This window comes from Cupriavidus sp. GW822-FHT02D05 (genome assembly GCF_058802485.1).
Genome location: NZ_JBXAOE010000051.1, coordinates 1 through 43,501 on the forward strand (window position 1 = coordinate 1; position 43,501 = coordinate 43,501).

At 64.2% G+C, this 43,501-nt stretch carries 40 protein-coding genes and 2 tRNA genes; 21 read left to right on the forward strand and 21 right to left on the reverse strand.

All coding sequences use genetic code 11. The features are described from left to right. Window positions 1-127 precede the first annotated feature (127 nt). The 17 genes from AC1RQK_RS38360 to AC1RQK_RS38440 all read right to left on the reverse strand — a co-directional run bounded on the left by AC1RQK_RS38360 (window position 128) and on the right by AC1RQK_RS38440 (window position 17,340). Window positions 128-775 (reverse strand): LbetaH domain-containing protein, encoded by a 648-nt coding sequence (locus AC1RQK_RS38360; RefSeq protein WP_492814690.1) that lies wholly within the window; start codon window positions 773-775, stop codon window positions 128-130. Beyond that, window positions 772-1,419, reverse strand: a complete 648-nt coding sequence (locus AC1RQK_RS38365; RefSeq protein WP_006156068.1) for a GNAT family N-acetyltransferase — start codon at window positions 1,417-1,419, stop codon at window positions 772-774. The genes AC1RQK_RS38360 and AC1RQK_RS38365 overlap by 4 nt, the downstream gene beginning before the upstream one ends. 1 nt (window position 1,420) lies before the next feature. Next, window positions 1,421-2,551, reverse strand: coding sequence for a DegT/DnrJ/EryC1/StrS family aminotransferase (locus AC1RQK_RS38370; RefSeq protein WP_183033372.1), 1,131 nt, complete (start codon window positions 2,549-2,551; stop codon window positions 1,421-1,423). Then, on the reverse strand, window positions 2,548-3,102 hold the full coding sequence (gene rfbC / locus AC1RQK_RS38375) for a dTDP-4-dehydrorhamnose 3,5-epimerase (RefSeq protein ID WP_492814692.1): 555 nt from the start codon (window positions 3,100-3,102) through the stop codon (window positions 2,548-2,550). Before rfbC ends, AC1RQK_RS38370 begins: the two co-directional genes overlap by 4 nt. Next, window positions 3,099-4,346, reverse strand: a complete 1,248-nt coding sequence (locus tag AC1RQK_RS38380; protein WP_492814694.1) for a methyltransferase domain-containing protein — start codon at window positions 4,344-4,346, stop codon at window positions 3,099-3,101. The genes rfbC and AC1RQK_RS38380 overlap by 4 nt, the downstream gene beginning before the upstream one ends. Continuing rightward, window positions 4,343-5,407: a CDP-glucose 4,6-dehydratase gene (gene rfbG / locus AC1RQK_RS38385; RefSeq protein WP_492814696.1), complete on the reverse strand. Its 1,065-nt coding sequence runs from the start codon at window positions 5,405-5,407 to the stop codon at window positions 4,343-4,345. Before rfbG ends, AC1RQK_RS38380 begins: the two co-directional genes overlap by 4 nt. Continuing rightward, window positions 5,407-6,180, reverse strand: a complete 774-nt coding sequence (gene rfbF / locus AC1RQK_RS38390; protein WP_492814698.1) for a glucose-1-phosphate cytidylyltransferase — start codon at window positions 6,178-6,180, stop codon at window positions 5,407-5,409. Before rfbF ends, rfbG begins: the two co-directional genes overlap by 1 nt. After that, window positions 6,177-8,402: an O-linked N-acetylglucosamine transferase, SPINDLY family protein gene (locus AC1RQK_RS38395; RefSeq protein ID WP_492814700.1), complete on the reverse strand. Its 2,226-nt coding sequence runs from the start codon at window positions 8,400-8,402 to the stop codon at window positions 6,177-6,179. Before AC1RQK_RS38395 ends, rfbF begins: the two co-directional genes overlap by 4 nt. A 59-nt stretch (window positions 8,403-8,461) precedes the next feature. Beyond that, window positions 8,462-10,708 carry an O-linked N-acetylglucosamine transferase, SPINDLY family protein gene (locus AC1RQK_RS38400; RefSeq protein ID WP_492814702.1) on the reverse strand — a complete coding sequence of 749 codons (2,247 nt, stop codon included), beginning with the start codon at window positions 10,706-10,708 and terminating at the stop codon, window positions 8,462-8,464. A 238-nt stretch (window positions 10,709-10,946) separates the two neighbouring features. Beyond that, complete coding sequence (locus tag AC1RQK_RS38405; protein ID WP_492814704.1) at window positions 10,947-11,270, reverse strand: EscU/YscU/HrcU family type III secretion system export apparatus switch protein; 324 nt, start codon at window positions 11,268-11,270, stop codon at window positions 10,947-10,949. Continuing rightward, complete coding sequence (gene fliK / locus AC1RQK_RS38410; RefSeq protein WP_492814706.1) at window positions 11,267-12,595, reverse strand: flagellar hook-length control protein FliK; 1,329 nt, start codon at window positions 12,593-12,595, stop codon at window positions 11,267-11,269. The genes AC1RQK_RS38405 and fliK overlap by 4 nt, the downstream gene beginning before the upstream one ends. 8 nt (window positions 12,596-12,603) lie before the next feature. After that, window positions 12,604-12,939 (reverse strand): flagellar protein FliT, encoded by a 336-nt coding sequence (locus AC1RQK_RS38415; RefSeq protein ID WP_492372379.1) that lies wholly within the window; start codon window positions 12,937-12,939, stop codon window positions 12,604-12,606. A gap of 1 nt (window position 12,940) precedes the next feature. Continuing rightward, entirely contained in the window at window positions 12,941-13,387 is a 447-nt protein-coding gene (fliS, locus tag AC1RQK_RS38420; RefSeq protein ID WP_492372378.1) for a flagellar export chaperone FliS, read from the reverse strand. Between the two features lie 50 nt (window positions 13,388-13,437). Beyond that, a complete protein-coding gene (gene fliD / locus AC1RQK_RS38425) occupies window positions 13,438-14,910 on the reverse strand; it encodes a flagellar filament capping protein FliD (protein ID WP_492814708.1) in 1,473 nt (490 codons plus the stop codon). Between the two features lie 42 nt (window positions 14,911-14,952). Further along, window positions 14,953-15,330 carry a flagellar protein FlaG gene (locus tag AC1RQK_RS38430; protein WP_492814710.1) on the reverse strand — a complete coding sequence of 126 codons (378 nt, stop codon included), beginning with the start codon at window positions 15,328-15,330 and terminating at the stop codon, window positions 14,953-14,955. Between the two features lie 143 nt (window positions 15,331-15,473). Next, window positions 15,474-16,802, reverse strand: a complete 1,329-nt coding sequence (locus AC1RQK_RS38435) for a FliC/FljB family flagellin (RefSeq protein WP_183033360.1) — start codon at window positions 16,800-16,802, stop codon at window positions 15,474-15,476. A gap of 214 nt (window positions 16,803-17,016) precedes the next feature. Further along, complete coding sequence (locus AC1RQK_RS38440; RefSeq protein WP_492814712.1) at window positions 17,017-17,340, reverse strand: RNA chaperone Hfq; 324 nt, start codon at window positions 17,338-17,340, stop codon at window positions 17,017-17,019. Window positions 17,341-18,297: 957 nt separating this feature from the next. Between AC1RQK_RS38440 and AC1RQK_RS38445 the strand changes: the two genes are divergently transcribed. Next, window positions 18,298-20,376 (forward strand): methyl-accepting chemotaxis protein, encoded by a 2,079-nt coding sequence (locus tag AC1RQK_RS38445; protein WP_492814714.1) that lies wholly within the window; start codon window positions 18,298-18,300, stop codon window positions 20,374-20,376. Window positions 20,377-20,749: 373 nt separating this feature from the next. Then, window positions 20,750-22,243 (forward strand): MDR family MFS transporter, encoded by a 1,494-nt coding sequence (locus tag AC1RQK_RS38450; RefSeq protein WP_492814716.1) that lies wholly within the window; start codon window positions 20,750-20,752, stop codon window positions 22,241-22,243. Window positions 22,244-22,285: 42 nt separating this feature from the next. Here AC1RQK_RS38450 and AC1RQK_RS38455 read toward each other — a convergent pair whose 3' ends face one another. Then, window positions 22,286-22,627, reverse strand: coding sequence for a DUF190 domain-containing protein (locus tag AC1RQK_RS38455; RefSeq protein WP_492814718.1), 342 nt, complete (start codon window positions 22,625-22,627; stop codon window positions 22,286-22,288). A 254-nt stretch (window positions 22,628-22,881) separates the two neighbouring features. On the opposite strand from AC1RQK_RS38455, the gene AC1RQK_RS38460 reads away from it, so the two are divergent. Next, on the forward strand, window positions 22,882-23,901 hold the full coding sequence (locus AC1RQK_RS38460; RefSeq protein WP_492814720.1) for a tripartite tricarboxylate transporter substrate binding protein: 1,020 nt from the start codon (window positions 22,882-22,884) through the stop codon (window positions 23,899-23,901). Between the two features lie 71 nt (window positions 23,902-23,972). Here the strand turns inward: AC1RQK_RS38460 and AC1RQK_RS38465 are convergent, their stop codons facing one another. Next, on the reverse strand, window positions 23,973-24,491 hold the full coding sequence (locus AC1RQK_RS38465; protein ID WP_492372389.1) for a MarR family winged helix-turn-helix transcriptional regulator: 519 nt from the start codon (window positions 24,489-24,491) through the stop codon (window positions 23,973-23,975). Window positions 24,492-24,626: 135 nt separating this feature from the next. Between AC1RQK_RS38465 and badH the strand changes: the two genes are divergently transcribed. From badH to AC1RQK_RS38495, 6 genes are all read left to right on the forward strand, one after another. After that, window positions 24,627-25,394 carry a 2-hydroxycyclohexanecarboxyl-CoA dehydrogenase gene (gene badH / locus AC1RQK_RS38470; RefSeq protein ID WP_492372371.1) on the forward strand — a complete coding sequence of 256 codons (768 nt, stop codon included), beginning with the start codon at window positions 24,627-24,629 and terminating at the stop codon, window positions 25,392-25,394. 86 nt (window positions 25,395-25,480) lie between these two features. After that, window positions 25,481-26,263 (forward strand): 2-ketocyclohexanecarboxyl-CoA hydrolase, encoded by a 783-nt coding sequence (badI, locus tag AC1RQK_RS38475; RefSeq protein WP_492372370.1) that lies wholly within the window; start codon window positions 25,481-25,483, stop codon window positions 26,261-26,263. Between the two features lie 99 nt (window positions 26,264-26,362). After that, window positions 26,363-27,514, forward strand: coding sequence for a cyclohexanecarboxyl-CoA dehydrogenase (gene aliB / locus AC1RQK_RS38480; RefSeq protein ID WP_492372369.1), 1,152 nt, complete (start codon window positions 26,363-26,365; stop codon window positions 27,512-27,514). Between the two features lie 51 nt (window positions 27,515-27,565). Further along, the gene (gene aliA / locus AC1RQK_RS38485; protein WP_492372368.1) at window positions 27,566-29,218 is read left to right on the forward strand and encodes a cyclohexanecarboxylate-CoA ligase; all 1,653 of its coding nucleotides are present in this window, start codon (window positions 27,566-27,568) and stop codon (window positions 29,216-29,218) included. Further along, the gene (locus AC1RQK_RS38490) at window positions 29,205-30,008 is read left to right on the forward strand and encodes an enoyl-CoA hydratase (protein WP_492814723.1); all 804 of its coding nucleotides are present in this window, start codon (window positions 29,205-29,207) and stop codon (window positions 30,006-30,008) included. Before aliA ends, AC1RQK_RS38490 begins: the two co-directional genes overlap by 14 nt. A 219-nt stretch (window positions 30,009-30,227) precedes the next feature. Beyond that, window positions 30,228-30,542, forward strand: coding sequence for an amino acid ABC transporter permease (locus AC1RQK_RS38495; RefSeq protein WP_492372366.1), 315 nt, complete (start codon window positions 30,228-30,230; stop codon window positions 30,540-30,542). A gap of 114 nt (window positions 30,543-30,656) precedes the next feature. Here the strand turns inward: AC1RQK_RS38495 and AC1RQK_RS38500 are convergent, their stop codons facing one another. Beyond that, window positions 30,657-31,529, reverse strand: coding sequence for a hypothetical protein (locus AC1RQK_RS38500; protein ID WP_492372365.1), 873 nt, complete (start codon window positions 31,527-31,529; stop codon window positions 30,657-30,659). A 292-nt stretch (window positions 31,530-31,821) separates the two neighbouring features. Here AC1RQK_RS38500 and paaA point away from each other — a divergent pair, with 292 nt between their 5' ends. From paaA to AC1RQK_RS38545, 9 genes are all read left to right on the forward strand, one after another. Then, the gene (paaA, locus tag AC1RQK_RS38505) at window positions 31,822-32,838 is read left to right on the forward strand and encodes a 1,2-phenylacetyl-CoA epoxidase subunit PaaA (protein WP_492814726.1); all 1,017 of its coding nucleotides are present in this window, start codon (window positions 31,822-31,824) and stop codon (window positions 32,836-32,838) included. 13 nt (window positions 32,839-32,851) lie between these two features. Next, window positions 32,852-33,136, forward strand: coding sequence for a 1,2-phenylacetyl-CoA epoxidase subunit PaaB (gene paaB / locus AC1RQK_RS38510; protein ID WP_006156041.1), 285 nt, complete (start codon window positions 32,852-32,854; stop codon window positions 33,134-33,136). Window positions 33,137-33,151: 15 nt separating this feature from the next. Further along, a complete protein-coding gene (paaC, locus tag AC1RQK_RS38515) occupies window positions 33,152-33,952 on the forward strand; it encodes a 1,2-phenylacetyl-CoA epoxidase subunit PaaC (protein ID WP_492372364.1) in 801 nt (266 codons plus the stop codon). Between the two features lie 6 nt (window positions 33,953-33,958). Beyond that, entirely contained in the window at window positions 33,959-34,516 is a 558-nt protein-coding gene (gene paaD, locus AC1RQK_RS38520) for a 1,2-phenylacetyl-CoA epoxidase subunit PaaD (protein WP_492814728.1), read from the forward strand. Window positions 34,517-34,543: 27 nt separating this feature from the next. Next, window positions 34,544-35,632, forward strand: a complete 1,089-nt coding sequence (paaE, locus tag AC1RQK_RS38525) for a 1,2-phenylacetyl-CoA epoxidase subunit PaaE (protein ID WP_492814730.1) — start codon at window positions 34,544-34,546, stop codon at window positions 35,630-35,632. A gap of 66 nt (window positions 35,633-35,698) precedes the next feature. Then, window positions 35,699-37,381, forward strand: a complete 1,683-nt coding sequence (gene paaN, locus AC1RQK_RS38530) for a phenylacetic acid degradation protein PaaN (RefSeq protein WP_492814732.1) — start codon at window positions 35,699-35,701, stop codon at window positions 37,379-37,381. A gap of 184 nt (window positions 37,382-37,565) precedes the next feature. Further along, complete coding sequence (gene paaK, locus AC1RQK_RS38535; RefSeq protein ID WP_492814734.1) at window positions 37,566-38,891, forward strand: phenylacetate--CoA ligase PaaK; 1,326 nt, start codon at window positions 37,566-37,568, stop codon at window positions 38,889-38,891. Window positions 38,892-39,031: 140 nt separating this feature from the next. Then, window positions 39,032-39,107, forward strand: a tRNA-Asn gene (locus tag AC1RQK_RS38540). A gap of 4 nt (window positions 39,108-39,111) precedes the next feature. After that, window positions 39,112-39,187 (forward strand) — tRNA-Gly (locus tag AC1RQK_RS38545). Between the two features lie 104 nt (window positions 39,188-39,291). Here the strand turns inward: AC1RQK_RS38545 and AC1RQK_RS38550 are convergent. Further along, on the reverse strand, window positions 39,292-40,203 hold the full coding sequence (locus AC1RQK_RS38550) for a tyrosine-type recombinase/integrase (RefSeq protein ID WP_492814736.1): 912 nt from the start codon (window positions 40,201-40,203) through the stop codon (window positions 39,292-39,294). 327 nt (window positions 40,204-40,530) lie between these two features. Between AC1RQK_RS38550 and AC1RQK_RS38555 the strand changes: the two genes are divergently transcribed. From AC1RQK_RS38555 to AC1RQK_RS38565, 3 genes are all read left to right on the forward strand, one after another. Next, window positions 40,531-40,857 carry a hypothetical protein gene (locus AC1RQK_RS38555; RefSeq protein ID WP_492814738.1) on the forward strand — a complete coding sequence of 109 codons (327 nt, stop codon included), beginning with the start codon at window positions 40,531-40,533 and terminating at the stop codon, window positions 40,855-40,857. A gap of 82 nt (window positions 40,858-40,939) precedes the next feature. Continuing rightward, on the forward strand, window positions 40,940-42,100 hold the full coding sequence (locus AC1RQK_RS38560; RefSeq protein ID WP_492814740.1) for a sensor histidine kinase: 1,161 nt from the start codon (window positions 40,940-40,942) through the stop codon (window positions 42,098-42,100). Next, window positions 42,097-43,038 (forward strand): hypothetical protein, encoded by a 942-nt coding sequence (locus AC1RQK_RS38565; protein ID WP_492814742.1) that lies wholly within the window; start codon window positions 42,097-42,099, stop codon window positions 43,036-43,038. Before AC1RQK_RS38560 ends, AC1RQK_RS38565 begins: the two co-directional genes overlap by 4 nt. The last annotated feature ends 463 nt before the right edge of the window (window positions 43,039-43,501 follow it).

The window sequence follows — 43,501 nt, forward strand, 5'->3', positions numbered from 1 at the left end:
AGTTGGTTGATCTTGCCGCTGGTTGGCTCCCCTCTCCCACTTGTGGGAGAGGGGCCGGGGGAGAGGGCGGGCGCTTGCTATGCCGCGATGCCTTCGTTACGGCACGGGCCGACAGCCTCCCGGGAACTTACAGCCGGAAATACTCTTCCGCCGCTGGTTCGCGCACCGGCTTGCACACCAGATCCCCGGCATTTCCCGCGTACACCAGGCAATCCCCCGGCGTATCGCGATTGATCACGCTGACCCCCTGCGCAATCACCGATCCATTGCCCACATGGCTGCGGCCGATGATGGCGGTATTGGGATACATCACCACGCCGGCGCCGATCACCGGGGCGGCGCCGTGGTTCTTGCCTACCGTGGAGTTCTGGTACAGCACGAGGTAATTGCCGTAGGTGGCTTTTGCCAGCACGATGCCGACCGAGTGCCCGATCAGGAAGACTTCGGGCATGATCACCTCGTAGAAGAGGTCCATCGCGTTGAGCGCCTTGTTCAGGCAGAACAGCTTGGTGCACGCGCGCAGGTCGCCGCCATCGCGCCAGATCGAGTTGGACAGGTAGTAGAGAAAGGTGGCGTACTGGCTGGAGTGCAGGTAATCGAATTCACCTGGCCGCCACATCCGGACCGCATCGACGCAACGGCCGGTCCTGGCGAGTGCCTCGTCCAGATAGCGTTCGAGCGCGGTCCGGTGATCCGCGCCATCCGGAAAAAAGCTGGCCAGCTGTGCTTGCACATAGCTGGCCAGTCCGGCCCGGTCGGTGCCGATTAGCTTCATGCCTGTTTGCGGTAGTTCATGTAGACCAGGGCGGCTTGCGGATCCTGCACGGCAGGGTCCTCGTACCAGCGCACCATGTCTTGCGATCTCTCCACATTCAGGGGGACTCGCTTTTCCTCGACGAAGCCGACCTTGCGATAGAACTCCAGCGCGCTATTGTCGGATCGCACCCTGACCGCGAGGTGGCGCAGGCCGAGCTGGTGCTCGGCCCAGTCCAGCATCGTGCGCAGGGCTTCCTTCATCAGCCCGCGCGGGGAGGCGCCACCGCTGACGATGGCATCCGCTTCACCGTAGCTGGCATCCCAGTCGATGAAATCGATGCCGACATGGCCAAGCGGCGTCCCGTCAAGGCTCTCCACCATGAACAGCAACTTCGAGGGGTTGGCGTGCACGTAGTCCACCAGCCACTGCTCGGTGCGTTTGGCATGCGCGGCGAACTCGGTCAGGAAGGACTTCACATGGCGATTGCGCCATTCGCTGAGCAATTCCAGGTCGGTCTGCGCGATGCAGCCGGGCCGGGTCGGAATGGGCCGCAAGACGGCCACGACCGGCCGGCCGACCGGGATGACCACGCCCACCTGGCTCGTTGCGGCGCTGGCCTTGATGCTGGCAATCAGCTCTTTGCCGGAGATGCGCGTGTCCATGTCAGCCCACCACTTTGTCAAAATAGCTACGCACCTTGGCGGCCACTTCGCGCACGATCGCCAGATCCATCTTGGAGTACAGCGGCAGCGACAGGATTTCCTTGCCAACACTGTTGGTGACCGACAGGTCGCCCGCCTTGCAGTCCTTCCACAGCGTGAACCAGTGGCCCGGCTGCCAGTGAATGCCGGTGTCAACGCCGTTCTCCTTGAGGTACGCGCGCAGATCGTCGCGATGGCCTTCGGGCACGCGGATGTAGTACAGGAACGGGTTTACATCTTCGAACTTCGACTTCGGCGTGCGCACCATGGGCACATCGGCCAGCAAGCGGCTGTACTCCACGCAGGCATCGCGGCGCGTCTTCGCGATGGTGCCGATCTTGCGCAGCTGCGCCAGGCCGACGGCGGCATGCATATTGATCATGTGATAGCGATAGCCAACGCGTTCCACATCGAAGGTCCAGGCACGCTGGTTCTTGTACATCACGGCTGCCGGCTGTTGCATGCCGAGCAGGCGCAGCTCATGCACCAGTTTCAGGTCTTCGGGCGTGCTGACCACGATGGTGCCGCCGTCCAGGCAGGTCACGGTCTTCACCGGATCATGGCTGAACACGCAGATATCGGAGAAGCTGCCGACCGGCTTGCCCTTGTACTTGGAGCCAAAGGAGTGCGCCGCATCGTGAATGACGCGCAGCTTGTGGCGCTTGGCGAACGCGGCCACTTCGTCGTGGTCGCACAGCAGGCAGTCGTAGTCCATCACGATGATGGCCTTGGTGCGCTCGGTGACCAGCTCTTCGGCGCGCTTGAGGTCGATGCACAGCGTGTCGTCTTCGCAGTCGCAGAACACGATCTCGGCGCCCACCTGCGTAATGACCTGGAAGTCCGCCGAGCAGTTGAACGACGAAACGATGACCTCGTCGCCCGGGCCCACGCCGGCCACGAGCAGTGCCACGTGCAGGCCGGCCGTGCCGGTGCTGACGGCGGCCACGTATTTGTCTTCGGCGCCGATCAGCTTCTTGACTTCTTCCTCGAACGCGGACACGTAGCTGCCCATGCCGAGCCAGCCGAGCTCAAGGGCTTCGCGGCTCGCCTGGATTTCTTCTTCTTCGATCAGCGGTTTGAACATCGGAATCATGTCGGGTCTCCTGCGTTGGGTTGGTGTTGCCACAGTGGATGTTGTTGGTCGCGTGGAGAGAGGATGGGATTCTCCAGCGGCCAGGAAATATCGAAAGCGGGATCGTTCCAGCGTACGCCCGCCGCGTGGGCGGCAGAGTAGGGGGCGGACATCTGGTAGAACATCTCGGTGTCGTCGCAAAGGGTCTGGAAGCCGTGCGCCACGCCTTGCGGCACGTAGAGCATGGCGCCGTTGTCGCTGCTGAGCTCAAACGCCTGCCACTGGCCAAAACCCGGCGTGCCCTCGCGAAGGTCCAGCAGCACGTCATGCACCTTGCCCCGGGTCACGCGGATCAGCTTGGCTTCCGCGTACGGTGCCGCCTGGTAGTGCATGCCGCGCAGCGTCCCGCGCTGGCGGCTATAGGACACATTGCACTGAACCAGGCGCGCATCCAGGCCCTGCTCGCGAAATGCCTGCTCGCACCAGGTGCGGGCAAAATGGCCGCGGTCATCGCGGAGCTGCTCTGGCTCGACCAGGAACACGCCAGGCAAACGGGCGGCAACGAACTTCATAGGCTGCGCACCTCCGGGATCGGCACCAGGAACTTGCCGCCCCATCCGCGGATATGCGCCATCTGGCCCATGATCTCCTCGCGCAGGTTCCAGGGCAGGATCAGCACGTAGTCGGGACGATCCGCATCGATGGCTTCCGGCGCCAGCACCGGAATGCGCGAGCCTGGCAACAGCGTGCCTTGCTTGTGGGGATTCCGGTCTACGGTGTAGTCGATGAAATCGGTGCCGATGCCGCAATAGTTGAGCAAGGTGTTGCCTTTGGCCGGTGCGCCATAGCCAACCACGCGCTTGCCGGCGCGCCGCGCGGTCACGAGAAAGTCAAGCAGGCTGCGCTTGGTGGCGCGCACCGCTTCCGCAAAGGCCGTGTAAGGCGCGAGCGTGGTCAGGCCGGCGGCCTGCTCCGCCGCCAGGCATTGCGAGACTTGCGCGGTGACGGCGTGCGCGGCGGCCTGGTGACAGACAAAGAGGCGCAGGCTGCCGCCATGGGTGGGCAGGGTCTGCACATCGAACACGCGCAAGCCCGCGCGTGCAAACACCGGCAGCAACGCGCTTAGCGACAGGTAGGAGAAATGCTCGTGGTACAGCGTATCGAACTGCGTTTCGGCCATCAGGCGCAACAGGTGCGGGAACTCGAGGGTGATCACCCCTTCAGCCTTGAGCACGCGAGGCATGCCGCCGACAAAGTCGTTGAGGTCAGGCACATGCGCGAGCACGTTGTTACCAAGCAGGAGATCGACCTGCCAGCCCTCGTCGCGCAGCGACTGTGCTGCATCGCGGCCAAAGAACACTTCGCGGCTGGCGACACCGCGCTCGCGCGCGGCCGCGGCGGTGTTGCCCGTGGGCTCGATGCCCAGGCAATCGATGCCGGCCTGCACAAAGTACTGCAGCAGGTAGCCATCGTTGCTGGCGATCTCCATCACGCGGCTGTCCCCGCCCAGCGCGAAGCGCTTCGTCATGTCCTCGACGTAGCGGCGGGCGTGCTCCAGCCAGGAGGCAGAGAACGAAGAGAAGTAGGCGTAGTCGTCGTGAAAGTGGGCCTGCGCCCCCGTCACGTCGCTGAGCTGCACCAGCCAGCAGTGGTCGCAGACTAGCGCATGCAGCGGATAGAACATCTCGCCCTTGCCAATGTCTTCGCGCTTGATGAAGGCGTTTGAGACCGGGGACAGTCCCAGGTCGACGAAGGTGTGCACCAGCGGCGAGTCGCAGGCGCGGCAGTTACCGTGGTTGGGTGCGGCGTCTGTCATGAGCTGAATCGATCCAGTTGTTGTTCGGAGAGGCTACGCGCCAGGTGTGGGTCGCGCTGGACCGCGCCATACCACTCGGCGGTAGCGGCCAGTGCCTCGTCAAGCGTCCAGCGCGGACGCCACGACAGCACTTGTCGGGCCTTGGCCGAATCAAGATACAGGTAGCGGGCTTCATGCGGCGCTTGCTCCCGGGCGGCCTCGTCGACCTCCCATTGCAAGCCTGGCCAGTGAGCCTGCAGACGCGTGAGGACCTCGGCCACAGGGAGGTTATCGGTAGCGGCGGGGCCAAAGTTGAAGGCCTCCGCCAGTGCTTGTTCGCCTGCCCACAGGCGTTCACCCAGCAGCAGGTATCCACGCAGCGACTCCAGCACGTGTTGCCAGGGACGCGTGGCTTCCGGGTTGCGGATGCGCAGCGGCTGCGCTGCCGCTGCGGCGCGCGCGGCATCCGCGATCAGGCGATCCATCGACCAGTCACCGCCACCGATCACGTTGCCGGCACGCGCGGTCGCCACCAGTACCCCGCTCCCGGCCAGAAAGGCCCGCCGGTAGCTCGCCGCCACGAGCTCCGCGCCAGCCTTGCTGGCACTGTAGGGATCGTGGCCGCCGAGCGGGTCAGTCTCCCGGTAGCCCCACAGCCATTCGCGGTTCTCATAGCTCTTGTCGGTGGTGACCACCACCACGGCGCGCACCGATGGGCAGGCCCTCACGGCCTCCAGCAGGTGCACCGTGCCCATCACGTTGGTGGCCCACGTCTGCACCGGCTGATCGTAGCTGGCGCGCACCAGCGGCTGCGCGGCGAGGTGAAAGACGATCTCGGGCTGTGCCGCGTGCAGCGCGGCGGTCAAGGCAGCCTGGTCGCGGACATCGCCATGGTGGTGCGCGTGCATGCCCGCCTCGACATCGGCCAGGGTGAACAGCGCCGGGCTGGTGGCGCAGGGCAGGGCATAGCCGCTCACGCGCGCGCCCAGCCGGGTCAGCCACATCGCCATCCAGGCGCCTTTGAAGCCGGTATGGCCTGTCAGGAAGACAGAGCGCCCGGCGTAGCAGGACAGTGCATGCATTACCAACATTTCCAGGGAGCGGAGCCGGACTGCCACATTTCTTCCAGCTGGGTCTTTTCGCGCAGCGTGTCCATGGGCTGCCAGAATCCGTCGTGCTCGTAGGCCAGGAGATGCCCTAAGCGTGCCAGCTCCTTCATCGGCGCTTGTTCCCAGGGGGTCTGGTCGTCGGCGATCAGGTCCAGCACCTCGCGCTCGAGCACGAAGAAGCCCCCGTTGATCCAGCCGCCGTCGCCGCGCGGCTTCTCGGAAAAACCGGTGACCATGCCCTCATTGGTCCGCTCGAGCGCGCCATAGCGCCCGGGAGGTTGCACTGCGGCGACGGTTGCCCAGCGTCCGTGGTCGCGGTGGAATGCGATCTCCGCACTCAGGTCGATGCTGGAGACGCCGTCGCCGTAGGTGAAGCAGAACGACTCGCCAGGCGTGAGGTAGTCGCGCACCCTGCGCAGCCGGCCGCCGGTTTGCGCATCTTCGCCGGTGTCGACCAGCGTGACCCGCCACGGCTCTGCCTTGCGGCAATGCACGTCCATGCGGTTCTCCGACATATCGAAGGTGACGTCCGACATATGCAGGAAGTAGTTGGCGAAGTACTCCTTGATGACGTAGCCCTTGTAGCCCAGGCAGATGACGAAATCATTGATGCCGTGCGCAGCGTACATCTTCATGATGTGCCACAGGATCGGCTTGCCGCCGATCTCGATCATCGGTTTGGGGCGCAGGTGCGACTCTTCGGAAATGCGGGTACCAAGCCCGCCCGCCAGGATGACGGCTTTCATGCGGCTTCCTCCAATACCTGGATGCCCAGGATTTCATAGGTCGTGGGTTTGCCCTGGCGCTCGATAAAGGCGAGATCCAGGCCGAACTGCTGCTGCAGGATGTCAGCCAGGGGGCTTTTATCGTGGCCGCCTTCGTCCATGCGTACGCTCAGCAGCCGATAGAGCGGCACGTGGTACGGGCGCAGGTTGATGCTCTCCATCAGCAGTTCGAGGGCGCGGTCGTGGTTGCCCAAGTGCTGCTGCATCTCGCCTAGCGCGAACGCGACCAGCCAGTGCTTGCTCCACTTTGCCGACATGTTCTCCAGCAGGCTGCTCAGCTCGATATGTCGCCCTTCCTCCAGCAGCAGGCCGATGGTCAGCACGAGCTCTTCCATGGAATGCCATGCGCCGGCGCAGAAGACGCCATCCTGGGTGCGTGCCTCGAGATGGCTCACGTCGCGGTGCTGGCCAACCAGCGCTACCGCCTGGCTTTCGAACCAGCGCGCGAAGCCGGCGGCGTCGAAGATGGCGCTTTTCTCGAAGCGGTGCCGCATGCTCAGGCGCAGGGCATTGAGCTGGTCGAGGTTGCTGGCCAGGCTGGCCGCCACCGTGACATAGGCTTCTTCGGTTTCGCAGATCAGCTCGTACAGCCCCATGGCGTGCAAGAACGGCGCCGAAACGCGGGTGTGGAACGGGGCGCAGGCCAGCGTGACCACGGGCACGCCCATCCAGAGCGCGTCGCAGGTGGTATTGCCGCCAGTAACGGGGGAGGTATCGAGCACGATGTCGATATCGTGGTAGGTCAGGTATTGGTTCTTGCCTTCCCTCGGTATGCAGGTCACCCGCTGCGTATCGATTCCGGCCTGCTGCATGCGCTCCAGAAGCGGAATCCTTACCTCGTCCCGGTCGAGTTCCGCGGCTTCCACAAGCAGCCGGCTATCCGCGCAGCTTGCCAGGGTGGCGCTCCAGAGCCGCAGCGTGCGGTCCGCGATCTTGCCGAGGTTGTTGCAGGAGCCAAAGGTGATGAAGCCGTTGCGGTTGGCGGGTGTCTCGCGTACCTGGTATTCGGGCTGGTAGGCCTTTAGCGGACTATTGATCATCGGGTAGTAGACCGCGAAGATGCCCGGCGCGCGCAACAGGTTCTCCGTGTAGTGCGATTCGGCTCCCGCCGGGTCGCCGATCCAGTCCGTGATGCGATGGTGGATGGCTGGCATCCCGGTGCTGCCGGGATAGCCCAGCCAGGTGAGCTGGACAGGGGCCAGGCCGTAGACCATGTAGTGCAAGGGCGAGGTGCCTGTGTAGCCGCCAAGATCGATCAGCAGGTCGAGGTTTTCCTCGCGCACTGTTCGCACGACTTCGTTCTCCGCCATGTTGGCCACGTCGACGAAGCGATCGCAATACATGGCGATCTTCTGCGTGACGGTATCCCGATAGGAGTGCAGGCTGAGCGCTACCACTTCGAATCGCGCCCGGTCCAGATTGGCGATGAAGGGGATCAGGATGTACGAGCACGCGTGGCGGAACAAGTCATTCGAAAGAATGCCAATGCGAATGCGCTCGGACGCCGGTTTCGCTTGCACGTTCAGCAGAGGCTGGCGCTGGCTGGCAAGCTGCTGCGCGAAGCTGCTCGCTTCTTTCAGCAGATCGGCGGCGCCGGTTTTCTCGCCGAATAGCAACAGGAACAGCAGGTTGGAGCGGATGCTCTTGTTGCCCGGGTCAAGGGCCGCGGCCTTCCTGAGTACCGAGATCGCGTCTTCCGCGAATCCCGTGTTTTTCAGGTCGTTGGCGTAATTTGCCAGGATGGCGGGATTGTTGGGGGCGATCTCGAGCGCTTTGAGAGACGCGTGCTTGGCATCCGCGTGCAGGGCCAGCTTCTGCAGGACGATGACATAGTTGGCCCAGGCTGCCAGGTTGCCCGGGTGCACGGCGACGCAGTCCCGCAGCATGGCGCGGGCCGATTCGTGCTTGCCCATCGCGCTCAGGATGCGGGCGACCGTGACGATCATGTCGGGCTGGTTCGGGTGCGCCTTCAACCCGTCCTGCGCGATGCGGTCAGCCTGCTCGATCTGCTGCAGGCCGAGCGTGCCTACGGCGCGCCAGTAATATGCCTGGTAGAGGCTGGGGGCCAGCTTGCCGGCCTTCTCCGCATGTTCGATGGTTTCATGGTACCGGCCGGCGAAGTAGCTGGTCTCGGCCTTCTTGATGTACCGATCCGCTTTGGAGTTGGCTGCGTTGTTTTTCATTCTGGATGGGCTAGTTTGTCAGGCGAGGCGGCGCGCGGCCAGGGCTTGCAAGGCAGCCATCAGGCGTGGGCCGGTTCGAGGTTTTGCGCTCGCGCAATGTCGATGCCAAGCACTTCGAGGATCGTGGGCGCTCCTTGCTGCTCCAGGAACGACAGGCTTATGCCGAATTGCTGTTGCAGGAATTCACCCAGCATGCCCTTGTCGTACTGATATGCATCCATGCGGGTGCTGAGTAAGCGATAGAGCGGCAGGTGATAGGCACGCAGGCCGATGCTCCCCATCAGGTATTCGACGCAGGCTTCGGGCTGTCCGCTGTGATGCGCGATCTCGGCCAGTACATAGGCCGTGATCCAGTGCCTGGGCCATTTCGCGGAGAAGTTCTCCATCAGGCTGCGCAGTTCCACGTAGCGCTGGGCTTCCAGCAGGCCCGCGATCGCCACCACGATCTCCGCCATGGTGTGCCAGGCATCGGCGAAGTAGACGCCATCGCGTGAGCCGGCAGTCTGGCTATCGATTGGCCTGTGCGGCTGGACCAGGGTGGTCAACTGATCTTCCAGCCAGCGCGCGAATCCTGCGCTGTCGGCCAGGGGGCTCTGCTCGAAGCGGTGCCTGGTCGATAGCCGCAAGGCATTGAGCTCTTCGAGGTGGGTCGCCAGGTGCACCGCGACCTCGACATACTCGCGCTCGTCCGCGCACACCAGGCCATCGAGCCCGATGGCATGCAAGACACCCGCGGAGATCCGCGAATGGTAGGCGGCGCCGGCCCGCGATACCACCGGCACACCCATCCACACGGCGTCGCACGTGGTGGTGCCGCCGGTCAGCGGCCACGTGTCGAGGACGATGTCGATGTTGTTGTAGGTCAGGTACTGATTTTGCACCAGCCGCGGAACGCAGATGACGCTGGCCGCGTCGATGCCGACCCGGGCCAGGCGTGTCAGCAGTGGTCCGCTCACGGCGTCGTTGTCGATGTCACGCGCTTCGATCAGCAGCCGGCTGCCGGGGCAGCGTGCCATCACGGCGCCCCACAGGGAAAGGGTCTGGTCGGTCACCTTGCCCAGGTTGTTGCAGGAGCCAAAGGTGATCGCGCCAGTCCCGTTGCGCAGCGCTGGTGTGTCCTGGACCCGGTACTTGGATCCGTAGGCCTCGAGCGGACTATGGATCAGCGGGGCATATGTGCAAAAGGCGGGCGCCCTGAGCAAGGCTTCGCTGTAGTGCGGCTCGAATCCTTCTGGATCGCAGGTCCAGTCGGTGATGCGATAGTCAATAGCGCTCAACCCTGTGCTGCCGGGGTAGCCCAGCCACGTCATCTGTACCGGTGCCAGGCCGTGGACCATATAGGGAAGCGGGGAAGTTCCGGTATGCCCGCCGAGGTCGATTAGCACGTCGATCTGTTGGCCGCGCACGATGTCGACGATATCGGCGGTGGACTTGCCGGCCAACTCGATGAACTGGTTGGCGTGCAGCCGGATCTTGTCGGTGACGTGGTCGCTCTGCGGGTTGAGCGAGAACGCCACCACTTCTACGCGGGTGCGGTCCAGGTTGGCAAGCAGCGGCAGGATGAAGTAGGCACAGGCGTGCCGCAGCAGGTCATTGGATAGCAGGCCCAGGCGGATCGGGCCGCCGTCCTGGCGCAGGGCGTGCTTGCGCAGCGGGAAGCGCTGCCCGGCCAGCAGCAACTGCTCGTAGGCCCTGGCTTCGCGCAGCAGGTCGGCTGCCGTGGTTTCCTGCGCGAACAACATGGCGAACAGCAGGTTGGCGCGGATGGCGAGATTCTTCGGGGCCAGTCTTACCGCTTTCCAGAGTGCCTCCATGGCCTCGCCCATCTCCCCAATTTCCTTCAGGGCGAGGGCGTAGTTGCAGGCGGCGATGGGTTCGTTCGGATCGATGGCCAGCGCCTTGAGCGCGGCTTCCTTGGCCGCCGCGGGTTCGCGCAACTCCAGCAGCAGGGCGGCGTAGTGCACCCACGCGCTCAGCGAGCCGGGAGCGGCGCCGACGCAGCGCTGCAGCAGTTGCCTGGCTTGCTCGTGCTCGCCGTTGCGCAGCAGGACGAAACCGCCAAGAGACATCAGCTCGATGTCGTCGGGGAAATGCTGCAGCCCGTCGCGCAGGATCTCGCCGGCCTTCTTCGTATCCTGCAGGGCCAGCCAGGCTGCCATCTGCCAGTAAGAGGCGTCGGCCCGCTTGCCGAGGATCTGCTCCGCCTTTTCGGCTTCTCTGAGTACAGCGCGGTACTGGCCGGCCTGGTAGGCTGCGCGAGCCTTCTCGATCTGGCGGGGAGACTTGCTAGCGTTGGTAGGTTTCATCGGTTGGGCCCGTCTTGGCGGGCTGGTACAGGCAATGCGCTTATTGGCGACGCCGCCGCGTACCGGGAAAGGCGGTGTCGCGGCGGCATCGCCAGGCTGTTCCGGCCCCTGAAAGTTATCAGGACGACAGGCACGGGGAGGCCGGAATACAAGCCAAAAAAGAGGCTAATTCCGGAGGCGGGGCAGCATTGGGGTGAATGCGGCGCTTTCGGGGGGGAGGGCGGCCGCCGCCGGGGACTCAGCGAGGGCTGAACGTATTCGACGCCGGCGCGGAAGAACCGGCTTGTGCCTCGCCCTTTTCGAGCTGATACAGCCAGGCCAGCAATTCGGCCACGGCCACGTACAACTGCTCCGGGATGCGCGAGTCCAGGTCGACCTGCATGAGCAAGGTCACCAGCGCGGGGGAATTGTGGACATAGACGCCGCCGTCGCGGGCGCGGGCGATGATGGCGTCGGCCACGTCGCCGTAGCCCTTGGCGACCACGCGGGGGCTTTGGTCGCGCGTTTCGTCGTAGCTCAGCGCCACCGCCGTGCCGCGCGCGTTGTCGTCGGGCTGTCTCACCGCTTGGTGTTCCCGGCCGGTTGGAAGATGCCATCCACCGCCAACGCGGTGAGATCGAGGCCGGTCGCGGCGAGGCGATCCTGGAGCTGCGCGCGCGCGCCGGCCAGGAGGTTGACTGAGGCGGGCGCCGCCAGGCGTGCTTCGACACTGTTGCCGGTGAGCCTGATTCTGGCCTCCACGGTGCCGAGGTTGGGGAACTCGAGGACCAGCCGGGTTGACCAGGCGCCACCGGCAATGGCTTGCGGCTCGCCCTGCCCGCGCGCGGGGGTGTCATCTTGCTCGCGCGTGATCTGCCATTGCATCGGCGTGCCCGGCCACGCTTCGCCCATCCAGCGCAATTGCTGGGTCGCCAGGGTGTCGAGTTGCTGGCGTACCAGCGTGGTGGCATCCGGGTGCACGGCGGGGCCGGTGGCGCTGGTGGCTTGCAACGGGTCGGCGGCCGGCTTGCTTGCGCCGAAGATGTCGTCCGCCGAGAGATGCACCGTGCGCGGCGCTGGCGTGGCTGAAGCTGCCTGGTAGGCCTGGGTTGCCTGCTGGGCGAGATGTGCGGAGGGCGTGGACGGATTCGCGGCAGGCGCCGCCGTGGAGGCGGGGCTGGGGGCGGGCGTGGAATAAATGCCCGTGGCCTTCTGCGCTTGTGCCGGCGCGTCGGTACCGGGGCCTTCCGCGGGAAGCGGAAGGCTGCCCGAATCCGCCGTGACGGCGACGGCGGCCTTGGCGACGTTGGCAGCCACCTGGGCAGCGGCCTGTGCCGGGGCAGGCGCTGCCGCGCCCGCAGCCGGCTGATACGCCAACTGCAATACCGGTTGCGTGGCATCCGTGGTGGCCGGCGGCGCGGCGGGCGGGCGCCCCAGCAAAGCCTGGGGCTCGCGCATCAGGCTATCGAGCGGGCGCGTGCCGTTCAGCCATTGGCCGAGATGCGACTCATAGAACAGGCCGCTCTGCCCAACCTGGCGGGCCAGAGCGCTTGCCAGAGAACTGGCCTGGCCGCTGCCCGGCGGTGTGGCCACGATGGGCGCCGCGCTGCGCAGCGGCGCGGCGTCGGTGCCGTCCAGGATGTCGAGGATGACGCGTGCCGCCGTGCTGAACGACTCGCGCGCCGAAGTTGTTGCCACGCCTTCGGGCGCGGGCGGCATGCCGGTACCGACCGTTCCCGCCCGGCCTTGTTGCACGGTGTTGCCGCCCTCGGCAGTCCCCACCGTGTCGGTGACGGTGCCAACCGGCTGCAAGGCTGCCAGCTTGGCTACGGTTAGGGCGGACTTGAGCGCCTGCGGATCCGCGCGCAGGGCAAGCGATACATCTGCCGGAAGGTTGATGCCGATCATTTGCCGTATCAGGCCGGCGAGCCGTAGGCGTGATGCAGTTCCTGGCGGCGGCGCGAGTTATTCAGCAGGTACCCCAATTCCTCCATCTTCGGCGTGACCAGGTTGCGGATGGCGGCATCCTGCGACAGGATGTTTTCCAGCATCCGGTAGCGGTAGCGCCGCTCTTCGGCGCTCAGCAATGCCACGTCATCGATGCTCTTCAACGTGCTGACCTGGGTGACGTACCCGTTCTGCAGCGCGCACAGGGTATCCCAATTGCCCGCGCGCGCGGCTTCGCACATCAGGCCGGACAGGCGCAGCAGTTCTTCGTAGCAGGCGATGATCTTCTTCTTTTGCGGCAGCATGTCAGGACCCTATGGAGACCGCTTCCCTCGGCATGGACGCCTGGGGCGCAGGCTCCGGCATGGCTGCCGGATCGATCTGGCTCCACGCCGAGGCGATGTCGGCCAGCAGCTTGTCCACCTCGTTGAAGCGGCTCTCGTCGTTATGCAGGTTGGCTAGCATCAGCTGCCGGGTCATGTAGTCGTAGAGCGCATCGAGATTGCCGGCAAGCTCGGCGCTGGCGCCATGATCCAGCGACGCGCGCAGCCCGCTTTCGATGATGTTGATGGCGTTGGAGACGGCTTTGCCTTTCTCGGCGATTTTGCCTGCTTCCATGTGGAACTTGGCGCGGGCGATCGCCGCCCGTGCACCATCGAACAGCATGACGATGAGGCGGTGCGGCGAGGCACTCATGGCCCCGGTCTCGTGGCCGACATTGGTGTAGGCGTTGGCGGCGGTGCGTGCGTACATGGCGGCGCTCCCTGAGTTTGTTATGACGTGTGCGAGAAACCCGGCCGGGCTCAGCCCGACGTGCTGGTCGAAGAGCTGAACTGCTGCGTCAGGTAAGTCTTGGTCGAGTTCAGCTGTGCCATCAGCGTGTCCAGGTTCTGGAACTCGGTCTGGTATTGCGCCACCGCGGCATCGATCTGGGCCGACACATCGGTGTACTGGGTCGCGAGCGACTTGAGCGTGGCGTTGACACCGTTGGTGGCGGTAGTCAGCGCGCCCGTGGGCGAGACAAAGCCCGCCGCCGCGCTCGACAGCTGGTTGCCGTAGCCCGACTTGCCGTCGGTGCCGCTGAACAACTGCGCGACGCCCGTGCGGTTGGTGGTGAGTGCGGTATTGAGCTTGCTCGAATCCAGCGACATGCTGCCGTCGGCGTTGAAGCTGATGCCGATCTGCGTCAGGTTGGTCAGGCCGGTGGTGCCGGTGGCCGTCTGCGGGGTGTTGATCACGTTGCGCAGCTGGTTCTCGATCACGCGCAGCGTGGAGTCGCCCAGCAGTGCGCCGGCGGTCTTGGAGCTCGGATCGTAGGCGGAGAGCTGGGCCGCCGTGGACTGCAGGGTGTTGTACGCGGTGACGAAGCTCTGCACACCGGTAGCCATGGCACTGGTGTTGCTGGCCACGTTCACCGTGCTGGTGCCGGTGGTGGCCAGGTTAAGGGTCACGCCCTGGGCCGCGCCCTGGACCGAATTGCTGGCACTGGTGATCGCCAGGCCGTTGATGCTGAGCTTGGCGTCCTGTGCCGCGATGTTCTGCGTCATCGCCGTCGTGCCGCCCGGGTTGTACGTCAGCAGGTTGCTGATGGTGGTGGGGTCGCCGCTGCCGTTGCTGCTGACCGAAACACTCATGCTCGAAGCAGCGCCGGTGGTGTTCGAGGTCAGCACCAGGTGATAGGGCGTGCTGCTGCCGTCGTTGACGATGCTGGCGGTAACGCCGGCATTGGCGGCATTGATGGCATCGCGGATGCCGCTCAGCGTATTGTTGGTGCCGTTGATGTTGATCGACGCTGCCGCGGCGCTGCCGGGTGTGAAGGTGGTCGTGCCGCCGCTGGTGGTGGTGGTGCCGAACTGGATCTGGATGGTGGCGCTGCCAAGCAGCATGCCGGTGCTGTCGGTGATGCCGTTCGCTACCAGCGTCTGCGACTGGGCCAGCTGCGAGACGTTGACGGCATAGCTGCCCGCCACCGCAGTATTATCGGCCGAGGTGCTCAACACGCTGGTGTTGCTCGACGAGGTGGTGGTGCTGTTGTAGAGGCTGGCCGTGCCCAGGGCGGTGGCGGCCGACTGGAACGAGGCCAGTGCTCCCTGCAGCACGCCATAAGCTGAAAGCTGGGTGTTGACCGCGCTTTGCTGATCGGTGATCGGGGTGAGCTTGAGTTGTTCCGCCGATTTCAGATTGGTCAGCAATGTGCTCAGATCCAGCCCGGAACCGACACCAAGCGACGAAATCGCTGAACCGCTTGTCGAACTCGTTGCACTCGTTGAACTCATGATGCGTACCTGTGGTTTATGTGTACGGGGAGAGGCGCCCGATCAGGCGGTTTGGTGAATCAGCAGGCCCTGCAACTTATCAATGGCGCGGACAATGCGCAGGACTTCTTTTGTGGGGAACTGGCGAATCGTCTCGCCGGAGGCCTTGTCCACGACACTCGTGACCATTCTGTGCGTGGCTTTGTCGATGCTGACGCGGACCTCGAGCGGGGTGGCCTCCAGGGCCTCGTTGAGGCTCTTCAGCGCACTGTTCAGCCCGGCGCTGCCGGCCGCATGGGCGCCGTCGGCCGGCTTCGATTCCGCTGCCCCCGAACCCGGATCCGCAGGGCTTCTCGTCGCTCCGGTAGTACCAACGGACGATGCCGGCCCGACGGTGAGTGCGGCCGGCATTGGCAGTAGCGGTTCGGTCGAACTGATCATGATCTGTTCTCGCAGCGTTGGGTCTGTGCACAAAAGGCTTCGGTGGAAACGCTTTCAGAGCGGAGACCGCTCTGAAAACATTCCCGGCAGGACGGGCCCGGGTAGAACCCGTCCTGCTAGGAGGCAGCCGTCTGTTGCGAGAATTAACGCAGCAGCGACAGCACGCCTTGGTTCGACTGGTTGGCCTGGGCCAGCACAGACGTACCTGCTTGTTGCAGGATCTGGGCGCGCGACATGTTCGACACTTCGGTCGCGTAGTCAGCGTCCTGAATGCGCGAGCGCGAAGCCGACAGGTTCGTCACCGCCGAGCCCAGGTTGGTGATGGCCGAGTTGAAGCGGTTCTGAACGGCACCCAGGGAGCTGCGCAGCTTGTCGACCGTGGCCAGCGCCTTGTCGATCAGGGCCAGCGGGTTGGTGCTGCCCGAGCCGGTGAACTGGGCCGTTGCGGTGGTGGTGCCGGCGGTGCTCAGCTCGATTTGGGTGGCGTCCGTGACCGACGTGGTGGTCGAGCCGCCGTTGGCCTCTGCACCAGCCTGCGTACCAGCGGACAGCGCGTAGTTGTTGCCGCCTTGGGTGATGAAAGCGACTGCAGCGCCGCTGGTGTCGGCACCGACCTTGACCAGCTGGCCAGCCACGGTGTTGCCGGTGTTGCCGTTGGCGGCATCGCCGATCTTCACTTGCACCTTGTTCAGGGTGACGTTGCCGGTGGCGGCGTCGACCGAGGCAGCGTAGTTGTCGTTGCCGTACTTGACCACGTAGTTGCTGGTGGCGTTGCCGGCGGAGTTCAGCACGTTGTTCAGGGTCAGGGAGCTGGTGCTGACGGTCGAGCCGACGACGGCGGACAGGGCGTTGGCAGCCGAGGTCAGGTTGACCGAAACCGGTGCGGAGCCGGTGGCGGCTGCAACCGTGGTGACGGCGGCGCTGGTGCTCAGTGCGTTCTTGGCCACCGTGAAGCCGGTCATGCCCAGGGTCTTCGAGCTGATTTCTTGCAGGCCGATCGAGATGGTCTGGCCGTCTTGGGCGCCGACTTGCACGCTCAGCGGGGTGGCGGTGGACGACAGGACCTTGACGCCGTTGAAATCGGTTTGTTGCGAAGTGCGGTCGATTTCAGCCAGACGTTGCGTGATTTCGTCCTGGATCGATTGCAGGTCGCTTGCCGAGTTGCTGCCCGTTGCGGCTTGGACGGACAGGGTACGGATAGCTTGCAGGTTGTTGTTGACTTCGTTCAGCGCGCCTTCAGTGGTTTGCGCCAGCGAGATGCCGTCGTTGGAGTTGCGCTGTGCTTGCGTCAGGCCGTTGATGTTGGCGGTGAAGCGGTTGGCGATCGCCTGGCCGGCGGCGTCGTCCTTGGCGCTGTTGATACGCAGGCCCGACGACAGACGCTGGATCGCGCTGTTCAGCGACGATTGCGATGCGTTCAGGTTGTTCTGCGTCATCAGGGACAACGTGTTGGTATTGATGGTCATCGACATGGTACGACTCCTATTCTTTACAGTAGATTGTGCAATCCGGCTGCTGCCGCAACGTTGGCTGCCAGGCAATGCTGGGCGAGAAGTGCCACCGTTGTTTGGGTTATCGGTTGGTGCCGGAAAAGATTTAGAGTGATCTTTGCGATGGTTTGAAACTGAGTGACGGATTTGGCGCGAAACAAGCCCGGCCGGGCTAGCTGCGTGACCCCGGCAACGCCTAGCGGCGCTTGCGGGTACGCGGTGTATATAAGCTGACAAATTCCGGCGAGGTCTCCGCCCCGGGCACGCAGGCCGTGGCCTCGGGGGCGTGAGCCGGCGTGATCACGGCGATGGAATGCTTGTAGACGATCTGCGGAAGCGGGTCCTGCGCAGACTCGGCCAGCAACACCATATAGTTGTCTGTCGCCATGATCACGCCGTGCAGCCGAATGCCGTTCGATAAATGCACGACGACAGGATTGCGACTTGCGCTGTGGGTGGAGAGCTGCTGGTGCTGCAGTTTCCGGCTCGGGCGATCGATCCTGGTTACCTTCTTGTTCACAACTTCTCCGGAAGAGCCCGCTCGGGTTCTGGCGGCTGGCAACGGTCCAATAACTGGGCCTGGGCAAATGGGGTGTGGCAGCACGGCTGGGCGCCGGCTGTGGCGCGGCCTGGGCTGGGCGGGGGATGAAACATCCGCTCTCGGTGCTGGCGCGGGACGGCGAGGCGGCATGGGCCGGAACCGGCCCTGGTTTGTGTCCAGGCGGTGGGTCCGATGCTGCCCCACAAGCTGTGGCGGGCGACGCCGCCAGAAGAGAAGGGGAATACTTCAGGGGCGAGAGTAACAAAATTTCTTACAAATCTTGACGGTTGGGGGGCGCGTCTCGTGTAGAGGTTTTCCTCTAATAAAACTATTGCATCACGCTGCAAATCTATGCATTGATAGGCGCTTGCGTGGCAAGTCCCAACGCCACCTGCGCCCGCATTCCCTATCTGGCACGGGTTTGCGGGCAACAAGGTGGCCCTGGCCTGCTGCTGCGATGTATCCCATGCCGCGTATTCGCCACTTGAGTGACATTTTCGACACTTTTGCTATCAGAGTTATCCCTGATAGAAATTGGATTTACACCTCATGTAAGCAGGTTTATATTCGCTTCAGGGCCTTTCGGCTCTAAAGCAGTCCTGGAAAGCCTACGAGCACCCCGCGCGTGGGCTTCTTTTTTTGTGCGCCCACTTTGCTTGTTGTGCGCCCTCGGCGACAAGCGCCGGTGGCGGCACTTCGAAGTGCATGGGTGACATTAGACGACAGGTTGCAGCCGGCCAATCGTTCGAATTGCCGGGCTTTTCCCCCTTATATTCCCTTTCAATTCCGCATTTTTCCGCTTCTTTGTGGAAGTCGCTGTTTAGCCCTCAAGCTTGCTCCCGTCCCTGCCGTTAAGCCCGCGATGCGGCGTCGCTCCGGAAATCTGTCCGGGGCGAGGATGAAGCGCGCGCGATAAGAGTTAAAGGAGCCGGGAAGATGCGTTGGTTGCGAAACTTTGGCATTGGGGTGCGCCTGACGGTAGCGTTTTCGCTCGTGGCGCTGCTGCTGGTTGCCGTGGCCGTGCTGGGCATGATGTCCCTGCGCACCATGAACGAATCGATGCGCCTGACAGTGGAAGGGCGCCTGTTCAAGGTGCTGGAGATCGAGCGTGTCAAGCAAGATGCGCTGCGCACCGGCATCCTGGTGCGCGATGCCACCCTGAATGAGGATCCGGTTGCCGTGCGGCGCAACGCCGAGCGCATCGGCGCGCTGCGCCAGGACATGCGTGGCACGCTGGATGAACTTGGGAAGTGGCTTTCCAGGTCCGCCAGGCCTGAGATCCAGGAAACCTATCGTGCCCTGATCGAGGCACGCAATGCTTACGACACCCAGCTCGACACGGTGTTGCGCCAGTTGCAGGGCGGCGAGTTCGACAGCGCTCGCAGCGCGCTGGTCGCGACCCTGCCGGCGGCGCAGGCACCTTACTTCGACAAGCTGAGCGAATTGTCCGACGGGGGGCGCAAGGTGGCCGCCGCTGCCGTGCAGGAGGCCAATGCCCGCTATGAGATGGCGCGCAACCTGCTGCTGGGCCTGGCTGCCGCCGCGGTCGCGCTGGCCGCCGTCCTCGGCATCGGCATCACGCGCTCGATCACGCGCCCGGCGCGGCAAGCGCTGGATGCGGCACAAGCGCTCGCACATGGCAACCTGACTTATGTCATCCAAGCCAGCAGCGATGACGAGATGGGCCGCATGCTGGGGGCGCTGGAGCGCGCTTTCGGGCAGTTGGCGACACTGGTGCACGGCATCCAGGGCGCGACGCGGTCGATCGATGGCGCGACCCGGGAAATCGCCAGGGGCAATACCGACCTGTCCCAGCGCACGGAAGAGCAGGCGGCATCCCTGGAGCAGACCGCGGCATCCATGGAGCAGCTCACCTCGACGGTCAAGCAGAACGCGGCCAATGCACGCCATGCCAACGAACTGGCGGTCAGCGCTTCCGGCGTGGCGACGGCGGGCGGGCACGCAGTGCGCGGCGTGGTCGAGACCATGCAGCATATTTCGCAATCGTCGGCCAAGGTCGCCGAAATCGTCGGCGTGATCGAAGGGATTGCCTTCCAGACCAATATCCTGGCGCTCAACGCGGCGGTGGAAGCCGCCCGCGCCGGTGAGCAAGGACGTGGCTTTGGCGTGGTGGCCGCAGAGGTGCGCAGCCTGGCCCAGCGGTCGTCGTCGGCGGCCAAGGAGATCGGCCAGCTGATCAATGGCTCGGTGGGGCAGGTGGCCCATGGCGCCAAGCAGGTCGAGGACGCCGGCCGCACCATGGACGATATCGTCGGGGCGGTGAAGCGCGTGACCGACATCATGGGCGAGATCGCCGCGGCCAGCGAGGAGCAGTCCTCCGGCATCGAGCAGGTCAACCGTGCCATCAATCAGATGGAAAGCGTGACGCAGCAGAACGCCGCGCTGGTGGAGCAAGCCGCCGCCGCCGCCGAGAGCCTGCAGCAGCAGGCAGCCGGGCTGGTCGATGATGTATCCAGGTTCCAGGTGACACCGGCGCAAACGCATGTTGCACGGGCGCCGGCACCGGCTGCGCCTGCGCGGACGGTAGCCGCAGCGCGCGTGGCGCCGGCAGCCGCGGGGCGGCGCCCTGCGGCGCACACGGCCGCAGGTGGCAAGAGCCACCCGCCGGCCCGCCCGGGGGCGGCTCGCCCGACCCCGGCCAAGCCCGTGGCTCCGGCCGCTCGTGCTGCCCAGGCAGTGCAGGTGGTTCAAGCAGCGCCGGCAGCACCGGCAGCACGAGTAGCACCAGCAACCGCCGCCAAGCCGGCGGCCCGGCCAGCCGCCGTAGCGCCACGTGCCGGCGCGGTCCGCACCCCCCGCGAGCCCGTGTTGCCTAGCAAGGCCCGCGCGCCGGTGGTGCGCCAGGGCCGCGAACCAGTGCTGTCTTCCAAGGCGCTGCCCGCCGCCCGTCAGGCCAAGGCTGCTGCCGTGGCCACACCGGCGCCGCGCCGCGCCGCGCACCCCCCGGCTGCCGGCAGCCCGGCTGTGGCTGCAGGGGACTGGGAATCGTTCTGAGACAGGCAACGTCGCCTTGAATGTCGCCTTGGCGGCGTTCAGGTCAGGAGCCCGGCAAGGCGGCGGGGCGGCTGCAAGGCGCAAGGCTTAGGCCTACAATAGCGCCCTTGTATACAAAAACAGACAGGAGCGATGCCGCCCGTTCGCGGTGGCGCCGCACTCAATGTCCCTCGCCGCAAGCGTTCTCTCCCCTGCGCCCATGACCGCCGTCTCCATGCCGTCCTTCCTGGCGGCTTCAGCTCCGCCTTCTTCCGCCCGGTCACCCGCGACCGCGATCGCCTCAGCCACTTCCGCCTCCTCCGAGGCCGCGGACGACGGCGGTAACCCTCGCAACACGGCATTCGTCCCCCCGCCGGTTCCGCCGGTGCCGGTGATGCAGATCATTTTCGGGCTGATGCTGGCCATCCTGCTGGGGGCGCTGGAGCAATCGATCGTGGCCGTGGTGTTGCCGGAGATCGCGCTGCAGCTTAACGGCTTCGAGGAGATGGCCTGGGTGGTCTCGGCCTACCTGGTGGCCTCCACGGTGGTGACGCCGATCTACGGCAAGCTCTCGGATCTGCTCGGGCGGCGCTCGGTCCTGTCGTTTGCCATCGTGTTGTTCTTCCTGGCTTCGATCGCGTGCGCGCTGGCGCAGACCATGCCGCAACTGATCATCGCGCGCGTCCTGCAAGGGCTGGGCGGCGGTGGCCTGATCTCGGTGTCGCAGGCCACCATTGCCGATGTGGTGCCGCTGCGCGACCGTGGCCGCTACCAGGGCTATGTGAGCGGCGTATGGGCCGTGGCCAGCATGGCCGGCCCGGTGATCGGCGGCTACCTGGCGCACTACCTGTCGTGGCGCTGGATTTTCTGGATCAATCTGCCGCTGGCGCTGATCGCGCTGCTGGTGGTCCGCCGTGCGCTCAAGCACCTGCCGGCGGGCAGGCGCCGCCATCGCATCGACTACGTCGGCGCGCTGCTGTTCGGTGGCGGCCTGACCGGCGTGCTGGTGTTCCTGACCCGGCTCGGGCAGGGGCAGTCTGCCGCCACGCCGCAGACGCTTGGCCTGCTGGTGGCCGGGATGGTCGCCATGGTGCTGTTCGTGTGGCAAGAGCGCCGGGTGGCGGACCCGATGATCCCGCTGGACATGCTGCGCGTGCCGACGGTCACGATTTGCTGCGTCACGCTGTTCCTGTGCTTTTTCCAGTTGATCGCCATGTCCGTGCTGCTGCCGCTGCGCTTCCAGGTAGTGGGCGGCGTGCAGGCCGATAGCGCTGCGCTGCGGCTGGTGCCGCTGACGCTGTCCATCCCGTTTGGCGCGTTCATCTCCGGGCGGCTGATGACGTGGAGCGGCCGCTACAAGCCGCTGCAGCTGGCGGGCTCGCTGGTCGCGCCGCTGGCGATCGTCGCGCTGGCGTTCGTTGATCCGCATGCGGTCTTGCTGACCGCACTGGTGATGGTGATCCTCGGCCTGGCCATCGGGCTGCAGTTGCCAAGCGGCCTGGTTGCTACCCAGAACGCGGTGCCTGCGCACCAGGTGGGCGTGGCCACGGCGCTGACCGCCTTCTCGCGCATGCTTGGCGGCGCGGTTGGCGTGGCGGTGCTGACCACCGTGCTGATCGCACTGTTGCGCCATGGCGGCATGGGTATCGCGGACCTGGCCGGCGGCCAGGACATCCTGATGAGCATGTTCCATCGCGCCATGGTGGGGGGCGATGCGGGCACTTCGGCCGATGCCGGCGCGGTGCGGGCGGTGGCCGAAGCCGCGTTCCGTACGCTGTTCCTGCTCAGCGCCGCCGTGTCGCTGGTGGCGCCCTTCCTGGTGGCGCGTCTGCCGGAGGCCACCTTGCGCGGCAGCACCGGCGCTAGCGTGGCGGCCAGCATGGATTGACTGGCGCACGCTGGCCGAGTGAGGCCGCGTGGCCCAGCCAGGTCAGGGGCTCTGCGCCCCTGGCGCGCTGCTTTTTCCCAGGAAGCCGAACTCCACCGGCGTCTTGGCGTAGAACACCTGGACGTCTTCCAGGGCGAGGCGGTCGAACAGCCGCTGCACTTCCTCCTCCGTGGCAATCACGGTGATCTCCTCCGGCCGGTCGGCCAGCTCCAGGAAATGCCAGGTGTGAAAGCGGCGGTCATGGCCGATACCTTCGGCCGCCACCATATGCGTGGCGCCGCGGATCTGCAGTTCACGCAGGACCTGCAGTAGCCAGTGGGATAGCTGCTTGCCGTGGTGGCGGCGGTTTTCGATGGTGAACAGCGTGAGTTGGAAGCCTTGCACGGCATCCCCCCTTTTGCCCCCCTGTGGCGGTGTTCGCGTGCCGCGAAAGTGGCATGGACGGCGTGCGCCTGGCGGGGTGCCGTCTTTAGTTTAGGCGCGAAACCTGCTTCCCCAAAAACCAAGGGATTACCCTAGACCCGTTCCGGGAAAGGGCGGGCTATATTTTCATTTGTCTCAATAGCGATTCATGGTTTTATATATAAAACAAAAGCCAGGGAGTCACTCTCATTACGCCAACCCTTAGCAGGTCCCCAGTGCGACATCCGAAGTCCGAAACCAACCTCAGGCGTGCACTGCGCTGGCCCGCCGCTGCCTGCCTCGCGATCTCCTGCCTGTGGATTGGCGCTGCACCAGCGGCGCGCGCCGCGCAACCCACCCCTGCCTGCAGCGCGCTGCGCATTGTCGTGCCGTTCCCGGCGGCTGGCCCGGCCGACCTGCTCGCGCGCACGCTCGCGCAGGGTTTGCACCAGCGCCGCGGCATAACCGTGGTGGTGGACAACAAGCCTGGGGCCAATGGCAATATCGGCATCGATGCGGTGCGCCGCGCGGCGGGCGATGGCTGCACCTTGCTGGTGGCGCCCGCCGGCAACCTGACCATCAACCCAACGCTGTTCCCGGCGCTGTCCTACAACGTCGAGCGAGACTTCCTTCCGGTTTCGCTACTGGCAAGTTCGCCCAATGTGCTGGCGGTGCACCCTTCCGTGCGCGCAAGCTCCGTGCAGGAACTGGTGGCGCTGGCCCAGCGCGCCAAGCCGCCGCTTGGCTATGCCAGCCCAGGCGTGGGCAGCGGTCTGCACCTCGCCGGCGAGCTGTTCCGCCAGCAGACCGGCATCGCGCTACTGCACGTGCCCTATAAGGGCACCACGCAGGCGCTCAACGATGTGGTGGGCGGGCAGGTGCCGATCCTGTTCGGCACGCTGCCCACGCTGGCGCCGTTTATCCGCTCCGGCGCGTTGCGCGCGCTGGCCGTGACCCAGGCCACGCGCTCGCCCGCGGCGCCCGCGATTCCGTCGCTGGCCGAGCAGGGCGTGCGCGGCATCGAGGTCAGCTCGTGGTACGCGCTGCTGGTGCCGCGCGCCACGCCGGCGCCTGTGGTGGAGGCGCTCCATGCCGACGTGCGCGAGGTGTTCGGCAGCAAGGCCGTGCGTGAAGAGTTGGCGCGGCAGGGCATGGAGCCGGTTGCCGGTACGCCGGATGCGCTCGCCACGCGTATCCGCGTGGAAACCGCGGGCTGGGCCGAACTGATCCGCACGCGCGGCATCAAGGCTGAATAAGGCGACAGCGTAATAACGCAAGCCGGTGATGGCCGCCGGTTTGCGTCATTCCCCCCTTCATGTACGACGCCTCACTCCCGCCCATCCTCCGGCGCGGCGCCTTCGGCATCCAGCCCCTTCATGTTTTCCAGCAGCTTGAGCAGGTAGTGCAGCGTGTGGGTGATGTCGCCGGTTGAAAAATCGGTCAGCGCCCGCTCGTAGTAATCCCGGATCTTGGGCTGCGCCAGGCGCAACCACACATGACGCCCGGTCTGCGTCATGGTGACCAGCCGCGAGCGCCGGTCGCGTCCGTCGGGCGCCATGCTCAGGTGGCCGTCGCGCTCCATGCGGCTGATCAGCCCCGACAGGTTCTGCCGGCTCACCATCAGGTAGCGCGCCAGGTCGCCCACGCTCATGCCATCGGCCGCCTGTGGCCGCGACAGCGCGCCCAGCACGGCCCACTGCTGCGTCGTCAGGCCTTCGGCCTCGACCGCCCTTGACCCCGTTTTATGCAACATATTTGCGCATTGGTACAGGCGAAAGAACAACCTGTTTGCCATTTCCATGCGCGCGGCCGGGGCAAGATCATCATCAAAATCGGGGTTAACCATCATAAATTCCAGAGTAGCCGTACTTGCATTGGTCCAGTTGTCCGCCTAGTATACGTCAATATATTTACGTATTTAAACGCTGGCGCGCGACCTATCAGCCGCACGATAGCACCCTGGACTACGAAGGAGAACACTGTGCAAAGACTCGAAGGCAAGACGGTCATCGTGACCGGTGGTGGCGGTGGCATCGGCGGGGCAACCTGCCGGCGCTTTGCGCGGGAGGGCGCCGCCGTGGCCGTGCTCGACCTGAACCTGGCGGCAGCGCAGCAGGTCGCAGCCCGCATCCGCGATAACGGTGGCCGCGCCGAAGCATTCCAGTGCGACATCACGGACCGCGCCAGCGTGGATGCCGCCGTGGCGGCCACCACCAGCCAGCTTGGCCCCATCGACGTGCTGGTCAACAACGCCGGCTGGGACGTGTTCAAGCCCTTTACCAAGACCGAGCCGGCGCAATGGGACCGCCTGATCGCCATCAACCTCACCGGCGCGCTGCACATGCACCACGCGGTGCTGCCCGGCATGGTGGAGCGCAGGCGCGGGCGCATCGTCAACATCGCCTCCGATGCGGCGCGGGTGGGTTCCTCCGGCGAGGCGGTCTACGCCGCGTGCAAGGGTGGCCTGGTGTCGTTCTCCAAGACCATCGCGCGTGAGCACGCCCGCCACGGCATCACCGTCAACGTGGTGTGTCCCGGCCCGACCGATACCGCGCTGTTCGAGGATTACAAGCAAGGCGCTGGCAACCCGGAAAAGCTGATCGAGGCCTTCACCCGCTCGATCCCGCTCGGCCGCATCGGCCAGCCGGAGGACCTGCCCGGCGCCATCGTGTTCTTTGCCAGCGACGACGCGGCCTTCGTCACCGGCCAGGTGCTGAGCGTGTCGGGCGGCCTGACCATGAACGGCTGAACCCGGCTGCAGCGGTTGCAGCGGCTTCCAAGACAACGAAGACAACGAAGACAACGAAGACAACGAAGACAACGAAGACAACGACCATGAACTACGAAGACATTCTCTACGACGTGCGCAACGGCGCGGCCTGGATCACCATCAACCGCCCGGAGAAGATGAACGCCTTCCGCGGGCGCACCTGCGACGAACTGATCCACGCCATCAACCGCGCCGGCTATGACCGGGAGATCGGCGCCATTGTGCTCGCCGGCGCCGGCGAAAAAGCCTTCTGCACCGGCGGCGACCAGTCCGCGCATGAAGGCCAGTACGACGGCCGCGGCACCATCGGACTGCCGATGGAAGAGCTGCACAACGCCATCCGCGATGTGCCCAAGCCTGTCATCGCCCGCGTGCAGGGCTACGCCATTGGCGGCGGCAATGTCATCTGCACCATCTGCGACTTCACCATCGCGTCCGAGAAGGCCGTGTTCGGGCAGGTCGGCCCCAAGGTCGGCTCGGTCGATCCCGGCTATGGCACGGCCTTCCTGGCCCGCGTGGTGGGCGAGAAAAAAGCGCGCGAGATCTGGTATATGTGCCGCCGCTATCCGGCTGCCGAAGCCCTCGCCATGGGCCTGGTCAACGCTGTCGTCCCCCATGAACAGCTCGACGCCGAAGTGCAGAAGTGGTGCGACGAGATCATGGAGAAGAGCCCCACCGCGCTGGCCATCGCCAAGCGCTCGTTCAACATGGACACGGCCCACCAGAGCGGCATCGCCGGCATGGGCATGTACGCGCTCAAGCTCTATTACGACACCGAGGAATCGCGCGAGGGCGTCACCGCCTTCCAGGAAAAGCGCAAGCCCGATTTCCGCAAGCACGCCAAGTAAGCCGCCATAGCCGCCATAGCCGACGTTGCGCTCACAAGCAACGCGGCCGCACGGTGCATCGCATCGGCGCGCCATGCGGCAAGACCTCCTGGAGACACCATGAACCCCTATCTCGACGAAGACCTGGCCGCGCTCGGCGACCATGCCCGCCGCTTCGCCACCGAACGTATCGCGCCCGGCTTCCTGGAGCGCGACCGCACCCGAGAGCTTGACCGCGCGCTGATGCGCGAAATGGGCCAGATGGGCTTTATCGCCCCCGAGTTGCCCGAGCAATACGGCGGCCAGGGCCTGGGCTGCCTGGCGGCCGGCGTGATCCACGAAGAAGTGGCGCGCGCGGACCTGAGCCTTTCCTACATCAACCTGCTGGCCTCGCTGAACGGGCAGATCCTGGCGCATCACGCCGCCCCGGAGATCGCGCGGCCGTGGCTGCAGCGCCTGACGCAAGGCGAAGCCCTGTTCGCCATCGCGCTGACCGAGCCGCGCGGCGGCTCGGACGCGGCCAACCTGCGCCTGCGCATGGAGCGCGACGGCGACCACTACGTGCTCAACGGCGAGAAGACTTCCATCTCCGCCGCCGACCAGGCCGACGCCGCGGTGGTGTTCGCGCGCAGCGGCTCCGTCGAGGCGGGCGCGCGCGGCGTCTCGGCGCTGCTGGTGCCGATGGACCTGCCCGGCATCACCACCAACCGCTTCGACTGCCACGGTCAGCGCGCCATCGGGCGCGGCTCGATCTTCTTCGAGAACGTGCGCGTGCCCGTCAGCCATCTGCTTGGCAAGGAAGGCGAGGGCTTCGTGCAGGTGATGCAGGGCTTCGATTTCTCCCGCGCGCTGATCGGCCTGCAGGTACTGGCGGTGGCCAGGGCGAGCCTGGAAGAAACCTGGGAATACGTGGCCGAGCGCGAGGCTTTCGGCAAGCCGCTGGCCGCCTTCCAGGGCGTGTCCCATCCGTTGGCGGATTTCGAGACGCAGGTCACTGCCGCGCGCCTGCTGTGCTTGCAGACGCTCTGGCTGAAAGACCGCAACCTGCCGCACACGGCCGAAGCCGCGATGTGCAAATGGTGGGCGCCCAAGCTGGCCTACGACGTGGTGCACCAGTGCCTGCTGTCGTTTGGCCACGGCGGCTACGACCGCGGCCCGATGGAGCAGCGCCTGCGTGATGTGCTCGGCTTCCAGATCGGCGACGGCACGGCCCAGATCATGAAGACCATCATCGCCCGTACCCGCGCGGGCCGGGAAGCGGTACCAGCCTGATCTCGCCAGCGAGCAAGCCTGACCAAAACGATAACAACGAGGAGACATGCCATGGAATTCGACGCCATCCTGTTGCCCCCGCGCCGCGCGTCCAGCGTCGCGCAAGGCCTCTGGCCAGAGCGCACCATCAACGATGCGCTGGACGACTGCGTGGCCGCTTGCCCCGACAAGGTCGCGCTAAGTGCATTGCAGGTGGAAAGCGGCGAGACCACGCACCTGACGTACCGGGAACTGGCCGGGCAGGCCGGGCGCATCGCGGCGGGCCTCGCCAGGTTGGGCGTTGGCGCCAACGATGTCGTGTCCTGCCAGTTGCCCAACTGGTGGCAGTTCACCGCGCTCTATCTTGCCTGCGCGCGCCTTGGCGCGGTGCTCAATCCGCTGATGCCGATCCTGCGCGAGCGCGAGTTGTCGTTCATGCTCCGGCACGCGTGCAGCAAGGTTGTGGTGATCCCAAAGCGCTTTCGCGGGTTTGACTACGAATCCATGTTCGATGGCCTGCGCCAGGCGCTGCCTGACCTGCGGCACGTGGCCGTGATCGGCGGCGCCGGGCCCAATTCGTTCGAGACCTTGCTGGCCGGCGCCGGCGCGCCGGACCTGGCGGCTGGCCATCGCCCCGGCCCGGACGACATCACCCAGCTCATCTACACCTCCGGCACCACCGGCGAGCCGAAGGGCGTGCTGCATTCGTCCAACACGCTTATGGCCAACATCGTCACGTACGCCGAACGCCTGCGCCTGGGTGCGGACGACGTAATCCTGATGGCCTCGCCCATGGCGCACCAGACCGGCTTCATGTATGGCCTGATGATGCCGATCATGCTGGGCGCGAGCGTGGTGTTGCAGGACATCTGGGAGCCGCGCCAGGCCGTAGCGTTGATCCGGCAGGAGGGCGTTACCTTCACCATGGCCTCCACGCCGTTCCTCACCGACCTGGCCCGCACGGTCACCGAGACTGGCGGCGCCGTGCCCACGCTGCGCGCCTTCCTGTGCGCCGGCGCACCGATCCCCGGCGCACTGGTGGAGCTGGCGCGCGGCGCGCTGGGTGCCAAGGTGATCTCCGCCTGGGGCATGTCGGAAATGGGCGCGGTGACCACCACGCGGCTCGAGGATGACGATGAGCGCGCCTCCAGCACCGACGGATGCCCGTTGCCCGGAGTGGAAGTGCGCGTGGTCGACGTAGCGGGCGCGGCGTTGCCGGTGGGCGCCAGCGGCCGCCTGCTGGTGCGCTCCTGCTCCAATTTCGGCGGCTACCTGCGCCGTGCGCACCTGAACGACACCGACGCGGACGGCTGGTTCGATACCGGCGACCTGGCCCGCATCGACGCGCGCGGCTACATCCGCATCGACGGCCGCAGCAAGGACGTCATCATCCGCGGCGGCGAGAACATCCCGGTGGTCGAAATCGAAACCCTGCTGTACCGCCATCCGGCCGTCGCGCAGGTGGCCATCGTCGCCTATCCCGACGAGCGCCTCGGCGAGCGTGCCTGCGCCTTCATCGTGACCCACGACGGCCAGCCATTCGACATGGCGGCGATGGTGGACTTCCTCAAGGCGCAGAAGATGGCCGCGCAGTACATCCCCGAGCGGCTGGTCGTGCAGGGTGCGCTGCCCTCGACGCCAGCGGGCAAGATTCAGAAATTCAGGCTGCGGGAGCAACTTCGCCAGAGCGGGCAAGGGGAGGGCGCATCCAGTGACCGCGCATGAAGCCACGCCTGCGAGCGACAAGAACCTGGTCCTGCTGGAGATGGTCGGCCGCGTCGCCGTGATCCGCCTCAATCGTCCCCGGCAGATGAACGCGCTCAGCGATGCGCTGATGGATGCGCTCGGCCTGGCGCTGCTGGCGTGTGATCAGGACGACGGCGTTGGCGCCATCGTGATCACCGGCAACGACAAGGCCTTCGCCGCCGGCGCGGACATCGCGGCCATGCGCGGCTGGGACTATATGGACGTGTTCAAGTCCAACTACATCACGCGCAACTGGGAGACGCTGCGCAATGTGCGCAAGCCAGTGATCGCAGCGGTCGCGGGCTACGCGCTTGGCGGCGGCTGCGAGCTGGCCATGGCCTGCGACATTCTCATCGCGGCGGACAACGCGGTGTTCGGCCTGCCGGAACTGAAGCTTGCGGTCATTCCCGGCGCGGGCGGCACGCAGCGCCTGCCGCGCGCCATCTCCAAGGCGAAAGCCATGGACATGTGCATGACGGCGCGCAACATGGATGCGGATGAAGCGGAGCGCAGCGGGCTGGTATCGCGGGTGGTGGCCGCCGGGCGGTTGATGGATGAAGCGATGGCGGTGGCGCAGACAATTGCCGGTTTCTCGCTGCCGTCGATGATGGTGGTCAAGGAGGCGATCAACCGCGCCTACGAGTCTTCGCTGTCCGAGGGCATGCTGTTCGAGCGGCGGCAGTTGCATGCGCTGTTTGCCACGGAGGATCTGAAGGAGGGCATGAATGCGTTTTTGGAGCGAAGGGCGCCGGAGTTCCGGCACCGCTAGACGGCATGTGGGCATCGATGCCGAAACTTCGATCTGCCAAAGCCGCAAAAAAGTGTTCCACGTCCACCCGGCAATGGCTCCATTTTTTGGGAAAAGAAGTTTGAATGCCAAGTCAACGGACGCTTAATACGATACGTTTAGTGGAGAGCTGGCCGGTCAGGTTGGCTCAATGTTCGCGTGTTCACGGCTGCCCGGACGGTGGCCTTCCAAGGAAATGTCATGAAGAAGATTGTCGCTACCGCTTTCGCGCTGTGCCTTGGCGCAGCATCCATCGCCGCTCAGGCGCAAGGCACCGGCAAGGTTGACCCCTACACCCAGGGCGCCAAGGCTGGCAAAGCAGACCCGTACACCGATGGCGCCAAGGCTGGCAAGGCCGACCCCTATACCGACGGGGCCAAGGCCGGCGACAAGTTTGACCCGTATACCCAGGGCGCAAACAAGAGCTCGCGTGCCAACCTGACGGATTCGAAGGCGAAGAAGTCGCATAAGAAGCAAACCAAGAAGGCGGTGCCGGCAGCCGCTGCCGGGGCCTGAGCCGTCTCGCCGCGCGGCGGTCGATGCCGTGCGCCTGGAAAAACCCGCCAAGCCGGCGGGTTTTTTTTGCCTCCGACGCACCGGATTCGCCTCCAGCCTGGCCCCGAACGGAATTCAGGGGACCTCGCCGACCGGCATGATTGCCGTCGTATCGATGCGCTGGACCTTGCCCTGCTCTCGTACTTCCGTACGGAGCACGAAGCGCTCGCTTGGGCAATACCAATCCGTGATCTGCATGACCGAAGGCGTCGTCAGGATCAGCGTATCGACGAGCTGCGTTGGCCCAAGCGAGGAGCGCTTCTCATAAGTGATCGGTACGCAATCCTTGCGGCCCAGCGCGGTTTCAATCATGCGGCGCCGCCCGACGTGGCGCGAGCTGATGGTGATCGTGGCGTGCGCAGCGCGCAGCTCGCCCACCTCCTCATCCGTTCCGCGCGCATAGATCTTGAGCGTCACGCTGGAGTTGACCGTCTCGCCGCCAAGTATCGTGCCCTCGCGCAGATCCACACCCGCATAGTTGACCACACCTTCGCCTACGCTTGTCGATGTGCCATAGAGCCGGGCATAGCGCGCTCTCGCATTGATCTCTGAGTGGATTTCGACGCGAACCGCCGATGGCGCAGCGAGCGGCGAGATGCTGACCAGGTCGCGCTGATCCGCAATGACCGGCGGCCCCATCAGCGCTGCCAGCGCGCTCTTCGAGTGAATATTGATGATCGCCTGGCATCCCGCCGGCGTACTTTCCAGCAGTTCCTGCACCGTCATCATGGACATCGGCATGGTGCCGTCTGCCTCCATCTGCACTTTCGCATTCGGGCGAGACCAGAGCGTTTCCCAGCAGTTTGCCTTGCCCGCCGATGGCGGCGCCGCGGCCGGCAGCGGCCTTTCGGACGATTCGGATGTAATTGACGCGTCGGTCGCGGCCCACACCACCTGGGTGCCTGTCAGTACAGCAGCGATGCCAATCGCAGCAAGCTCGCGCTTCACGCACACTTTCTTCCCCGGTGGCAAATTTCCATTCTACTGCCGGGGTGCGGCATCAAGGGGAGCCGGCCGTGCGCTGGATTCCCGGCAGCGAGGCGGGCCTGCCCGATGTTGCATGACGGAGAGGCTATCTCGGAGTGAATATGCCTCGCTCGCCACACCCTTTTCCCTCAGCCAGCAAGTTCCTAACTAGCCAGGATTTTTAACTATCGTTTTTATTTGTCGATCTAAATAATAAATCAACCGGACGGTCGGTTTATAAATATACTGCGGCATCGGTCCACAGGAAAACGCCATGTACACCCAATCACTGGATATCCCAGGCAACGCCCAGCCGCTCGAAACGGTGCAAGCCGACGTCTCGCCGGAGCAGGCGCATTTCGACGCGGTCATGGACGCTGACGGCAAGATCGAGGCGCAGGACTGGATGCCAGACGCCTACCGCAAGACCTTGATCCGGCAGATCTCGCAGCACGCGCACTCCGAGATCATCGGCATGCAGCCCGAGGGCAACTGGATCAGCCGGGCGCCGAGCCTCAAGCGCAAGGCCATCCTGCTCGCCAAGGTGCAGGACGAGGGCGGCCATGGCCTGTACCTGTACAGCGCGGCCGAAACGATGGGTGTGTCGCGCGACCAGCTTGTCGATGCCTTGCACGCCGGCAAGGCCAAGTATTCGAGCATCTTCAACTACCCCACGCCCACCTGGGCGGACGTGGGCGTGATCGGCTGGCTGGTGGATGGTGCGGCGATCATGAACCAGATCCCGCTGTGCCGCTGCACCTACGGCCCATACGCGCGCGCCATGATCCGCATCTGCAAGGAGGAGTCCTTCCATCAGCGCCAGGGCTTCGATGCGCTGCTGTCGATGATGAAGGGCACGCAGGCCCAGAAGGAGATGGTGCAGGAGTCGGTGAACCGCTGGTGGTGGCCGGTGCTGATGATGTTTGGTCCCAGCGACAAGGACTCCATCCATAGCGGCCAGTCGTTCAAGTGGGGCATCAAGCGCATCTCCAACGACGACCTGCGCCAGAAGTTTGTCGACGCAACGGTCGAGCAAGCCAAGATCCTTGGCGTGACGCTGCCCGATCCGGACCTGAAGTGGAACGAGGCGCGCGGCGCGCACGACTACGGCGCAATCGACTGGGAAGAATTCTGGCGCGTGGTCAATGGCGACGGGCCTTGCAACAAGGAGCGCCTCGCCACCCGGGTGAAGGCGCATAACGATGGCGCCTGGGTGCGCGAAGCCGCGCTGGCGCATGCCCAGAAGCAGGCCGATAGACAGGCCGCCCGCGACCGCAAACAAGCTGCTTGAACTGGAGACAAAGATGAACAAGGAATGGCCAATCTGGGAAGTGTTCGTGCGCAGCAAGCAGGGCCTTGACCACAAGCATTGCGGCAGCCTGCACGCGCCCGACGCCAGCGGCGCGCTGCGCATGGCCCGCGACGTCTACACGCGCCGTCAGGAAGGCGTGAGCATCTGGGTGGTGCCCTCGGCCATGATCACGGCGTCGGACCCGGCGGACAAGGAGTCGTTCTTCGAGCCGGCTGGCGACAAGATCTATCGCCACCCGACGTTTTTCGTGCTCCCCCCCGAAGTCGACCACATGTAAGGCGGGACCCAGAACATGACCACGCCCCAACATTTGTCGTACGTGCTGCGCCTCGCCGATAACGCGCTTATCCTCGGCCAGCGCAACAGCGAGTGGTGCAGCCAAGGCCCTGCGCTCGAGGAAGATATTGCGCTGGCGAACATCAGCCTGGACCTGATCGGCCAGGCACGCCTGCTGTATTCGCACGCGGCTACCCTTGACGAAGCACTGAACGGCACACGGAAAACCGAAGACAGCTACGCCTACTTCCGCGCCGAGCGCGAGTTCGCCAACTACACCTTGGTGGAGTTGCCCCACTTCGGGCCGCTCGCCGGCACGGCACGTGCCGAGCGCGACTATGCGGTCACGATCACGCGCAACTTCCTGTATTCCGCGCTGATGGGCCACCTGTGGACGGCGTTGCAATCGTCCACCGACACGCATCTGGCGGCCATCGCCGCCAAGTCGCTGAAGGAAACCCGCTATCACCTGACCCACGCCGCCGACTGGCTGATCCGCTTTGGCGACGGCACCGAGGAGTCGCACCGGCGCGCGCAGGCGGCGCTGGATTACCTGATGCCGTACACCCGTGAATTCTTCGCGACCGATGCGGTGGAAACCGCGGTGGCAGCGGCCGGCATCGGTCCCCTGATGGCGGACCTTCAGCCCGCCTGGCAGGCAGACGTCGCCGCCACGGTGGCGCAGGCCACGCTCACGTTGCCGTCCGAGGCGAAACACATCACCACCGGCAAGCACGGCGAGCACTCGGAGCACATGGGCTACCTGCTTTCCGAAATGCAGAGCCTTGCACGCCAGCATCCCGGCGCCACCTGGTAGATCAAGATGAACGCTGTTGACACGCTGATGGAGTCCGACGCCACGCTGGAGCGCGCCTGGACCGTGCTCGAAACCGTACCCGACCCGGAAATCCCGGTGGTATCGATTCGCGAACTGGGCATCCTGCGGGACGTGCGCCGCGGCGCTGACGGCGTGCTCGAAGCCGTCATCACGCCAACCTATTCGGGCTGCCCTGCCATGTCGCAGATTGCCGAGGACATCGGGCAGGCGCTGAACGCCGCCGGGATCCTTTTCCATCGCGTTGTCACTGTGCTCGCCCCGGCCTGGACCACCGACTGGATGACCAGCGAAGCGCGCGACAAGCTGCGGCAATACGGCATCGCGCCGCCGATGGGCAACTGCGGCAGCGGCCACGCGCCGCAAGAGAAGACCATCCGCTTCGTGCCGCGCACAGCATCGCACGCTACCCACGACCGGCCCGCATGCCCGCAATGCGGCTCCGTGCACACCGAACGCCTGGCGCAGTTCGGCTCGACGGCCTGCAAGGCACTGTACCGCTGCATCGATTGCCGCGAGCCGTTCGACTACTTCAAACCGTACTGACAAACCGTACCGACCTGGACCGACAACATGGCGACACCGCAATTTCATCCGCTGCGTATCCGCGAGGTACGGCCCGAGACCGCCGACGCGGTGACCGTCTCGTTCGAGGTGCCGGAGGCCCTGCGCGACGCGTACCGTTTCACGCAAGGCCAATTCGTCACGCTCAAGGCGCACCTTGACGGCGAGGAAACCCGCCGTTCGTATTCGATCTGCGTGGGCGTCACCGACTATGACCGCGATGGCGAGTTGCGCATCGGCATCAAGCGGGTACGCGGCGGCAGGTTCTCCAATTTCGCCTTCGACACGCTGCAGCCCGGCCACGAGATCGAGGTGATGACACCCGACGGGCGCTTCTTCACCCACCTGAACGCCGAGCTGTCGCGGTCCTACGTGGCGTTCGCGGGCGGCTCGGGCATCACGCCAGTACTCGCGATCATCAAGACCACGCTGGAGACGGAGCCGACCAGCCGCTTCACGCTGGTATATGGCAACCGCAGCGTCGACGCGATCATGTTTGCCGAGGAGCTCGAAGACCTCAAGAACCGCTTCATGAGCCGGTTCTCGCTGTATCACGTGCTGTCCGATGATCTGCAGGAGGTCGAGCTGTTCAACGGCGTGCTGGATCAGGCGAAATGCGAGGCCTTCCTGGCCACGCTCGTGCCCGCCGCCGAGATCGACGAAGCCTTCATCTGTGGCCCCGGTCCGATGATGGACGCCGCCGAGGCCGCGCTCAAGGCCGCCGGCGTGGCGCCCGCGAAGGTGCACGTGGAGCGCTTCGGCACGCCGCTGCCGCAAGCGGGCGTGCCGCCGATCGAGATCACCGACGACACGCCGGCCGCGGATCTGGAGCTGATCATCGACGGCAAGAAGCGCAAGCTGCGGCTGCCGTACGTGGGCGTCAGCGTGCTGGACGTCGGCCTGAAAGCGGGCCTTGCGTTGCCCTATGCCTGCAAGGGCGGGGTGTGCTGCACGTGCCGGGCCAAGGTCCTGGAAGGCGAAGTCAAGATGGAAAAGAACTACACGCTGGAGCAGCACGAGATCGACGGCGGCTTCGTGCTCACCTGCCAATGCCATCCGGTCTCCGACCGGGTTGTCGTCAGCTACGACGAACGGTAAATGAACGGTAAATCGACGCACAGCAAGTGCAGTACCGCAATCCTTTAAAGAAATACGGCCCCCGCAATGAATCACGCCCTGTTTGAAAAACACGAGAAGACACTTGCCCAAGCCCTGGACGCCATCCGGACCCGAGGCTACTGGAGCCCCTTCAATGAGATGCCCAGCCCGCGCACCTATGGCGAAACCGCCGCCGACGACGGCGAGGCGGCATTCAAGGCGCAACTCGGACAACCCTTCGTGCTCGAGCAAGCCGGCAGCGGCGGCACCGTCGGCGCGGAACATTCGCCATTCGGCTTCGCGCTGAACATCGGCTATCCCAACGCCGAGCCGGACGCGCTGATCGCGGCGGCGCAAGCGGCGCAGCTGCAATTCCGCAAGGCAGGCCCGAAGGCCTGGGTCGGCGTGAGCCTGGAGATCCTGGCGCGGTTGAACCAGGCGAGCTTCGAGATCGCGCACAGCGTCATGCATACCACCGGGCAGGCGTTCATGATGGCATTCCAGGCCGGCGGCCCGCATGCGCAGGACCGCGCGCTAGAGGCGATCACTTATGCGTGGGATGCCATGCGTGACATTCCGCAGACGGCGTACTGGGAAAAGCCGCAAGGCAAGAATCCGCCGCTCGCCATGGAAAAGCGCTTCACCATCGTCCCGCGCGGAATCGGGCTGGTGATCGGCTGCTGCACGTTTCCCACCTGGAACAGCTATCCCGGGCTGTTCGCGGACCTGGCCACCGGCAATGCCGTCATCGTCAAGCCGCATCCCGCCGCGATCCTGCCGCTGGCCATTACCGTGCGTATCGCGCGGCAGGTGCTGGAGGAGGCCGGCTTCGATCCGAACGTCGTGACCTTGCTGGCCACCGCACCCAATGACGGCGCGCTGGTGCAGTCGCTGGCCACGCGCGATGAAATCCGGCTGATCGACTTCACCGGCAGCACCGCCAACGGCGACTGGCTGGAGACACATGCGCTGCAGGCGCAGGTGTACACCGAGAAGGCGGGCGTCAACCAGATCGTGATCGACTCGGCGGACGAACTGAAGGCGGTGTCGCGCAATATCGCGTTTTCGCTCGCGCTGTACTCGGGCCAGATGTGCACCGCGCCGCAGAATATCTACGTGCCGCGTGAAGGCATCAAGACGGCGCAAGGCACGGTCCCGTTCGAGGAGGTGGCCCAGTCCATCGCCGATGCCGTGCAAAAGCTGACCAGCGATCCGGCCAAGGCCGTGGAGCTGATCGGTGCAATCCAGAACAAGGGCGTGCTTGACCGGATCGAGCAGGTGACCAAGCTGGGCGTGCCGCTCCTTGCCAGCCAGCGCCTAGTGCATCCGGCCTACCCGGAAGCCCGCGTCAGCACGCCGGTCCTGCTGAAGCTCGACGCCCGGCGCGACGAGGATACGTTTACGCAGGAATGGTTCGGCCCGATTGCGTTTGTGATTGCCACCGATTCCACCCGGCATTCGCTGGAACTCGCCGCGCGCATCGCTCGCACGCGCGGCGCGCTGACGCTGTCGGTCTACAGCACGGACGAACAGGTGCTCGATGCCGCTGACGAGGCTGCCGTATCCGGCGGCGTTGCGCTGTCGGTCAACCTGACGGGCGGCGTCTTCGTGAACCAGTCGGCGGCGTTCTCGGACTTCCACGCCACCGGCGCGAATCCCGCGGCCAACGCGAGCCTTGCCGACACGGCCTTTGTTGCCAACCGCTTCCGCGTCGTGCAAAGCCGGCGGCATGTGCCGCAGCGCACCTGAGCGACTGCATATCCAGCACTACCAATCAGTAATCAGTAATCAGTAAGCAGGCACGTTGCCAACCTGGGCGGCACGACGGCAAAGACCGTTGACGCGCATGACCGGGTTGGCAGGCTGCCGCGTGGCGCCCCCGTTCCCGCCACCGTTCATTCCTATTTTGCCGCGTCATTCCCAGGAGACAACCGTGGTCCAGCCAATTCCTCAACCGGGTGAGCTCGAAGCCATCGAACTAGCCAGCCGCGACGAACTCCAGGCGCTGCAACTGGCGCGCCTCAAATGGTCGCTGCGCCATGCCTACGACAATGTGGCGCACTACCGCCGGGCTTTCGACGCCGCCGGGGTGCATCCGGACGACCTGCGCCAGCTATCCGACCTGGCGAAATTCCCCACCACGACCAAGAAGGACCTGCGCGACAACTATCCGTTCGGGCTGTTTGCCGTGCCAAGGGACGAGGTGGTGCGCGTGCACGCATCGAGCGGAACCACCGGCAAGCCGACCGTGGTGGGCTATACCGCGAAGGACATCGACACATGGGCCAACGTGACGGCGCGCTCGATCCGTGCGGCGGGCGGCCGGCGTGGCGACACGCTGCACAATGCGTTTGGCTACGGCCTGTTCACCGGCGGCCTCGGCATTCATTACGGCGCCGAGCGGCTCGGCTGCATGGTCGTGCCCATGTCCGGCGGACAGACCGAGAAACAGGCACAGCTCATCCGCGATTTCGAGCCGTCGATCATTCTCGTCACGCCGTCCTACATGCTCAACCTGATCGACGAGATGGCACGCCAAGGCATGAACCCGGCGGAGTCGTCGCTGAAGATCGGTATCTTCGGCGCCGAGCCGTGGACCCAGGGCATGCGCAGCGAAATCGAGACCCGGGCGGGCATCCAGGCCGTCGACATCTACGGCCTCTCGGAGATCATGGGCCCGGGCGTGGCGTCCGAGTGCATTGAAAGCAAGGACGGCCCGGTGGTCTGGGAGGACCACTTTTATCCCGAGATCATCGATCCGGTCACCGGCGAAGTGCTGCCCGACGGCAGCCAGGGCGAGCTGGTATTTACCTCGCTCTCCAAGGAAGCCATGCCGATGATCCGTTACCGCACGCGTGACCTGACCGCGCTGCTGGCGCCGACATCGCGCTCGATGCGCAGGCTGGCGAAGATCACGGGGCGCTCCGACGACATGCTGATCATTCGCGGGGTCAACGTGTTTCCGAGCCAGGTCGAGGAGCTGATTCTCGGCATTGCCCGGCTTAGCGGCAACTACCAGCTGTGCATCACGCGCGACGGGCATATGGATTCGCTGTCCGTGTCGGTGGAGGCGCGCGCGGAGATCTGCGCCTCGCTGGCCGAAAGCGAGCGCGAGCAGCTGGCACGTGAGCTGCAGCACCGGGTGAAGACGATGATCGGCGTTTCCACGGCCGTGCGCGTCCTGAATGCCGGCGAGATCAAGACCACCGCCACGGGCAAGGCGCAGCGCGTGCTCGACCTGCGGCACCTCGGCGCTTGAGGCGGTAACTGCGGGAGGCGTGAGAAGCGAGCGAGAAGCAAGCCGATCGCAGCCGATCCACGCTGAGCGAAAAAAACTATTCAAAAACGCAAAAGGCTGTTGTACAATCCGGCCTCCGTTTCGATTGAGACGGAACTTGTTCCCCGATAGCTCAGTTGGTAGAGCGCCGGACTGTTAATCCGTAGGTCCCTGGTTCGAGCCCAGGTCGGGGAGCCAAAAAGCGGGAGTAGCTCAGTTGGTAGAGCGCAACCTTGCCAAGGTTGAGGTCGCGAGTTCGAGCCTCGTCTCCCGCTCCAAAATGGCAAAATTTACCCGCTAGGGTATCGTGAGAGCGCCCGCACAGGTCGCCTCCCAAACGAGAGGGTGCCCGAACCTCCCGTAGCTGTCAACATTCCATCTGCTACAGATACGAAACCAAATCCCGCATCTCGTCGATATCGGGGTGGACATACTTCATTGTCGTATTGAGACTCGTATGTCCAAGCTGAAGCTGAACAAGCTTCGGGTTCTTCGTCACTCGCATCAATTTCGTTCCGGTCGTATGGCGGAAGCGATGGCAGGATGCAACTATCCCATGTGTATTCCTTAGCTCGGCGAAGACGTCACGCAGATTCCATTCGCCCATGGCTTCTCGAGGATCAGTCCGTTTCGCCCGAGTCCGAAACGGACCGACATTGAAGACCTTCCAGTTTGGGTTCGTTCCGCCGAGGCGCGTGCAGTATATCTTTCGATACGTTCCCAACTCGGAGAGTAAAGATTGGGGCACGGGGATGTCGTAAGATCGCCGGGTCTTGCTGGTTTCGGATCTGAGGTGAATAGTGCGTTGTCCGACGTCTATATCACGCCACTCCAGGTTGAGAATCTGTCTTCTCCGCATGCCCGTGAAATAGAGCGTCTTGATGAACGCTCTCCAGAACCAGATTGGTCGCATGCAAGGCGGCCACGGGTGTTCTGGACTGTCTAGCAGCTGAAATAACAGGCTCAGCTTTTCCCTCTGAATGACCTTCGGCAGTTCGTGATGCACCGGTGCCTTCTTGACGACGCGGAACGGGCTTGAGGCAACGACCCCCGTTTCCACGCCGTATTGGAAGATCGCAGAGAGATGTCGGTGTAGCGTATTGTAAGTCGAAGCCGAAGTGCCCTTGATAACCTTGTTTCTGTAGTCAATAAGGTTATCGACACTTAATTCCTTCGCGTCAATATCGCCCACTTCCCGGATAAGGTGAGTAGTCTTCTCCCTGTAGGACTTTACTGTTTCCGGTGCCAGAATCTTGTTGCGAAGATACTCTTCCAAGAGTTTTGAGATCAACATTCTATTTTCCGATAATTGAAGTATTGATGACTAATCTATCTAATAAATACGAATGTTCAAAATGTTGACAGCGAGTAGGTTCGTCGCGCTGTCAACAGCTCTGCTTGGATAATTTTTTCCCGCTTTATCTTTGATATGCGGACGGATTCGGTAGAGCGACCTAAGTCACGGAAAAGGCATTTTTCGGATTCTGCCAAGTGGATTTCTAGATGTGCAGGGCGAAAATACGGGGTTATGGCGGAGGCGTTGTGTGCCCCGTAAATCTACGGATGACAGCCGGTTGTGAGCTGGGGCATGATTTGCGCACGTGCATTGTGTTCGAGCGAGATGGAAATAATTGGCGTCAGTGAAAAACCCAGTGACTCTGAAGAATATTCCTATTGTCAATCAGACTTGTCCTATCCAATGGTCGAGAAAAATGGAGAGATGAAGCGAGCTCCCAATAGCATCGCCAACGGCAGGGATAGTGACGGTAATCGGCTCTTGCCCGGATTGACCTATGGCCTGCATGCGGAAGGGTGTTCGCCTGCCCTGGGTGGCGTGTTTGCCGTCTGGGATGGCCGGCACTTTCTGAACGATGTGACCGGTGAAGTGGTCTCGCCTGCCGACGGCGGCTATACCCATGCGATGCTCGTCACAATTCGTGATGCATAAAGCACCTTCATGGCCTTCGCGGAAGGCATTCCAGTTCTCGGAAGAGCCACTGCACTGGGCTCCGCGGCTAAGGCTGCTTTGGGTGGGCGGCGCTCTTGGTCACGGCCTCTATTGGATCGTCTGGTCCTTTGTGTTTCCGCAGCCCCACGACAGCCTGGCGCTTCGTGGATGCGTTGCCGGGCTGTGGTTCCTGGTTGGCACAGGACGATATCTCAGAACCTGCAGCGCGAGAGTCTCGTCGTATGTCCACTACGCGATATTTATCCTCAACGTCCCGTTCTTCTTCTCGTACATGTACCTGGCGAATGGCATCGACAATCGCGTATGGGCGATGTCGTTCGTCTGCGCCATCTACCTGACGTTCTTTTCCCTGCGCGTGCTGTCCGGGTTGGTGTGCTTCGCGATTGGGAGCGCGCTGGCGGTGGCCGTCCTTCACCTGTCGCCTGCGGGCAAGTTCGCCGGTGTTCCCTTCCAGGATGGTGCCGTGATCCTGCCAATATTCCTCTTTGCCTTTGCCACAGCGGTGGCCGGGGCTAGTCGACGAGATCAGCGGGTGAGGGACGGACTTGTGGGCGCATGGCGCGCGTTGGCCGTCCTGGCACATGAGGTCAGGAGCCCGATGTTTGCATTGCGCATGCAGATGCTGGCTTTGAAAGAGGAAATGCTGGATAGAGCCGATCGATGCGACCAGGCATGGAGTGAGATTCTGGATCGCCTGGAGAGGCGGATATCGGACGTACATAGCAACCTGAACTTCCATCTCGAGAACGTCCGATGGTCCAGTGGCGAGGCGGCGGAGGATACCAGCGCGACATTTGACCTGGCGGAGGTTGCACGAGATGCGCTCGATACGTTGGCGGGAGGGAGAAATGTGCCCTTGATTGAGCTTCGCGGTGACGCGAGCTGTGTTGTGCGAGGCGATATCGGTGGCGCGCGTCAGATCGTGGTGAACCTCCTTCGCAACGCTATTGCCGCGGTGGCGGCGGCCGGTGGCGGCAAGGTGTCTTTGGAGTTGGCGAGGCGCGATGGTTGGGGCGTAGTGACGGTGGAGGATTCAGCCGGCAGTCTGTCGGCCGTATTAGCGCAAAACCTCTTTGTGCCATTTTTCAGTGCGAAGAAGGAGGGCATCGGGGTGGGCCTTTACGCAAGTCGAATGATCGCGGAGCGAATGGGAGGCGCAATACAAGTCATGTACGAGGATCGCGTGTTCACACGCTTTCAATTGGAGTTGCCCAGCGTATGACGGTGCCGCTTCGAATGCAATGTGGTGTGCTACTGGTGGACGACGACGAAGATGTACTGGCCAGCATGAAGAAGGTCCTACGTCGACGCTTACCTCACAACAAGATCTACACTGCGTCGACGTGCTGGTCGGCGTTGGCCATATTGGGGAAGCACGCCATTGATCCAGACTCGCTTTCGCGACGGTTGGTCAAAGAGGTCGAGTTGGTGCCTGACAAACGATCCCTATGCGTGAATGACAGTCTGTTGAGCGGCTTCGATTTGCATCGCATATGTTCGGAGCAGATCGGTGTCGTCATACTGGACTACGCTATGCCTGAGTTGACTGGCTTCGAGGTGGCGGACTGGCAGATCTGCCGCGGACTTGGGAAGGTCTTGCTGACGGGGCAGGCGTCACCGCGTCACGCGATAGAGGGTTTCAACGCGGGCGTCATCGACCGGTTCATACGGAAAGACGATCGCGAGGCAATTCGGCACGTCGTGGACTATGTTCGCGAGCTTGAGCGCAAGGTGATGGCATCCGTCGGTGATGCGGCGTTGAGCATCTTGCAGCGACAATCGCTTCCTTTCCTCGGGAATCCGGCGTTGCTAGCGCTGCTCGACGATGTGACGCGCGACGCCGAGGCCGTCTGGGTCACCGTCAGTCTGACGCCGCCAGGGATTGCCGCGATCGATAAGGCGGGGCGCACGAAGCGCTGGCTCGTCATGGATGACGAGGCTAGAGTGTCCCAGTTGGAGGTGGCCCGGGAGGCGGGTGTACCCGAGCCTTTCATGAAGGCAATCCAACGCGGAACACATTTGCCATTCTTCCTCGGTGCGCGGAATGCTGGGGGATACTACGAACATGGCCTGGACTGGTCAGAGGGCTTGCACAAAGTCATCGCCGCCGACATCGCAGGGTTCAAGGTCGCGGAACTTCCAAGATGCTTCCCGGTTTGACAGAGGCATTTCCGGAGCTGGAGTCGACGCGCGGACGCCTGAAGGCATCGGGACTTCGCCTTAGTTATGCGTCACCCGTCTGCTCACGCTTCATCAGTCACGAGTGTGGCTCGATGACCCGGAGCGCCAGATTGGCGGGATCGCAGTTTAGCCCTGCATACGCGACGTTGCCCACGGTCGTAAGGCCGGGCGTGGTAGCGAGTGCGTACTTTGGTCCTTTTGGCTCGGCGTCGTGGTTGCTGGTCGAACACGAGGAGCGGGCTGACCTGGAGGCCGTGCTGATCGGGCATGCGAAGTTGCACGTCTTGCTTGATACGCGGTACATGGCAGCGGCGTCCGCCTATTTCGGGAACCAGCGACTGACGGAGCGAGAGGCGCAGGCTTTGTCTTTGAGGGTGGAGACAAAACAAAGAAAGACCTATTCTTCCTAAACTGAACATGGAGATGCAGTCATGGGGAAGAT

What these genes read in the sequence shown, in the direction of transcription:
- paaA (WP_492814726.1), top strand. Translation starts at nt 31,822, where the DNA reads ATGTACACCCAATCACTGGATATCCCAGGCAACGCCCAGCCGCTCGAA.
- paaE (WP_492814730.1), top strand. Translation starts at nt 34,544, where the DNA reads ATGGCGACACCGCAATTTCATCCGCTGCGTATCCGCGAGGTACGGCCC.
- AC1RQK_RS38400 (WP_492814702.1), bottom strand. Translation starts at nt 10,708, where the DNA reads ATGAAACCTACCAACGCTAGCAAGTCTCCCCGCCAGATCGAGAAGGCT.
- AC1RQK_RS38445 (WP_492814714.1), top strand. Translation starts at nt 18,298, where the DNA reads ATGCGTTGGTTGCGAAACTTTGGCATTGGGGTGCGCCTGACGGTAGCG.
- rfbC (WP_492814692.1), bottom strand. Translation starts at nt 3,102, where the DNA reads ATGAAGTTCGTTGCCGCCCGTTTGCCTGGCGTGTTCCTGGTCGAGCCA.
- AC1RQK_RS38465 (WP_492372389.1), bottom strand. Translation starts at nt 24,491, where the DNA reads ATGGTTAACCCCGATTTTGATGATGATCTTGCCCCGGCCGCGCGCATG.
- paaN (WP_492814732.1), top strand. Translation starts at nt 35,699, where the DNA reads ATGAATCACGCCCTGTTTGAAAAACACGAGAAGACACTTGCCCAAGCC.
- paaD (WP_492814728.1), top strand. Translation starts at nt 33,959, where the DNA reads ATGAACGCTGTTGACACGCTGATGGAGTCCGACGCCACGCTGGAGCGC.
- AC1RQK_RS38565 (WP_492814742.1), top strand. Translation starts at nt 42,097, where the DNA reads ATGACGGTGCCGCTTCGAATGCAATGTGGTGTGCTACTGGTGGACGAC.
- AC1RQK_RS38495 (WP_492372366.1), top strand. Translation starts at nt 30,228, where the DNA reads ATGAAGAAGATTGTCGCTACCGCTTTCGCGCTGTGCCTTGGCGCAGCA.
- AC1RQK_RS38450 (WP_492814716.1), top strand. Translation starts at nt 20,750, where the DNA reads ATGCAGATCATTTTCGGGCTGATGCTGGCCATCCTGCTGGGGGCGCTG.
- AC1RQK_RS38360 (WP_492814690.1), bottom strand. Translation starts at nt 775, where the DNA reads ATGAAGCTAATCGGCACCGACCGGGCCGGACTGGCCAGCTATGTGCAA.
- paaB (WP_006156041.1), top strand. Translation starts at nt 32,852, where the DNA reads ATGAACAAGGAATGGCCAATCTGGGAAGTGTTCGTGCGCAGCAAGCAG.
- fliD (WP_492814708.1), bottom strand. Translation starts at nt 14,910, where the DNA reads ATGAGTTCAACGAGTGCAACGAGTTCGACAAGCGGTTCAGCGATTTCG.
- paaC (WP_492372364.1), top strand. Translation starts at nt 33,152, where the DNA reads ATGACCACGCCCCAACATTTGTCGTACGTGCTGCGCCTCGCCGATAAC.
- AC1RQK_RS38395 (WP_492814700.1), bottom strand. Translation starts at nt 8,402, where the DNA reads ATGAAAAACAACGCAGCCAACTCCAAAGCGGATCGGTACATCAAGAAG.
- AC1RQK_RS38380 (WP_492814694.1), bottom strand. Translation starts at nt 4,346, where the DNA reads ATGACAGACGCCGCACCCAACCACGGTAACTGCCGCGCCTGCGACTCG.
- AC1RQK_RS38555 (WP_492814738.1), top strand. Translation starts at nt 40,531, where the DNA reads ATGGAAATAATTGGCGTCAGTGAAAAACCCAGTGACTCTGAAGAATAT.
- AC1RQK_RS38370 (WP_183033372.1), bottom strand. Translation starts at nt 2,551, where the DNA reads ATGATTCCGATGTTCAAACCGCTGATCGAAGAAGAAGAAATCCAGGCG.
- aliA (WP_492372368.1), top strand. Translation starts at nt 27,566, where the DNA reads ATGGAATTCGACGCCATCCTGTTGCCCCCGCGCCGCGCGTCCAGCGTC.
- AC1RQK_RS38550 (WP_492814736.1), bottom strand. Translation starts at nt 40,203, where the DNA reads ATGTTGATCTCAAAACTCTTGGAAGAGTATCTTCGCAACAAGATTCTG.
- AC1RQK_RS38415 (WP_492372379.1), bottom strand. Translation starts at nt 12,939, where the DNA reads ATGCTGCCGCAAAAGAAGAAGATCATCGCCTGCTACGAAGAACTGCTG.
- AC1RQK_RS38430 (WP_492814710.1), bottom strand. Translation starts at nt 15,330, where the DNA reads ATGATCAGTTCGACCGAACCGCTACTGCCAATGCCGGCCGCACTCACC.
- rfbG (WP_492814696.1), bottom strand. Translation starts at nt 5,407, where the DNA reads ATGCATGCACTGTCCTGCTACGCCGGGCGCTCTGTCTTCCTGACAGGC.
- aliB (WP_492372369.1), top strand. Translation starts at nt 26,363, where the DNA reads ATGAACCCCTATCTCGACGAAGACCTGGCCGCGCTCGGCGACCATGCC.
- fliK (WP_492814706.1), bottom strand. Translation starts at nt 12,595, where the DNA reads ATGATCGGCATCAACCTTCCGGCAGATGTATCGCTTGCCCTGCGCGCG.
- rfbF (WP_492814698.1), bottom strand. Translation starts at nt 6,180, where the DNA reads ATGAAAGCCGTCATCCTGGCGGGCGGGCTTGGTACCCGCATTTCCGAA.
- badI (WP_492372370.1), top strand. Translation starts at nt 25,481, where the DNA reads ATGAACTACGAAGACATTCTCTACGACGTGCGCAACGGCGCGGCCTGG.
- AC1RQK_RS38365 (WP_006156068.1), bottom strand. Translation starts at nt 1,419, where the DNA reads ATGGACACGCGCATCTCCGGCAAAGAGCTGATTGCCAGCATCAAGGCC.
- fliS (WP_492372378.1), bottom strand. Translation starts at nt 13,387, where the DNA reads ATGTACGCACGCACCGCCGCCAACGCCTACACCAATGTCGGCCACGAG.
- AC1RQK_RS38435 (WP_183033360.1), bottom strand. Translation starts at nt 16,802, where the DNA reads ATGTCGATGACCATCAATACCAACACGTTGTCCCTGATGACGCAGAAC.